This window comes from Ectothiorhodospira sp. BSL-9 (assembly GCF_001632845.1).
In the GTDB taxonomy this organism is placed as follows: Bacteria; Pseudomonadota; Gammaproteobacteria; order Ectothiorhodospirales; family Ectothiorhodospiraceae; genus Ectothiorhodospira.
In genome coordinates, this window is record NZ_CP011994.1 from 2,380,607 (window position 1) to 2,438,277 (window position 57,671).

At 64.6% G+C, this 57,671-nt stretch carries 43 protein-coding genes and 1 tRNA gene (2 of these 44 running past the window's edge); 21 read left to right on the plus strand and 23 right to left on the minus strand.

Going from position 1 to position 57,671, the window contains the following annotated elements:
• The 5 genes from ECTOBSL9_RS11140 to ECTOBSL9_RS11160 form a co-directional block, all read left to right on the plus strand.
• A protein-coding gene (locus ECTOBSL9_RS11140) for a hypothetical protein (RefSeq protein ID WP_063465118.1) crosses the window boundary here: on the plus strand, positions 1-309 show its 3' portion. 1,206 nt of this gene lie to the left of the window's left edge; 309 of the gene's 1,515 nt are visible here — the last part of the coding sequence; its start codon lies beyond the left edge, outside the window; the stop codon is at positions 307-309.
• A gap of 118 nt (positions 310-427) precedes the next feature.
• The gene (gene ahpC, locus ECTOBSL9_RS11145; RefSeq protein ID WP_063465119.1) at positions 428-991 is read left to right on the plus strand and encodes an alkyl hydroperoxide reductase subunit C; all 564 of its coding nucleotides are present in this window, start codon (positions 428-430) and stop codon (positions 989-991) included.
• A 94-nt stretch (positions 992-1,085) separates the two neighbouring features.
• Positions 1,086-2,642: an alkyl hydroperoxide reductase subunit F gene (gene ahpF, locus ECTOBSL9_RS11150; RefSeq protein ID WP_063465120.1), complete on the plus strand. Its 1,557-nt coding sequence runs from the start codon at positions 1,086-1,088 to the stop codon at positions 2,640-2,642.
• A 137-nt stretch (positions 2,643-2,779) separates the two neighbouring features.
• Positions 2,780-3,832, plus strand: coding sequence for an efflux RND transporter periplasmic adaptor subunit (locus tag ECTOBSL9_RS11155; protein WP_063466154.1), 1,053 nt, complete (start codon positions 2,780-2,782; stop codon positions 3,830-3,832).
• Complete coding sequence (locus ECTOBSL9_RS11160) at positions 3,829-6,957, plus strand: efflux RND transporter permease subunit (protein ID WP_063466155.1); 3,129 nt, start codon at positions 3,829-3,831, stop codon at positions 6,955-6,957. Before ECTOBSL9_RS11155 ends, ECTOBSL9_RS11160 begins: the two co-directional genes overlap by 4 nt.
• On the opposite strand, the gene ECTOBSL9_RS11165 is transcribed toward ECTOBSL9_RS11160, so the two are convergent.
• From ECTOBSL9_RS11165 to ECTOBSL9_RS11195, 7 genes are all read right to left on the minus strand, one after another.
• The gene (locus ECTOBSL9_RS11165) at positions 6,929-7,918 is read right to left on the minus strand and encodes an SLAC1 anion channel family protein (RefSeq protein ID WP_063465121.1); all 990 of its coding nucleotides are present in this window, start codon (positions 7,916-7,918) and stop codon (positions 6,929-6,931) included. The genes ECTOBSL9_RS11160 and ECTOBSL9_RS11165 overlap by 29 nt on opposite strands.
• A gap of 159 nt (positions 7,919-8,077) precedes the next feature.
• Entirely contained in the window at positions 8,078-8,650 is a 573-nt protein-coding gene (locus ECTOBSL9_RS11170; protein WP_205631961.1) for a methyltransferase domain-containing protein, read from the minus strand.
• 73 nt (positions 8,651-8,723) lie between these two features.
• On the minus strand, positions 8,724-10,169 hold the full coding sequence (locus ECTOBSL9_RS11175) for a GntP family permease (RefSeq protein WP_063465123.1): 1,446 nt from the start codon (positions 10,167-10,169) through the stop codon (positions 8,724-8,726).
• A complete protein-coding gene (locus ECTOBSL9_RS11180; protein ID WP_063465124.1) occupies positions 10,166-11,257 on the minus strand; it encodes a patatin-like phospholipase family protein in 1,092 nt (363 codons plus the stop codon). Before ECTOBSL9_RS11180 ends, ECTOBSL9_RS11175 begins: the two co-directional genes overlap by 4 nt.
• Positions 11,258-11,327: 70 nt before the next feature.
• Complete coding sequence (locus tag ECTOBSL9_RS11185; RefSeq protein ID WP_156500103.1) at positions 11,328-11,690, minus strand: hypothetical protein; 363 nt, start codon at positions 11,688-11,690, stop codon at positions 11,328-11,330.
• A gap of 53 nt (positions 11,691-11,743) precedes the next feature.
• Entirely contained in the window at positions 11,744-12,358 is a 615-nt protein-coding gene (locus ECTOBSL9_RS11190; protein WP_063465126.1) for an NAD(P)-dependent oxidoreductase, read from the minus strand.
• A 214-nt stretch (positions 12,359-12,572) separates the two neighbouring features.
• Positions 12,573-12,649 (minus strand) — tRNA-Arg (locus tag ECTOBSL9_RS11195).
• Positions 12,650-12,805: 156 nt separating this feature from the next.
• On the opposite strand from ECTOBSL9_RS11195, the gene ECTOBSL9_RS11200 reads away from it, so the two are divergent.
• The gene (locus ECTOBSL9_RS11200) at positions 12,806-13,351 is read left to right on the plus strand and encodes a hypothetical protein (RefSeq protein WP_063465127.1); all 546 of its coding nucleotides are present in this window, start codon (positions 12,806-12,808) and stop codon (positions 13,349-13,351) included.
• A 4-nt stretch (positions 13,352-13,355) separates the two neighbouring features.
• Here the strand turns inward: ECTOBSL9_RS11200 and ECTOBSL9_RS17565 are convergent, their stop codons facing one another.
• From ECTOBSL9_RS17565 to rsxA, 9 genes are all read right to left on the minus strand, one after another.
• Positions 13,356-14,741: a DEAD/DEAH box helicase gene (locus ECTOBSL9_RS17565; RefSeq protein ID WP_240480963.1), complete on the minus strand. Its 1,386-nt coding sequence runs from the start codon at positions 14,739-14,741 to the stop codon at positions 13,356-13,358.
• Positions 14,738-16,603, minus strand: coding sequence for an SWIM zinc finger domain-containing protein (locus ECTOBSL9_RS17740; RefSeq protein WP_305728303.1), 1,866 nt, complete (start codon positions 16,601-16,603; stop codon positions 14,738-14,740). The genes ECTOBSL9_RS17565 and ECTOBSL9_RS17740 overlap by 4 nt, the downstream gene beginning before the upstream one ends.
• Positions 16,604-16,753: 150 nt before the next feature.
• Positions 16,754-17,008, minus strand: coding sequence for an RnfH family protein (locus ECTOBSL9_RS11210; RefSeq protein ID WP_063465128.1), 255 nt, complete (start codon positions 17,006-17,008; stop codon positions 16,754-16,756).
• An 86-nt stretch (positions 17,009-17,094) separates the two neighbouring features.
• On the minus strand, positions 17,095-17,787 hold the full coding sequence (locus ECTOBSL9_RS11215; RefSeq protein WP_063465129.1) for an electron transport complex subunit E: 693 nt from the start codon (positions 17,785-17,787) through the stop codon (positions 17,095-17,097).
• Positions 17,784-18,473 (minus strand): electron transport complex subunit RsxG, encoded by a 690-nt coding sequence (rsxG, locus tag ECTOBSL9_RS11220; protein WP_063465130.1) that lies wholly within the window; start codon positions 18,471-18,473, stop codon positions 17,784-17,786. The genes ECTOBSL9_RS11215 and rsxG overlap by 4 nt, the downstream gene beginning before the upstream one ends.
• Positions 18,470-19,576 carry an RnfABCDGE type electron transport complex subunit D gene (locus ECTOBSL9_RS11225; RefSeq protein WP_063465131.1) on the minus strand — a complete coding sequence of 369 codons (1,107 nt, stop codon included), beginning with the start codon at positions 19,574-19,576 and terminating at the stop codon, positions 18,470-18,472. Before ECTOBSL9_RS11225 ends, rsxG begins: the two co-directional genes overlap by 4 nt.
• A 3-nt stretch (positions 19,577-19,579) precedes the next feature.
• Positions 19,580-21,115 carry an electron transport complex subunit RsxC gene (gene rsxC, locus ECTOBSL9_RS11230; RefSeq protein WP_063465132.1) on the minus strand — a complete coding sequence of 512 codons (1,536 nt, stop codon included), beginning with the start codon at positions 21,113-21,115 and terminating at the stop codon, positions 19,580-19,582.
• A 10-nt stretch (positions 21,116-21,125) separates the two neighbouring features.
• Positions 21,126-21,653: an RnfABCDGE type electron transport complex subunit B gene (locus ECTOBSL9_RS11235; RefSeq protein WP_063465133.1), complete on the minus strand. Its 528-nt coding sequence runs from the start codon at positions 21,651-21,653 to the stop codon at positions 21,126-21,128.
• Between the two features lie 25 nt (positions 21,654-21,678).
• Positions 21,679-22,248, minus strand: a complete 570-nt coding sequence (gene rsxA / locus ECTOBSL9_RS11240) for an electron transport complex subunit RsxA (RefSeq protein WP_371258977.1) — start codon at positions 22,246-22,248, stop codon at positions 21,679-21,681.
• 320 nt (positions 22,249-22,568) lie between these two features.
• On the opposite strand from rsxA, the gene nifL reads away from it, so the two are divergent.
• The 4 genes from nifL to draG all read left to right on the plus strand — a co-directional run bounded on the left by nifL (position 22,569) and on the right by draG (position 28,391).
• Positions 22,569-24,137, plus strand: a complete 1,569-nt coding sequence (gene nifL / locus ECTOBSL9_RS11245) for a nitrogen fixation negative regulator NifL (RefSeq protein WP_082829883.1) — start codon at positions 22,569-22,571, stop codon at positions 24,135-24,137.
• Positions 24,138-24,156: 19 nt separating this feature from the next.
• Positions 24,157-25,725, plus strand: coding sequence for a nif-specific transcriptional activator NifA (nifA, locus tag ECTOBSL9_RS11250; protein ID WP_063465134.1), 1,569 nt, complete (start codon positions 24,157-24,159; stop codon positions 25,723-25,725).
• Between the two features lie 183 nt (positions 25,726-25,908).
• Entirely contained in the window at positions 25,909-27,435 is a 1,527-nt protein-coding gene (gene nifB, locus ECTOBSL9_RS11255; protein ID WP_082829884.1) for a nitrogenase cofactor biosynthesis protein NifB, read from the plus strand.
• A gap of 56 nt (positions 27,436-27,491) precedes the next feature.
• Entirely contained in the window at positions 27,492-28,391 is a 900-nt protein-coding gene (draG, locus tag ECTOBSL9_RS11260; RefSeq protein WP_082829885.1) for an ADP-ribosyl-[dinitrogen reductase] hydrolase, read from the plus strand.
• Between the two features lie 143 nt (positions 28,392-28,534).
• Here the strand turns inward: draG and ECTOBSL9_RS11265 are convergent, their stop codons facing one another.
• Positions 28,535-29,221, minus strand: coding sequence for a transposase (locus tag ECTOBSL9_RS11265; protein WP_205631962.1), 687 nt, complete (start codon positions 29,219-29,221; stop codon positions 28,535-28,537).
• A gap of 370 nt (positions 29,222-29,591) precedes the next feature.
• Entirely contained in the window at positions 29,592-30,359 is a 768-nt protein-coding gene (locus ECTOBSL9_RS11270; protein WP_063465136.1) for a bifunctional 2-polyprenyl-6-hydroxyphenol methylase/3-demethylubiquinol 3-O-methyltransferase UbiG, read from the minus strand.
• A 122-nt stretch (positions 30,360-30,481) separates the two neighbouring features.
• Here ECTOBSL9_RS11270 and ECTOBSL9_RS11275 point away from each other — a divergent pair, with 122 nt between their 5' ends.
• The 3 genes from ECTOBSL9_RS11275 (at position 30,482) to prpF (ending at position 35,868) form a co-directional block, all read left to right on the plus strand.
• Positions 30,482-31,891, plus strand: coding sequence for a PLP-dependent aminotransferase family protein (locus ECTOBSL9_RS11275; protein ID WP_156500198.1), 1,410 nt, complete (start codon positions 30,482-30,484; stop codon positions 31,889-31,891).
• Between the two features lie 204 nt (positions 31,892-32,095).
• The gene (acnD, locus tag ECTOBSL9_RS11280; protein ID WP_205631963.1) at positions 32,096-34,687 is read left to right on the plus strand and encodes a Fe/S-dependent 2-methylisocitrate dehydratase AcnD; all 2,592 of its coding nucleotides are present in this window, start codon (positions 32,096-32,098) and stop codon (positions 34,685-34,687) included.
• Positions 34,687-35,868 (plus strand): 2-methylaconitate cis-trans isomerase PrpF, encoded by a 1,182-nt coding sequence (gene prpF, locus ECTOBSL9_RS11285; RefSeq protein ID WP_063465138.1) that lies wholly within the window; start codon positions 34,687-34,689, stop codon positions 35,866-35,868. The genes acnD and prpF overlap by 1 nt, the downstream gene beginning before the upstream one ends.
• Here the strand turns inward: prpF and recD are convergent.
• From recD to ECTOBSL9_RS11305, 5 genes are read right to left on the minus strand one after another with little or no spacing between them, the layout of a single operon-like run.
• Positions 35,843-37,948, minus strand: coding sequence for an exodeoxyribonuclease V subunit alpha (gene recD, locus ECTOBSL9_RS11290; protein WP_063465139.1), 2,106 nt, complete (start codon positions 37,946-37,948; stop codon positions 35,843-35,845). The genes prpF and recD overlap by 26 nt on opposite strands.
• On the minus strand, positions 37,945-41,517 hold the full coding sequence (recB, locus tag ECTOBSL9_RS11295) for an exodeoxyribonuclease V subunit beta (RefSeq protein ID WP_371259023.1): 3,573 nt from the start codon (positions 41,515-41,517) through the stop codon (positions 37,945-37,947). Before recB ends, recD begins: the two co-directional genes overlap by 4 nt.
• Positions 41,433-41,840: a UvrD-helicase domain-containing protein gene (locus ECTOBSL9_RS17850; protein ID WP_371258978.1), complete on the minus strand. Its 408-nt coding sequence runs from the start codon at positions 41,838-41,840 to the stop codon at positions 41,433-41,435. Before ECTOBSL9_RS17850 ends, recB begins: the two co-directional genes overlap by 85 nt.
• Positions 41,837-45,385, minus strand: a complete 3,549-nt coding sequence (recC, locus tag ECTOBSL9_RS11300; RefSeq protein ID WP_240480964.1) for an exodeoxyribonuclease V subunit gamma — start codon at positions 45,383-45,385, stop codon at positions 41,837-41,839. The genes ECTOBSL9_RS17850 and recC overlap by 4 nt, the downstream gene beginning before the upstream one ends.
• Complete coding sequence (locus ECTOBSL9_RS11305) at positions 45,382-46,767, minus strand: pyridoxal-dependent decarboxylase (protein ID WP_063465140.1); 1,386 nt, start codon at positions 46,765-46,767, stop codon at positions 45,382-45,384. The genes recC and ECTOBSL9_RS11305 overlap by 4 nt, the downstream gene beginning before the upstream one ends.
• Positions 46,768-47,000: 233 nt before the next feature.
• Between ECTOBSL9_RS11305 and ECTOBSL9_RS11310 the strand changes: the two genes are divergently transcribed.
• The 8 genes from ECTOBSL9_RS11310 to fliG form a co-directional block, all read left to right on the plus strand.
• Positions 47,001-49,748: a hypothetical protein gene (locus ECTOBSL9_RS11310; RefSeq protein ID WP_156500104.1), complete on the plus strand. Its 2,748-nt coding sequence runs from the start codon at positions 47,001-47,003 to the stop codon at positions 49,746-49,748.
• A 166-nt stretch (positions 49,749-49,914) separates the two neighbouring features.
• Positions 49,915-51,186, plus strand: a complete 1,272-nt coding sequence (locus ECTOBSL9_RS11315) for an alginate export family protein (protein ID WP_240480965.1) — start codon at positions 49,915-49,917, stop codon at positions 51,184-51,186.
• A 78-nt stretch (positions 51,187-51,264) separates the two neighbouring features.
• Entirely contained in the window at positions 51,265-51,822 is a 558-nt protein-coding gene (locus ECTOBSL9_RS11320) for a PilZ domain-containing protein (protein WP_063465143.1), read from the plus strand.
• A 169-nt stretch (positions 51,823-51,991) separates the two neighbouring features.
• The gene (locus tag ECTOBSL9_RS11325) at positions 51,992-53,443 is read left to right on the plus strand and encodes a sigma-54 dependent transcriptional regulator (protein WP_240480966.1); all 1,452 of its coding nucleotides are present in this window, start codon (positions 51,992-51,994) and stop codon (positions 53,441-53,443) included.
• A gap of 142 nt (positions 53,444-53,585) precedes the next feature.
• A complete protein-coding gene (locus ECTOBSL9_RS11330; protein ID WP_082829886.1) occupies positions 53,586-54,620 on the plus strand; it encodes a sigma 54-interacting transcriptional regulator in 1,035 nt (344 codons plus the stop codon).
• Between the two features lie 72 nt (positions 54,621-54,692).
• Complete coding sequence (fliE, locus tag ECTOBSL9_RS11335) at positions 54,693-55,022, plus strand: flagellar hook-basal body complex protein FliE (RefSeq protein ID WP_063466161.1); 330 nt, start codon at positions 54,693-54,695, stop codon at positions 55,020-55,022.
• Positions 55,023-55,041: 19 nt separating this feature from the next.
• Complete coding sequence (fliF, locus tag ECTOBSL9_RS11340; RefSeq protein ID WP_063465145.1) at positions 55,042-56,703, plus strand: flagellar basal-body MS-ring/collar protein FliF; 1,662 nt, start codon at positions 55,042-55,044, stop codon at positions 56,701-56,703.
• Positions 56,693-57,671: the 5' portion of a flagellar motor switch protein FliG gene (fliG, locus tag ECTOBSL9_RS11345; RefSeq protein ID WP_063465146.1), read on the plus strand. 29 nt of this gene lie beyond the right edge of the window; only the first 979 of its 1,008 coding nucleotides appear in the window; its start codon is at positions 56,693-56,695; its stop codon lies off the right edge, out of view. The genes fliF and fliG overlap by 11 nt, the downstream gene beginning before the upstream one ends.

The window sequence follows — 57,671 nt, forward strand, 5'->3', positions numbered from 1 at the left end:
CCGGCCAAGCCAGCGCCGACCGAGGCTCCAGTGGAGGCCGTCAAGGTGGCCAGCCCCGAAGCACCCGAGACCAGGGCGGATGCGAAGGCTTCCGGTGAGTCCTTGCCATCTTCCCGTATTGCCGCCTCATTGAAGATGAAGACGCCGCAGTTCCTGGAAATGATGGAAGAGCGGGGTTATCTGGCCCGGTCCGCTGAGGGCGAGCTGGAGTTGACCGAGAAGGGTAGGGAGCTTGGGGGGCAGGCCAAGGGTAAGGGGGGGAATCGTTCCTTCTCCTGGCCGAAGGGGATGAAGGACGCGCTGAAGTAGATAGCGAAAAACTATCAGGAGAATCGAAACAACCGATTGCACTCCGCTGCGCTGCAAGATTAGAATGCGTCTAACTCGAAATCGCAGTGCAAACCCTAGCAACCAAGGAGCTCAATCCATGTCCCTGATCAATACCGAAGTCAAGCCGTTCAATGCCACCGCCTACCACAATGGCGAGTTCGTGCAGGTGAGCGAGGAAAGCCTCAAGGGTCAGTGGTCGGTATTCTTCTTCTACCCCGCCGACTTCACCTTCGTGTGCCCCACCGAGCTGGGTGATCTGGCCGACAACTATGAAGAATTCAAGAAGCTGGGCGTGGAGATCTACAGCGTGTCCACCGACACCCACTTCACCCACAAGGCCTGGCATGACAGCTCCGAGACCATCAACAAGCTGCAGTACCCCATGCTGGCCGACCCGACCCTGACGATCTCCCGCAACTTCGAGGTGCTGATCGAGGAAGCCGGTCTGGCCGAACGTGGCACCTTCGTGATCGATCCTGAAGGTCGCATCCAGATCATGGAGATCAACGCCGGCAACATCGGTCGCAACGCCGAAGAACTGCTGCGCAAGGTGAAGGCTGCCCAGTACGTGGCCGCGCACCCCAACGAAGTGTGCCCGGCCAAGTGGAAGGAAGGTGAGAAGACCCTGGCTCCGTCCCTGGATCTGGTGGGCAAGATCTAAACAACGCCCCCACTGCAGATTGCAGGATCCGGCGCCCGGGTGATCACTCGCCCGGGCGCTTTTGTTTGGACACCATTACTGAGGTATCACCGGCATGCTGGACGCAAATCTCAAGACACAACTGAAAGCCTACCTGGAAAAGGTGAGCCAGCCCCTGGAGATTGTTGCCACCCTGAATGATGGCGACAAGTCACGGGAACTAAAGGGGTTGCTGGAGGATGTTACCAGTCTCACCGACAAGATCACCCTGCGCACCGATGGCCAGGATGGTCGCGCCCCCTCCTTTGCCATCAATCGACCGGGCGAGGACACCGGCATTGTCTTCGCCGGTATTCCCATGGGGCATGAGTTCACCTCCCTGGTGCTGGCCCTGCTGCAAGTGGGTGGCCACCCGCCCAAGGCCAGCGAAGAAGTGGTGGGGCAGATCCGTGCCCTGGAAGGCGAGTTGCACTTCGAGACCTATTACTCCCTGTCCTGCCAGAACTGCCCGGACGTGGTCCAGTCCCTGAACGTGATGGCCCTGCTCAACCCAAACATTCGTCACGTGGCCATCGACGGGGCCCTGTTCCAGGACGAGGTGGAAGCGCGGGAGATCATGTCCGTGCCCAGCGTTTACCTCAATGGCCAGCCCTTTGATCAGGGCCGCATGACCCTGGAACAGATCCTGGCCAAGGTGGATACCAATGCCTCCGCCCGCGATGCGGAAAAGCTCAATGCCATGTCCGCCTTCGACGTGCTGGTGGTGGGCGGTGGCCCCGCCGGGGCCTCGTCGGCCATCTACGCGGCGCGCAAGGGCATCCGTACCGGCGTGGCGGCGGAGCGTTTCGGTGGGCAGGTGCTGGACACCATGTCCATCGAGAACTTCATCTCCGTGCCGCACACCGAGGGCCCCAAGCTGGCCGCGGCCCTGGAAGAGCACGTGAAGGAATACGACGTGGACATCATGAACCTGCAGCGGGCCGTGAAGCTGGTGCCTGCCCAGGGGGAGAATGGGTTACATGAGGTGGAGTTCGAGTCCGGCGCCCGTCTCAAGAGCAAGACCCTGGTGCTGGCCACCGGCGCCCGCTGGCGGGAGATGAATGTGCCCGGCGAGCAGGAGTATCGTAACAAGGGTGTGGCCTATTGCCCCCACTGTGACGGCCCCCTGTACAAGGGCAAGCGCGTGGCGGTGATCGGCGGTGGCAACTCCGGCGTGGAAGCGGCCATCGATCTGGCCGGCGTGGTGGCCCATGTGACCCTGGTGGAGTTCATGACGGAACTGCGGGCCGATGCGGTGCTGCAGAAGAAGCTCAGAAGCCTGCCCAACGTGGACATCATCACCCACGCCCAGAGCACCGAGGTGAACGGGGATGGCAACAAGGTGAATGGCCTGACCTACAAGGATCGGGATACCGACGAGATCAAGCGCATTGATCTGGAAGGGATCTTCGTGCAGATCGGCCTGGTGCCCAACACCGAGTGGCTGCGGGAGTCGGGTGTGGAGCTCAGCGGTCGCGGCGAGATCGTCACTGATGCCCATGGCATGACGTCGATCTCAGGCGTGTTTGCAGCAGGTGATGTGACCACGGTGCCCTACAAGCAGATCGTGATCGCGGTGGGCGAGGGCGCCCGGGCCGCGCTGGGGGCCTTTGATCATTTGATTCGGCACTGAGGGATAATTGGCCCCTTTCCCCTCACCCCAACCCCTCCCCCCAGAGGGGAGAGGGGTTGGGAAAAGGTGTCTGTCCCCTTTTTTTCTGATCGGGGACGGGTACCATGAATTTCATGGTACCCGTCCCCAATGCCTCCATGTCCATACCCCCTCTGATCCTTCCCCTTCTCGCCGCTATCCTCTGGCTCACCGCCTGCGGTGAAACGAATCAGGGAGACAACACCCAAGAGGCCGAACGCCGCGCCCCCGTGGCCGCCGCCGAGGTCCGGACGCGGGATCTGTCCCGTAGCCTCACCCTTTCCGCCACCATCGAACCCCGGGTGGTCATCCGCCTGGCGAGTCGCACCCAGGGCACCATCGACCAGGTGCACGTGGAGGCGGGCGACCGGGTGGACCGGGGCGATCTGCTGCTGGAGCTGGACCTGTCCGAACACCGGGCCGAGCTGGCCCGGGCCCGGGCCCAGGAAGAAGAGGCCCAGCTGGAATACAACCGCAGCCAGCAACTGCGCGGCGAGGGCGTGGTCAGTGATGCCGATTTCCAGCGGGCTCGGGTGGCCCTGCAGATCAATCGCAGCCAGCGTCAGCTCTGGGAGACCCGCATCGCCTACGGTCGGGTGATGGCCCCCCTGGATGCCGTGATCACCGACCGCTTCGTGGAACCTGGCGAGGCGGTGGAGGCCCAGGACACCCTGTTCGAGCTGGCGGCCATGGATGAGCTGGTCATGCGCCCCGGCGTCTCCGAGATGGACGTGGTGCACCTGGAGGTGGGCCAGAGCCTGCCCATCACCCTGGATGCCCTGCCCGATGAGACCCTGGAGGGGCGTATCCGCCGCATCTTCCCCATGGCCCAGCCTGGTAGTCGGTTGGTGACCGTGGAGGTGGCGCTGCCCTCGGATGCCACCGGGCGAGGTGTGCGCCCCGGTTTTCTCGGCCGCATTGCCACCCGGGTGGATGCCCGCCCCGAGGCCCTGGCCGTCCCGGCGGCGGCCATCGGTGAGGATGGCGATGCGCGCTATGTGTATCTGATACGCGATGAGCGCCTGGAGCGTCGCACCATCGAAACCGGTGTGAGCCGGGGGCAGTGGACCGAGGTGCTGAAGGGCCTGGAGGATGGCGATGTGATCCTGGCCACCAATCCCATCGACATGAGTGACGGTGCCCGTGTGCGGATCGTCGGGTGGCGGGGATGAATCTGTCCCACCTGTCCATCCGCCGGCCCATCGGCACCCTGGCCCTGGCCTCGGTGGTGTTTGTGCTGGGCCTGTTCTTCGTGGATCGGCTGCCCATCGACCTGTTGCCCACCATTGAATATCCCCATATTCGCGTGACGGTGAACCACCCGGGCGTGGCCCCGGAGGTGATGGAGGAGCAGGTCACCCGGGTGCTGGAGCGCAACCTGGCGGCCACCGAAAACCTCACCCGCATCTACAGCCGGGCCTCGGAGGGGCGCACCAACGTCAACCTGTTGTTCGAGTACGGCACCAACCTGGATCTGGCGCTGCAGGATGCCTCCCGGTATCTGGAACTGGCCCGCACCCAGTTGCCGCCCGATATCGAACCCCCCCGACTGTACAAGTTCGATCCCTCCCAGGACCCGGTCTGGCAGGCAGGCTTCAGTTCCACGGTGCGCTCTGAGGTGGAGGTGCGCGACTGGGTGGATAATCGCCTGGCACCCCAGCTGCTGGCCATTCATGGGGTGTCCGGCGTGGAGGCCGCCGGGGGCATGGTGCGGGAGATGGAGGTGATCGTCGACCAGGCACGGCTGCGATCCTATGGCCTGACCATGAAGGATCTCATCGACACCCTGGAGGCGGAGAACGTGGATATCGCCGCCGGCTGGGTGACCGGTGAGAGTTTTGATGTGATGGCCAAGACGGATGGGCTGTTCACCTCGGTGGCGGATATCGAGAACGTCCTCATCGATTTGCCGGGGGACACCGGTCAGCGTATCCGCCTGTCGGATGTGGCCCAGGTGCGGGACGGACATCGGGCGCAACGACTGTTTGTGCGCCTCAATGGCACGCCAGCGGCGCAGATCTCCGTGTTCAAGCTGCCCGAGGCCAACACGGTGGAGGTGGTGGATCAGGTGCAGGCCACCCTGGCGCGCCTGGAGCGTTCAGGTTACATCCCCGAGGACATCGCCTATCAGGCGACGACCGATCCGGCCTTCTTCATCCGCGGTGCCATCGGCAGTGTGGCCACGGCGGCCATCCTGGGCGGGGTGCTGGCCATGCTCATGGTGCTGCTGTTCCTGGGGAGCCTGCGCAAGGGATTCGTGATCGGGTTGTCCATTCCCATTGCCATCATGGCGGCGTTTGCCTTGATGGGGGCCAGCGGCCTCACCCTCAACATCATCAGCCTGGGTGGGCTGGCCCTGGGGGTGGGGCTGCTGGTGGACAACGCCATCGTCATGCTGGAGAACATCTACCGGCATCGGGAGCAGCTGGGCAAGTCGTCCCGGGACTCGGCCCTGGATGGCTCCCGCGAGGTGGTCTCGGCCATGACCGCCTCCACCCTCACCAACCTGGCGGCGGTGCTCCCCTTCCTGCTCATCACCGGCATCGCGGCGCTGATCTTCCGGGATCTGATTCTCACCATTGCCTTTGCCATCATCGCCACCCTGGCGGCCGCCCTGACTCTGGTGCCGATGCTGGCGGCCCTGCTGGGTGAGGTGCGTTTCTCCAGTGGACTGGAGCACAGCCGTCCCCTGCAGGCCTTCAATCGAGGCATCGGGCACCTGCGACGTGGCTATCGACGCATCCTGCCACGAGTGTTGCGTTGGCGCTGGGCCGTGGTGGGGCTGGCCGGCATGGCCCTGGTGGGGGCCTGGCTGGCGTCCACGCAACTGGGCACCGAGTTTCTGCCGCAGGTGGATGATGGCAACGTGAGTGTGCGCATGGTGCTACCCCCGGGCACACCGCCCCAGGAGACCGACGCCGCTGTGCGCCAGATCGAGCAGCGTCTGCAGGATCTGCCCCATGTGGAAACGGTGTTCAGCATGGTGGGGGGGCATCTGAGCGGGGGCATCATCAACGAGCGGCCCGGCACCGCCAACCTGCGGGTGCAACTCACCCCGGCCGGCGCGCGCCCCGACATGCCCGCTGGTCGATGGGTTTCCCAGGCCCAGGATGCCCTGGATGAACTGGACCTGCCGGGGGCACGGATCAGTGTGCGTCCGCCCTCCATCCCCGGGCTGCGCCTTGGCGCAGGGGATGAGGATCTGTCCATCGGCATTGTCGGCGAGGACCTGGATCAGCTGCAGCGCCTGGCCCGGGAGGTGAGTGCGCGACTGGAGGGGATCGACGGCCTTGAAGGCGTGGAAGTGGGTCGCGAGGACCGCAGCCCGCTGCTACGGATCATCGTTGATCGGGAGCGGGCGGCGGACCTGGGATTGCGGGTTTCGGAAGTGGGCGGGGCCATCCGCGACGCGGTGGACGGAGCCGTGCCCACCCGTTTTCTCACCCAGAACCAGGAGTACGATGTGCGCGTGCGTCTGCCCCGGGAGAGGGTGGCCGATACCGAGGCGCTGGGGGGCATGCTGCTGTTCCGTCAGGGGGGTGAGCCGGTGCTCCTGCGGGACGTGGCCCGGTTTGAACTGGGCGAGGGGCCGGCCCATATCGAGCGGGAAAACCAGAGCCGCATCGCCCGCGTGAATGGGGACATCAACACGGCGGTGGCGGACACCGGCACCATCATGGCCCAGGTGGAGGAACGTCTGGCGGATCTGGAGCTGCCAGATGACTACAGCCTGATCTTCTCGGGCCAGTGGGAGACCATCCAGGAAACCCAGCGGGAGTTGCTGACCGTGGTGCTGCTGGCGGTGTTTCTGGTGTTTGTGGTGCTGGCGGTGCAGTACGAGCGCCTGAGCAACCCGCTGGTGATCCTGTCGGCAGCGCCCCTGTCGCTGGTGGGGGTGGTGAGCATACTGTGGCTCACGCAGACGCCCCTGTCGGCGCCGGTGATGATCGGTGTGGTGCTGCTCATCGGCATCGTGGTGAACAACGCCATCCTGTTGGTGGAGTACATCGAGATCGGCCGGCGGGTGCAGGGCCTGGGTCTGGCCCGGGCGGTGGTGCGCGCCGGCGGCGTGCGTCTGCGGCCCATCCTGATGACCACCTCGACCACCGTGCTGGGCATGACGCCGCTGGCCACCGGCATGGGCTCAGGCACGGAGATCATGCAGCCCCTGGCCCTGACGGTGATCGGGGGGCTGCTGGTGTCCATGTTGCTGACGTTGTTTGTGGTGCCGTGTCTGTATCTGATCCTGGGGGGTGCGGCGCGCCTCCTCAATCGGGCACAAACAACTTCCCGGTGACCAGTGCCATCGTCGTCCTCACCAGTACCGCCAGGATCACGAAGGTGGTCAGGGTCAGCACCGCTCCGGCCACCAGGGTGAGCCCGATGCCTCGCATTGCGTCCAGATACGTCAGGGTGGCGATGGACATGGCCGCCAGCGGGAAGGTGTAGGCCCACCAGGAGACGAAGAAGGGCACCTTGAGGAACTGCGGCGTCAGGCTCACGTTGAGCACCGTGATGAACAGGCCCACATACACCAGCATCCTCACCAGCATGTCCACCTCATGGCCCATCAGCCCCATGTAGCCGATCATGCCCACGGCGGGTGGGGCGATGAGGATGAACAGGGTGGGCAGGAACTTGGCCGGCAGTGGATTGTGGAAGACGATGCGGTAGAAGACGATGGTGAACAGGATGATCCAGAAGATCATGCCGATGGAGAAGAAGAACCAGGAGGTCTCCACAAAGCCCAGGGGCACGCCTCCTACTGGCACCAGCAGGTTACCCACCACCGGGATGAACCAGGCGGGATTGATCATGTTGATCTCGTGGGACTGCGTGATCCAGCGCCCCAGCAGGTAGACCGTGGCCATGAAATGCAGGGTGGTGCCCACGGCCCAGAGCACCAGGGAGAGTGCTGGCCAGTGATCCAGCGCCGCGATGCCCAGCAGCAGCAGCGAAATGCTGAAGGTGGGGAAAAAGTTCACGCGGATGGGGTGCCTGAATTCCGCCACCACCTCGCCGAAATGCCGCATGGCCTTGGTGAGGTAGAGCAGGGTGATGCTCACGAAGATGGCCGCCCCCAGGATCAGCAGCCCCTCGCCGATGATGGCCGGCAGTCCCAGTACCTCATGGGCCTTGCGCCAGGCCAGCCCCAGTCCGGTGATGCCCATCACCATGGCGAACAGGGGGATGGGCACATGCATCAGCCAGTGGCTGGGGCCGGGTGCTTCAGTGGTTTGGCTGGAAGGGGATTCCATGGCGCGGGGCTCCTGTTGGCATCGGTGGCCCGGGTGGATGATGTCGGGCCTATATTTCCTCCAGCACTATAAATAAGAAGATGCTGATAGACAAATTGTTACCCCGTAAACCGTGGTAAAGGGGGACAGATTAAAATCTGTCCCCCTTTACCACTTACCTTATTGCCTCATAAACCGCGCCATCTGGCTCGACCCCCCAAGGGCCGGATCCAGCTCCCCCAGATCCACAAACTGCACCCGATACCCGTGCCGGGCGGCCACACCCCAGCCCCATTTGCGAAAGCGCGCCCGGGTCCATTCAAAAAAATGCCCAGGATGGCGCATCTCCCCGGGGGCCAGCCCGTACAACTGGTTGTATTCCTGATTGGGGGTGGTCACCAGCACGGTGCCTGGCCGCATGCAGCCGAACACCGCGTCTTCCAGTCGGGACAGGTGACGCGGGTCGATGTGCTCAATGGTCTCGATGAGGGCGGCCACGTCAAAGCCCTGCAACGATGGGTCCGGTTCGGTGAAGGAGCCCTGGCGCACTTCCACGCAAGGTCCCGCCGAGGTGGCGGTGCGCTCCAGGGCCTGGCGGGCGGTGTCCACGCAGGCCGGGTCGATGTCCAGGCCCGTGAGTTGTTCAAGCGGTGCCTGTCCCGCCAGTCGCAGCAACAATTCACCCTCACCACACCCCAGGTCCAGCACCCGGCGCGCCCCGCTGGCCAGGATGTGTCGGACGATGGTTTCCATGCGTGCATCCTGCATCAGTCCGCTGATGCAGGCCTCTTCCGGTTCGCGATAAATCGTTCTACCCCCTTGAGCGTCAGAAGCTGCCGAACACCGTCCCCAGGGTGATGAGGACAATCAGCGACAAAAAGGGCGCCAGCATGGCCACCATGGCCAGGTCGAAATAGGCCTGGCGGTGGGTGAGGCCGCAGATGGCCAGCAGGGTGATCACCGCGCCGTTATGGGGCAGGGTGTCCAGGCCGCCGGTGGCCACGGCGGTTACCCGGTGCAGCAGTTCGGGGTCGATGCCCTGGGCCCGGGCCATCTCCATGTAGGTCTCACCCAGTGTGGACAGGGCGATGCTCATGCCCCCCGAGGCGGAGCCGGTCATGCCAGCCAGGATGTTCACCGCAATGGCCAGGGAGATCAAGGGGTTGTCACCACCCAGGCCCACTACCGTGTCCCGGATCAGCAGGAAGGCGCCCAGGGAGGCGATCACGGCGCCAAAACCCACCAGGCTGGCGGTGTTGAAGATGGGCAACAGTGAGGCATTGGCACCGTTGTCCACCGATTGCTTGAGCTTGGGCAGGCGCTTCCAGTTGAAGGCGATCACCACCATCAGCGACAGCACCAGGGCGGCGATCACCGACCATATCCCCCGTACCTGCTCAATGCTGGTCTCACCGTAAATCGGCAGGGCCAGGAAGTCGGTGTCCATGCGCGGGATGATCAGGAAGGTGAACAGCAGGTTGATGGCGATCACCAGCACCAGGGGCAGCACGGCCAGGAAGACCGATGGCGGTGCCACCGGACGCTGTTCCACCGGCAGTTCCATCAGATCGAAGCCCTCGCCGGCGGAGCGTTCACGCAGGTCCTTGTCCGGCGTGAACTCGGCGTCCGGGTGGTCCCCATAGCCTTCGTGGGCCAGTTTGCGGGCCCGGTAACCGAGCCAGAGCATGCCCAGGCCGAACATGACCAGGGCCGTGATCACGCCCAGCCCGGGTGCGGCAAAGGGCGAGGTGCCGAAATAGGGCATGGGGATGGCGTTCTGAATGGCCGGCGTGCCCGGCAGGGCGGTCATGGTAAAGGTGAAGGCCCCCAGGGCGATGGTGGCCGGGATCAGGCGCTTGGGGATGTCCGCCTGACGGAACAGGGCGGCGGCGATGGGGTAGACGGCAAAGGCCACCACGAACAGGGAAACCCCGCCATAGGTCATGAGTGCGCAGGAGAGCACCACGGCCAGCATGGCCCGCTTGCTGCCCAGCCAGCGGATGATGGCGCGGGCCAGCACATCGGCGCTGCCCGAATCCTCCATGAGCTTGCCGAAGATGGCCCCCAGCAGGAACACCGGAAAGTAGAGGGTGATGAAGTCGCCTGTCGCCCCCATGAAGATCTGGGTATAGCTGCCCAGTACCGGGCCGTCCTGAGTGGCCACCACGGCAAAGGTGGCCAGCGCCGGGGCCAGGATCAGCAGGCTGATGCCCCGGTAGGCCAGATACATGAGCAGGCCCAGGGCAATCAGGATGACCAGGATGTCCATCATGAGCGGGGTTCCCCTGAGGTGTCGTCGCTGCCCCCGTGATCCAGGTCCGGCGGGGCGAAGGCATCGGTAAACAGGCCCTTGAGGTCGAAGCTGGAGCGCTGGCCCAGGTCGTCGAAGTGGTTGTTCAGGAAGGCCTCTGCCCAGTTGCGTCCGCGGTCCTTCAAATAGGTGAGGTAATCCCACTCGGCATTCATCTTGCTGGAGGCATCCAGGCCCTTGAGCTCTTCATGGGCATGGATCAGGTGCACGAAGATGTCGCGATAGCGCTCTGATTCCAGTTGTTCCGCTTCGATCAGTTGATGCAGCAGTTCAATGGCGCGCAGTTCCTTGATCAGGCTGGCGTTGAAGGTGATCTCATTGAGCCGGTTGATGATGTCCCGGCCGGTGCGGGGCAGTTCTTCCCGAACCATCGGGTTGATCTGCACGATGACCAGATCTCGAGTGGTGGTGTCCTCCACGAGGGGGTAGAGGGCCGGGTTGCCGATGTAGCCACCGTCCCAATAGGCCTCGCCATCGATCTCCACGGCCTGGAACATGAAGGGCAGGCAGGCCGATGCCATCACGCTATCAACGCTGAGTTCCGGCTGGGTGAAGATGCGGCCCCGACCGGTGCGTACATTGGTGGCGGTGACAAACACCTTGAGTTCGCTGCAGTGATTGACCCGCTCGAAATCGATCTGGGCGGCCACCAGGTCCCGCAGGGGGTTGATGTTCATCGGGTTGAGTTCGTAGGGGGAGAACTGGCGGGTGAGCTGTTCGAAGAACAGGTAGCTCGGGGAGTGGTCCATGCTGAAGCGGCCGCTGAGCCGATCCCAGATGGTGCGCTGGATGGGGGAGAGTTTTGCCCCATCGCTCACGGCTTTCCAGAAGGCGGTGAGCGCATCGCGGGCCCCCTCCCGACCGCCCCGATCCAGCCCGTCGGCCATGACCACCGCGTTCATGGCCCCGGCACTGGTGCCGCTGACGCTGCTGATGTGGATACGGGGATCCTCCAGCAGGCGGTCCAGAACCCCCCAGGTGAGGGCGCCATGGGCACCGCCCCCCTGCAGGGCAAGGTCTATGGTCTTGGTGGGAGAATTATTGCTCATGTCACCGGTTCCTGTGCGATCGGGCAACCATCATCAGTTGACAGCGGTTTATGGCAGGATTGAAGGGGCTCTAAAGCTCGCCTTGGCCAGAATGCCGCAGCCCCAGCGCGTTGGCCAGGGTGGGCCGGACGACGATGACCACAAAAGAGGCAATGAACGCGGCAATGGGCCCGTGGGCAGCCCACCACAGGAAGAAGGCAAGAGCCAGTATCGCCACTTCCACTCCTGGCATGCGGTACACCAGGCGTTCCAGTCGGTCTTCCGGGAACCGGCGCACACTCCAAAGTGGTGACTGCTTGCGTTCCTCGTCACTCAGGGGCATCTCCCCGCGCTCGTGATGTTCGAAATCGGCATGCAGCTTGGCACTGATCAAACCGACCCCGACGCAGAGAACGGACGTGCCACCTGCGATGAGGATCATTGGTGTATTCAAGGGGGGTATTCCTGCCATGGATGAATGACTGCCAGTTCCCGCCTGGTGACGGTTCAGGTCACGTGCGGGGCTTGCCGCAGATAGGTCTCGTCGTCCAGCTGTATGAGCACAAAAGACGCGACATCGGCCCGTGAAATCCGGGCTGCTATGGTATCGACATCCACGCCCGCCTGATAATTCCCGGTGGGCGGACCATCGAACAGTCCGCCGGGGCGCACGATGGTCCAGTCCAGGGGGCTGTCCTTGAGTATTCGTTCCTGCGCCTCCTTGTCCTTCATCACGCCGCGCAGGAAGATGGCGCTCACGATCTTGAAGAACAAGGGGACCTGCTGAGCGCTTTCTCCCACGCCCATGGAGCTCACCGCCACCACCCGCTGGATGCCCTGGCGTTGCATGCCCTCAATGATCAGTCGGGTGCCTTCGCTACAGACGCTGGGCGGGCTTTTCCGGGTGGGCCCGAGGCTGATGACCACGGCCTCGCAGCCCTCAAGCACGCGCGATACGGCGTCCGGGTCCAGCACATCCCCCTTGATGGCCACCACCTCGGGCAGATCCGGTACAGACTCTGGATTGCGTGCCAGCACCCGGCAGGAATGGCCGCGCTTGACTGCCTGTTCCACCACCTGAGCACCCACACCGCGGGTACCACCAAACACTGCGATCTTCATGGCGGGCTCTCCTGGATTCCACTCCCGGTCATCGTAGCGCTTGCCAGGTCAGGACAGAAGGGGGGGGGGGCACGGGCCCTGGCGACGCATCGGGCAAGGGGGAGTCGTGGGATGGTCGGCGCGAGAGAGTCGGGCTCCGAAGTGGAGGTGGCGGGCACTGATCGGAGAACGAAAAAGGCCTAGCATCGTGACGATGCTAGGCCTTTGATTTATATGGCGCGCCCGGAAGGATTCGAACCTCCGACCACCTGGTTCGTAGCCAGGTACTCTATCCAGCTGAGCTACGGGCGCGCTGAATTGGAAGCGCGCATTATGGTCATCCTGCCCCCCCGCGTCAAGCCCCGGAGGGGAGAAATTTTCGGGTGGTTCCTTGATTCCCGCGTGTTGACCGTTTGCCGCGTGGGGGCAATACTGCCAAAAAGCCACTCAACCCTGGCGAGGAGTCACATGCCCGACCTTCCCGAGACACCGTCCACCGCTGCGCGACCGGATCTGGACTGGAGCCAGGTCCGCGAGACCGTGATGATGCTGCAACTGGCGGTGGCGCAGATCGAGCGGACCATGCGCGATGGTAATGACTCCGTCAATGCCCTGGCCGCCTCCTTCACCAACATGGTGGGGAAGACTCAGGTGATCCACGCGGCCGCCGACGGGCTGGAGGATACTCAGGAGAAACAAAGCATTCTGGAAAACTGCGGCGCCGTGGAGTCCAGCATGTCCGATGCCATCGTGGCGTTCCAGTTCTACGACCGACTCTCCCAGCGCCTCGCTCACATCGGTAACAGCCTTGAGGGGCTGGCGGAACTGGTGTCTGACTCCAGGCGGCTGTACAACCCCTATGAATGGAGTGGTCTGCAAAGCGCCATCCGCGCCAAGTACACCAATGAACCAGACCGGGCGATGTTCGATGCCATGCTGGCCGGTGCCAGTATCGAGGAGGCTCTCAAGCTCTCGGAGCCATCATCCAGGGATAACGATATCGAGCTGTTCTAGCCTGCTACCCCTTCGATTCCGGCGCAAACAGGGCGTTGATCATGTCGGCGTCGATCGGCGGTTCGTCCTCGCTGCGCTTGTCGTCCCCATAGACGTTATCCGCCAGCTTCTGCTTGCGGGCCTGCATGGCCAGGATCTTCTCTTCCACGGTGTTTTCCGTGATCAGCTTGTAAACGAACACCGGCTTGTCCTGGCCGATGCGGTGGGCACGGTCCGTGGCCTGGGCTTCCACCGCCGGGTTCCACCAGGGGTCATAGTGGATCACCGTGTCGGCCTCGGTGAGGTTCAGGCCCACGCCACCGGCCTTGAGGCTGATCAGCATGAGGTTGGCGTGGCCATTGCGGAAGACATCCAGGGCCTCTTCGCGCTTGCGGGTCTGCCCGGTGAGCTTGGAGTAGCCAATACCCGCCTTTTTGAGCTCCTGCTCGATCAGCCCCAGCATGGTGGTGAACTGGGAGAACAGCAGCACCCGGCGGCCTTCATCCAATAGCTCCGGCAGGAACTCCATGAGCATCTGCAACTTGGCCGAAGGCGCGGAGCCGGCCTGGGTGCTGGCGGGCAGCAGGCGAGGATCGCAGCACACCTGACGCAGCTTGAGCAGGGCATCCAGCACCATGATATGGCTGCGGGCCAGGCCGCGCTTGGCAATGGCGTCGCGCACCTTCTTCTCCATGGCCAGGCGGATGCTCTCGTACAGGGCCGCCTGTTTGCCGCTGATGGGGGTGCTGCGCAGCAGTTCAGTCTTGCTGGGCAGTTCCTTGGCGACGATGTCCTTGGTGCGCCTGAGCATGAAGGGGGTGGTGCGCCGGGTGAGGCGCCTGAGCTTGTCGCCATCGTTGTGTTTTTCGATGGGTGTGCGGTACTGGCGGGAGAATTGTTCCTGGTTGCCCAGAAACCCCGGCATCAGGAAGTCGAACTGGGCCCACAGCTCCCCCAGGTGATTCTCCATGGGGGTGCCGGTGAGGCAGAGGCGATGGGTGGCCTTGATGCGACGCACCACCTGGGAGGCCTGGGCACGAGGGTTCTTGATCTGCTGGGCCTCGTCCAGGATCAGAAAGCTGAAATCCTGGGCCAGGAGTTCCTCGCTGTCGCGGGGGAGCAGGGGATAGGTGGTCAGGGCCAGGTCCATTTCGGGCAGCTGCTCGTAATACCGTTTGCGGTCCGGCCCATGCAGGGTGAGTACCTTGAGGCTGGGGGTGAACTGCTCCGCCTCCCGGCGCCAGTTACTCATCAGGCTGGTGGGGGCGACGATCAGGGCCGGGTGGTCCAGGCGTCCGGCCTGCTTTTCGATGGCCAGGTGCGCCAGGGTCTGCACGGTCTTGCCCAGGCCCATGTCATCGGCCAGCACGCCGCCCAACTGGTATTCCCGCAGGAACTGCAGCCAGTTCAAGCCTTGCTGCTGATAAGTCCGCAGGTCCCCCGGAAATCCTGGGGTGGCTCGACCGGGGTGAGGGCCTCGAACTGGGTGAGACGGCGGGCCATGTGTTGCAGGTCCTGGCCACCCTGGATCTTGGCATCTCCCAGTTCCAGCAGCCGGGGCGCATCCAGGCGGGACAGGCGCAGGTCTTCCTGGCCCGGGGCCAGATGGTCATACAGGTCGATAATGGCCTGCAAGACGGGCTCAATCTGCTCACGGGTCACCTGCACGTAACTGCCATCGTTCATGGGCAGGGCCAGGGTGGGTGGCAGACGCCCGGGTTGATAACTGCCGATGAGTTCGCTCACCAGGGGCAACAGGGGCACCTTGCGGCCATCCACCTCCAGGTCAAAATGCAGGTCGAACCAGCCATTACCTTCCTCCACCTGGGCGTGGACATTCTCGGCCACATCCAGGCGCGGGATGTCTCCCTCTTCCTGGTGGATGCGCCAGCCTTCTTCCTTCAGGCGGGGGAGTGTCTGGTTGAGTAATTCCAGCCAGCGGGTCATGATCACCTGCTGGCTGATGCCCAGGGTGGCCAGGGTGAATTGGCCAGGGGCCTTGGGGTCGCGCACCAGCCCTTCCTGCGCGAGCTGTTCCACGGCCCTTTCTTCCGCTGCCAGGTCGCGATGTATCTCCACGATGGCGCCCTTGACCCTGCCCATGGCGACGGGGGTAGGGTGATCGGGCGAGAGTGTCAGATCCCCGTAGATGAACTGCAGATTCAGGACTGAACGGGTCAGATTCAGCGTGTCTACCCGCACGGTCAGGAGCGGGATCGGGGCGACATCCTTCACCGTGCGCACGTTCAGTGCCTTGGGCTTGGGCAGTTGGGGGTAGTGAACCGCCAGGGTTTCGCTCACTTCCTGAAGTTCCTCCGGCGGGACGGGGGGTGCCTCCGGGACGCGACTGAGCCAGCCGGCATCAAGACCCTCCGGGATCATCAGGCCGCCCACCTCGTGGGTTTCCAGGTCCACATAGCGGGGCGGACGCAGGTCCATGGGCAGCCCGCCCTTTGGGTCGGTTTGGGCCACCAGGCGGAACGCTTCGGACTCTTCCACCCAGGTCAGTTCCACCGGTCGAGGCTCCCCGGAGTGCAAGGGTTGAACGCGATCCCGCCCCAGGAACAGCCGCCCCGTGCCCAGCATCAGATCCATGGCGATCCCGCCCGCCAGGCCCTGAAGTTTGACTGGTGCCTGGAAACGGGGGTCACTGACATGGAGCTGGTTCAGGATGTCCCGATCGGTGGGGCACAGATACTCCGGTGGCACTCCGTAGGGGTTCAGCAGCGAGTGTATGCCCACTTCACGTCCCAGGGCGGTCTGGCCGTTCTTTTTCGTCTTGGCTATACGAAAGGTCACTCCGAACCCGGTGCTCACGCCGGTCTCGATGCTGTCCAGTTGATAGATGAGAAAATCGTCGCTGGTGCGCCCCGTGGGGGCTGGCGGGGCGTCTGGTGCCGTCTCCAGCAGCCAGTCGGTGAAGTGGTGCCCTTCATCCGGCATGGCAATGATGGCGTCGCCATCAATGTAGGCCAGACAAGCTGCCACCATGTGCTTGCACTGGATGCCGACGGGGCAGGTGCAGTCGCCGAATAGGCCCAGGGTCCGCCGGTCCCGTCCGGGCTTGGCCACCACGGTCTGGTGGTAGATCTCATCCCGACCACCCTCGGTTTCCGCGATGAAATACAACTCGTCCGGGTCGTCCTGGATCACATCCACGAAGATGACCCGGTCTTCCTGGAAATAGCGCTTTCCTCGCTGGAAGGTGCGATGGTCGACAGCGTTTTTGATGATATCCAGCGTGAGGGGCGGGCGACGGCGTGACTTCGACATGGGAGATCGGTGAGCTGAGGGGGAGTCGGCCCGGCAGGCTAACACAAGATCAGGCGCCAGCGACGCCCCGGGCGGCTGTTCCCGTCAAGGCTGATGCACCGAGCGCTGCGCGAGATGCCCTCGTGGTTGCATCAGGGAAGTCTCCACCTGTCAGTCGTCGTCATCGTCATCATCCACCACGGTGATGGGGCGGTAGATCTCCACACGGTCGCCGTCCTGAACGGGGTTATCCAGTTTGCAGAACTTGCCGAAGATGCCCACCTTCTGGTTGTCCAGGTCGATGTCCGGGAACCGCTTGAGGATGCCGGATTGCTCGATGGCCTGTTGCACGGTGGCCCCCTCGGGGAGGTCCACCTTGAGCCAGGCCCGGTCGTTGGGGTCGCTGTAGGCTACGCCGACGCGCATGGGAATGCTCCTGTGTTTGTTGAAAGACGGCCCTCACCCCAACCCCTCTCCCGCCAGCGGGAGAGGGGCAAGGACGCCGGTCCCATTCACGCCTCGGCCACCTTTGCTGCCACGGCCCGGTTCGCCAGCCGGGTATCCAGCACCCGCTTGCCCGCCAGGATGAAGCCCAGGGCCAGGAACGCACCGGGGGGCAGGATCATGAGCAGAAAGCCGCGGTAGTCGGGGATCAGTGTCATCTCCATCCAGGCAAACCCATCCCCCAGGAGCAGGCGGGCGTCGGCGAACAGGGTGCCGCTGCCGGGGATCTCGCGCACGGCGCCGAGCACCACCAGGATCAGGGTGAAGCCCACCCCCATGGCGAGGCCGTCCACCACGGCGCGGTGCACCGGCTGGCGCGAGGCGAAGGATTCGGCGCGCCCCAGAATGGCGCAGTTGGTGACGATCAAGGGGATGAACAGGCCCAGGGCCTTGTGCATCTCGTAGAGATAGGCGTTCATCACCAGATCCACCAGGGTCACCAGGGCGGCGATGAGCAGGATGAACACCGGGATGCGTACCTCCGGGGTGATGATGCCCCGGAACATGGAGATGAGCAGGGCGGCGGCCACCATGACGAAGGTGGTGGCCAGGCCCATGCCCAGGCCGTTGGTGGCGGTGCCGGTGACGGCCAGCAGGGGGCACAGGGCGAGCATCTGGGCCATGACCACGTTGTTGTCCCAGATGCCGTCACGGAACAGGCGGCGGTAGTCGTCCAGTATCAGTTTGGCCGGGTGGCTCATGACGTGGGCTCCTGTGGTGAGTGCAGGACGGAGGTTGGGGTGAGGGCCGACGGATCGGGTTCGTCACCGCGCTGCAACAGCGTTGAACGATTTTGGTCGAACAGCTCCAGCCCATCCCGCACCGCATTCACCACCACTCGAGGTGTGATGGTGGCGCCGGTGAACTGATCGAAGATGCCGCCGTCCTTCTTCACCGCCCAGTCCTCACGGGGTGGATCGCCCAGGCTCAGGCCCTCGAAGGAATGGATCCACGGATCCCGCGCCACCTCGATCTTGTCCCCAAGGCCGGGGGTCTCCTTGTGCCTGAGCACCCGTACACCCAGAACCTCCCCATTGGCGTCCACCCCCATGAGGATCTCGATGGGGCCCGCATAACCGCGGCCCGTCATCTGAAAGGCCACCGCCGACACACGTCCTTCCTGCCGGGCCCGGTAGATCTCAAGGGGGCGACCATCCGATCGTTCCAGTTGATAGGTGTCCTGCTGGGGCTGGTTGTCATGCACCGAGGCGGGGATGACCTGCTCCAGGGTCTGACGGAAATCCTCTGCCTGGCGCTCGGCGATGGTGTCCCGGGTCTGCATGTCGGTGATCACCAGTACGGCACTGGCCATCAGGGCGATGCCGCCCAGCAGGGCGGAGTGGTAGCCAACACGCTGGCGATAACTGGGTTGGGCCACGGTGGTCATGGGCGTTTCTCCGTGACGGGGGCAGCCTGGGCTGGAGCCTTGGGCTCCAGGGGCTTGCCACCGCGGGTGCGGCCATAGGTGCGCGGCCGCAGGTAGTGGTCAATCAGCGGCGCCAGGCCGTTCATGAGAATGATGGCGAAGGCGATACCCTCTGGGTAACCGCCCCAGGTGCGGATCACGTAGATCAGCAGGCCACAGCCGGCGCCGAAGATCAGCCTTCCGCGCATCGTGCTGGGGGAGGTGACCGGGTCGGTGGCGATGAAAAAGGCCGCCAGCATCGCCCCGCCGGAGATCAGATGCAGACCCGGACCGGCGAAGCGCTCCGGGTCGATGAGCATGAAGATCGTCGCCAGCCCCGCCAGGGTGCCCAGCATGGCCACCGGGATCTCCCAGCTGATGATGCGCCGAGCCATGAGTACCAACCCACCGGCGAGCAGCAGCAAGGCCGAACCCTCGCCCATGCTGGCGGGGATGAAGCCCAGTGCCTGCTGCATGGGGTCGTACACGCCCGGCAGGGTCTCGGAGAGACCCAAGTCGCGGCTGAAGCCGGTTTGAGTCTCGCCCAGCACGGTGGCCCCGGTCATGACATCGGGGATCGCCGCCAGACCAAAGGTGATGGCCAGCCCTTCGACGAAACCGGGCGAGCCTTCCGCGAACATCGGCTGAGGGGTTATCCAGGTGGTCATCTCCAGGGGGAAGGACACCAGCAGGGCCACCCGGGCCAGCATGGCCGGGTTGAACAGGTTCTGCCCCAGTCCACCGAACACGTGCTTGCCCACCACGATCGCAAAGCCGGCCCCCAGCACCGCGATCCACCAGGGCGCCCAGGGGGGCAGGGTCAGGGCCAGCAGCAGACCGGTGAGCAGGGCCGAGCCATCCATGAGAAAGGGGGTGACCGGGCGTTTGGCAATGCGCAGACTGATCACCTCGAAGGCGATGGCCGCCAGCACGGTGATCAGCAAAAGGTTCAGGGCCGGCCAGCCAAACAGATACACGCCAAAGGCCGTGGCGGGCAGCAGGGCCAGGATGACCCAGCCCATCTGGGTGGTTACGCCGCCGGGCGCGTGGGTGTGGGGTCCGCTGACGGGGGTCGTGGTGGTCATGGGTCAGGCCTCCGCCTTGTCCTTGTCGTGGGTTTTGGCGGGCGTGGGCGTCTCCTTGGCCTCGGCCTGCTGGGCGCGTTTTTTCTTGGCCGCCTCCCGTTCTGCCTTCTTGCGGGCTGCTGCCTCGGCCTTGGCCTTGGCTTCGGCCTCCTGCCGGGCGCGCCGTTGCTGAGCCAGCTCCTTCAGTTCCTCCTGACGACGCTGCTGCTCCCGCCGGTCCCCCAGCACCCCCTTGGCATGCTGGAAGTACTGCACCAGGGGGATATGGGAGGGGCACACATAGGAGCAGGAGCCGCAGGCCACACAGTCCATCAGCCCATGGGCCGCGGCGCCGTCCATGTCTTCGCTACGGATGCGCGAGGCCATCTCCAGCGGCATCAGGCCGCAGGGGCAGGCGTCCACGCAACGCCCGCAGCGGATGCAGGGCATGGGGTCGTCGATATTGATCTCGGCGGCAGTAAGGGCGATCACACCGTTGGTCCCCTTCACCACCGGCACCTGGGCGTGGGGCATGATCTGGCCCATCATGGGGCCGCCCATGAGCAGGCGCGCCGGCGTCTCCCGGGTGCCGCCGCAGTAGGCCAGCAGTTCTTCCACCCGGGTGCCCAGGGGCACTTCCAGGTTCGCCGGTCGCTGCACGGCGCCGCCACCCACGGTGACGATGCGGCTCACCAGTGGCCGGCGCATGCGTACGGCCCGGTGTACGGCGTAGGCGGTGCCCACGTTGTGCACGATCACGCCGATGTCGGCGCCCAGCTTTCCGGCGGGGATCTCCCGGCCAGTGACCGCCTTGATCATGTGTTTTTCCGAGCCCATGGGGTAGCGGGTGGGCACGGACACGGCTTCCAGATGATCCATTTCGTAGAGGTGTTCCTGGAGGGCAGCCAGGGCTTCGGGCTTGTTGTCCTCCACCACGATCAGGGTGTGCCGGGCCCCCAGGGCATGGCGCATGATGCGTACACCGTCGATGACTTCCTGGGTGCGTTCCCGCATCAGGCGGTCGTCGCAGGTGAGGTAGGGTTCGCATTCGGAGCCGTTGATCACCAGGGTGTCGATGGTGTGGCGGCTGCCCAGGTTGAGCTTGATGGCGGCGGGGAAGGTGGCGCCGCCCATGCCCACCACACCCGCCTCCGCCACGCGCTGGGCGATCACTTCCGGTTCCAGGTTGAGGGCGTGCTCGGGCTCGGGTTCGTCCATCCAGCGGTCGTCGCCGTCGGGTTCGATGACGATGGTCTGTACCGGCAGGCCGCTGGGATGAGGGGCCGGGTGGGGTTCCACGGCCACCACGGTGCCCGAGGTGGGGGCATGCACCGCCGCCGAGACGGGGCCGGTGCCCGCAGCGATCATCTCTCCCTTGAGCACTTTTTGACCTGCCTGCACCCGTGGTTGGGCAGCGGCGCCGATGTGCTGTTGCACGGGCACATACAGGCGCTCGGGCAAGGGCAGGGTCTCGATGGGCAGGTGGCTGGTGGCCTGTTTGCGGTCTTCCGGGTGCACACCGCCCTGGAACGCCCGGCGCTTGAAGATGCGTGAGAACATGACAGTCACCTCAGCGGGCTTGGGGTTTGGGCCAGCGCCATGTGCGCAGGGTGGGGGTTTCCGTGACCAGCACCAGGCCATTGGTGGGGCACACCTCCACGCACTTGCCACAGCCGTTGCAGGCTTCCGTGAACACCGTGTGGATCTGCCGATTGGCACCCATGATGGCGTCGGTGGCGCACACCTTGTAACAGCGGGTGCAACCGTTGCACTGATCCTCCTTGATGCGCGCAAAGGCGGGTGCTTCCTCCTCCATGCCCGACAGATCCACGCTCACCGAGAGCTTGTCCGCCAGTTGCTGGGCCAGGGCCTTGCCGCCCGGTGGGCAAAGGGTCACGGGAGCCTCATGGGCGGCCAGGGCCTGGGCAGCGCTGGAGCAACCGGGCAGGCCGCACTGGCCGCAGTTGGTGCCCGGCAGCATGTCCTCGATCTCGTCGACCAAGGGGTCTTTCTCCACCTTCAGATACTTGGCGGCCATGCCCAGGGAATAACCCAGGAGCAGGCCCATGGCGGTCAGGACAACGATGGCTGCGTACATGGTGTGATCTCCTGTTCGGGTGGCGTCAGGCGAAGTCGAGGCCGGCGAAACCCATGAAGCCCAGCGACAACAGCCCGGCGACAATGAAGGCGATGGGGGCACCGGCGAATGCTGCCGGCACATTGTTCACGGCCAGGCGCTCGCGAAGACCGGCGAAGATGACCATCACCAGGGTGAAACCCAGGGCGGCACCGAAACCAAAGGTCACGCTTTGCAGAAAACCATGACCTTCCTGGATGTTGAGCAGGGCCACGCCGAGCACGGCGCAATTGGTGGTGATCAGCGGCAGAAAGATCCCCAGCACCCGATGCAGGGCCGCGCTGGTCTTGCGGATGACCAGTTCGGTGAACTGCACCACGGCGGCGATCACCAGGATGAAGGAGAGGATGCGCAGAAAGCCCAGGTCCAGGGGCGCGAGCACGAAATGCTCCAGCAGCCAGCCGGCCACCGAGGCCAGGGTGAGCACGAAGGTGGTGGCCAGGCCCATGCTCAGGGCCGTGTCCAGCTTGTTGGACACGCCCATGAAGGGGCACAGCCCCAGGAACTGCACCAGCACCACGTTGTTCACCAGGGCTGTGCCCAGAAGTAGCAGCATAAACTCCGTCACGGTGTTCACCTCGCTTGGATTGAGGGGGTATGTGCATCTTGCGTGCCAAGGGGGGAATGCACTCTTTAGGCGCACCGTTTATGGGGGTTTGTGGCGGGCTTGCACCATGGTGGTGCAGGTGGTGCTGTGAGGATCGCGACAGGCAGAGCCGCCGGTTCGCAGTGATGTGAGGTAACCGACAATGTCCCCACCGGGAGCCATGGGGCCTGAGGGCTGCATTCAGGGTGGGGGAGCAGGATCAGGGTGATGTATGGCCCGGCTCTTGCATTAGTGAACGTCACACAGCTGCATCGCCACGAGACCTCGCCATGACCCGACCCCATCACCCCTTCCAACCGGCCAACGATCACACCATTCGCGTCGGCGAGGGCGCGTTGCCGGCACGGTTGTTCTTCGAGGCGGTGGAACAATCCTCCGTGGCCATTTCCATCACCGATGCCAAGGCCAACATCCTCTATGCCAACCCGGCCTTCACCCGGGTGACCGGTTACGAGGCAGCGGAAGTCATGGGTGTGAACGAATCCCTGCTCTCGGATCGCCGCACGCCCAGTCTGGTCTACGAGACCCTCTGGGGCCGTTTGCGTCAGCTCAAGCCCTGGACCGGGGTGCTGGTGAATCGTCGCAAGGATGGCCGGCGCTACCTGGCTGAGTTGAGCATCGCCCCGGTGCTGGATACCCAGGGTCATCTCACCCATTACCTGGGCATGCACCGGGATGTGACCGAGATGCATCAACTGGAGGAGCAGGTGCGCAATCAAAAGGCCCTGATCGAGTCCGTGGTGGATGCCGAGCCGGTGGTCATCGCCCTGCTGGACGAGGCGGGCCGGGTGGTGCTGGACAACCAGGAGTACAAGAAACTGGCGGGAGACATGCGCGGCCAGGAACCCGCCGAGGCCTTCCTCTCCGCCCTCTCCGAAAGCATGGGGGAGGCCTTCGAGAAGGCTCGCAGCAGTGGCCAGGGTTTTGTGGATCATGAGGTACAGTTCGATCCAGGCGCGGGCCGCGCACCCCGCTGGTTCTCCTGCTCCGGCACCTGGATTCGTGAGCGCGACAGCAGCGCCGATGCCTTCTTCGAACCCCGCAAGGTGGAATATCTCATGCTGGTGGCCAAGGAGGTCACCGAGCTCAAGCGGCAGCAGGAGGAGATGCGCATGAATGCCCTGAGGGCGCTCACCGCCGAGAGCGAGCTGGTGGAGAGCATGCGCGAGACCCTGACCGGCGCCGTCTATCAGATGCAGGGGCCTGTCAACATGATTGCCGCCGCCACCCAGTTGCTGGAGCGGCGCCAGGGGGAGGGCACCGCCGACCCCCTGTTGAATGTGTTGCAGGAGGCCCTGGCATCCGGTCGTCAGGCCCTGCAGACCCTGGAAAACTGCATCCCCGAGGAGCGGGACGAGGCCATCATCCCGGTGAATCTCAATGCCCTGCTGCGAGAGGTGCTGGGCCTGTCCACCCGTCGCTTGCTCACCTCCGGCGTGGTGGTGGACTGGGATCCGGCGCCGGTGCTGCCCAACGTGCTGGGTCGGGAAGGCCGGCTGCGGGGGATGTTCAAGCAATTGGTGGACAACGCCCTGGATGCCCTGGATGACAGCGGCACCGGTCGCCGCGAGATCCGCATTGCCACCCAGGCCCTGGATGATGCTGTTCAGGTGGTCATCCAGGACTCCGGACCGGGTATCCCCGAGTCCATGCGGCTACGGGTGTTCGAACCCTTCGTCAGCACCAAGGGCCGCAGTGGCAGCGGGGCAGGGATGGGGCTGCCCATGGTGCAGGAGGTGGTGAACCAGCACGCGGGTCTGGTGGAGGTGGACCCCACCTGCCTGGAAGGCTGCCGCATCCGCCTGCAGTTCCCCAACGCCTCACAGCGCAAACTCTGACATCACTCCAGGAAAATCCATGGTGATCTCTCCTACGGCAGTCGGCACGACGCGGCGCTCGCGCGCCCAAGTGATCGAAATGCATCTGGACACGCTTTATCAGGTGAGCCAGGTGCTCAGTTGTTCATCCGGATTACAGGACATCCTCTCCGGCGTGCTGCATGTGCTGCACGAATCCTCGGACATGCGTTGCGGCATGGTGTCGCTGCTGGATCCGGCCACGGGTGAACTCATGGTGGGCGCTGCCCACACGGGTACGCGGGAGAAGGTGGACAAGGTGCGCTACCGCCCCGGCGAGGGCTTGATGGGGGGCATCCTCAAGGAAGGGGATACGGTCGTGGTGGGTCGCATCGCCGATGAGCCCCGGTTTCTCGATCGCATGGGGCTGTACGCCCCGGACCTGCCTTTTGTGGGAGTGCCCATTCGGGTGGGTGAGGACAATCCCATTGGGGTGCTGGCCGCCCAGCCCATTTGCGGGGATGACGGTCTGCTGGAAGAGCGCGCCCGTTTCCTGGAGATGGTGGCCAACCTGCTGGCCCAGACCGTGCGCCGCGCCTGGGATCTGGAGCAGGAGCGCCAGGCGCTGACCGATGAGCGCGACCGGCTGCGCCGCGAGGTGCGTGGCGGCTATCATCTGGACAACGTGGTGGGGCACTCCAAGGAGATGCGCCGGGTGTTCGAGCAGGTGCGTCAGGTGGCCAAGTGGCACACCACTGTGCTGGTGCGCGGCGAGACCGGCACCGGCAAGGAACTCATCGCCAATGCCATCCACTACAACTCGCCCCGGGCCAATGGTCATTTCGTCAAGCTCAACTGCGCGGCCCTGCCGGACAATCTGCTGGAGAGCGAACTCTTCGGGCATGAGAAGGGCGCCTTTACCGGGGCTGTCTCCCAGCGCAAGGGGCGTTTCGAACAGGCGGATGGTGGCACCATCTTCCTGGACGAGATCGGCGAGATCTCCCAGGCCTTTCAGGCCAAACTGCTGCGGGTGTTGCAGGAGGGTGAGTTCGAGCGGGTGGGGGGCACGCGCACCCTGAAGGTGGACGTGCGCGTGATCGCCGCCACCAACCGCCCCCTGGAAGAAGAGGTGGAACGAGGGGATTTCCGGGAGGACCTGTACTACCGACTCAACGTCATGCCCATCTTCGTGCCCGCCTTGCGCAATCGCAGCGAGGACATCCCGGATCTGGCCCGGTTCCTGGTGGATAAGCTGGCCAAGGCCCAGGGTCGTCCTCTGGATATCACCGACAGCGCCATCCGCACGCTCATGCGCCACGAATGGCCGGGTAACGTGCGGGAGCTGGAAAACTGTCTGGAGCGGGCCGCCATCATGAGCGAGACCGGCACCATCGACCTGGATGCCATCAACCTCACCGGCCTGGAGGACAAACTCCCCTTGAGTCGCAAGCCGGAGCCCGAGGTGGACGTGGACCTGGATGATCCTGACCTGGATGAGCGCGAACGGGTGATCGCCGCCCTGGAGCGGGCCGGCTGGGTGCAGGCCAAGGCCGCCCGCCTGCTGGGCATGACGCCCCGGCAGATTGCCTACCGCATCCAGACCCTCAAGATCAGGGTCAGACAGTTCTGATTGTGCCCTTCACCACAGCCTTGTCTGTGGCATGTGCAACATGTTTCTATGCTTGGAATGGTAAAGCTTTAAAAATCATGAGGTTGTATTTATTTGATTTCAGGCACGCCGTTTGCATTACTCCTCCCAAGATCAACCTTTCCCACCGTGAGACCGGCGGGCACCCTCAACGGGAGGACCGTGATGGACCTGAAAATCAAAAAGCTCAGCGACATTCCCGTCATCAAAGAGGCCGTCCCTCCGCAGGGTGGCTGCTCCACCGGTGGTTGCGGTAGCGCCAACGACCCCACCCCGGAACTGCCTCAGGCCATTCGCGAGAAGATCCAGGATCATCCCTGCTACTCGGAAGAGGCCCATCACCACTTTGCCCGCATGCATGTGGCGGTGGCACCGGCCTGCAACATCCAGTGTCACTACTGCAACCGCAAGTATGACTGTGCCAACGAATCCCGCCCCGGTGTGGTCTCTGAGGTGCTCAAGCCGCACCAGGCCGTTAAAAAGGCTTTGGCCGTGGCGGCCAGCATCCCCGAGATGACCGTGGTGGGCATCGCCGGGCCTGGGGATGGCCTGGCCAACCCGACCCGCACCTTCCAGACCTTCCGGGGCATCCGCGAGCAGGCCGACGACATCAAGTTGTGCCTGTCCACCAACGGCTTGGCCCTTCCCGAGCATGTGGAAGAGCTGGCGGCCCTGGGCGTGGATCACATCACCATCACCATCAACAGCATCGACCCGGAGGTGGGTGCCCGCATTCATCCCTGGGTGATCTGGAACAAGAAGCGGGTCTTCGGCGTGGAAGGGGCCCGTCTGCTTATCGAGCAGCAGCAAAAGGGCCTGGAAATGCTGGTGGAGCGGGGCGTGCTGGTAAAGGTGAACTCGGTGATGATTCCGGGCATCAACGACGAGCATCTCAAGGAAGTGTCGCGGGTGGTGAAGGCCAAGGGGGCCTTCATGCATAACATCATGCCGCTGATCTCCGAGCCGGAACATGGCACCTATTTTGGCCTCAATGGCCAGCGCGGCCCCACCCAGGCCGAGCTCACTGCCCTGCGCGATGCCTGTGGCACGGACATGAAGATGATGCGTCATTGCCGCCAATGCCGCGCCGACGCCGTGGGTCGGTTGGGGGAGGACCGGGGGGCCGAGTTCACTGCCGATCGCATCGATGAGCTGGAGGTGGACTACCAGGCCGCCCGTGAACGACGCGATCAGGTGCAGGCGGCCATTCGGGAGTCCATGGGGGCCAAGCGGCTGGCCAGCACCGCTCGGGCACCCGTGGCATCGGCGACCGACAAGGCCGCCTCCCGTCCGGTGCTGATGGCCGTGGCCACTCAGGGCGGTGGTGTGATCAATCAGCACTTCGGTCATGCCCGGGAATTCCTGGTCTACCGGGCATCGCCCGAAGGCGTGCGCTTTGAAGGCCATCGTCGTGCCGATCTCTATTGTTCCGGCCCTGATGAGTGCGGTGACCGGGAGCAGGTGCTGGCGAGCACGCTGCGCTCGCTGGAAGACTGCGAAGTGCTGCTATGCTCCCGTATCGGTATCGAACCCTGGTCCATCCTGGAAGCCGCCGGCATCACTCCCAATCCCAATCACGCCATGGAACCCATCGAGGATGCCATCCTGGCCGTCTACAAGGAGATGATGGAGGCCGGCCAGCTGGCCCCGGTGGAGGAGGGCAGCAACAGTCTGATGGCCGAGGTCTCTTGAGCCCTTCGCTGAAAGCTCTCCTTGAACCCCTCTCCCCCCCGGGGAGAGGGGTTGGGGTGAGGGGTGCGCGCCCCCGAGCCCAGGCCGCCTATCTGGCCCTGGCCATCGGCGATGCCCTGGGCGCCACCGTGGAATTCATGATGCCCCGGGAGATCCGTTCCCAGCACGGCATCCACAAGGACCTCATCGGTGGCGGCTGGCTCCACCTCAAACCGGGCGCCATCACCGACGACACCCAGATGAGCCTGGCCCTGGGTGACGCCATCATTCAGGCGGGCGATATTCACGCGCCCACCATCGCCGAGGCCTTCAGCCAGTGGATGCGCTCCCGCCCCGTGGACATCGGTCACACGGTGCGTCGCGGCATCATCCACTACCGCCGCACGGGCGAGACGGCAGTCCCCCTGAACGATAACGATGCCGGTAACGGCGCCTGCATGCGCGTGCTCCCCATTGCGCTGGTCACCCTGGGTGAACCCCGCGAGACGGTGAACGCCGCCTGCCGCCTGCAATCCCATGTCACCCATCACCACCCCTTATCCGACGCCGGCACTGAGTGCATCGTGGCCATGGTGCAGATGGCCCTGCAGGGCGCCGATCAGCGGGCGCTGCTGCAGGGGCCGGTGAAGGCCCTCATCCAGCAACACCCGGAGTTTCACTTCCGCAAACGCCGCGAGGAGAACCCCAGCGGCTTCATCGTCCACACCCTGCGCGCCGTGTTCCAGGCCCTGTTCGACACCGACACCTTCGAGGACTGCCTGGTGGACGTGGTAAACCGCGGCGGCGATGCCGACACCACCGGCGCCATCGCCGGGATGGTGGCCGGAGCGCTCTATGGGCTGGAGGGAATACCGGAACGTTGGGTGAAGGGGCTGGATGGGGAGGTGAAGGCCCACATCCTGCGCCAGCTGCAGACAAAAAAAGAGGGTGGATTCATGCCTGACGTGCAAGCGTGAGTCCACCCTCTTGATCGCTGAATCCTGAACGGGGCGCTATGGCCCCTGGTTCGCGCCACCGCATGTGTTACATGTGGCTTAACTTCCGAAAAAGGGGACAGACACCTTTTTTTGCTGGAAAAGGTGTCTGTCCCCTTTTCGGGTTACCTTGAGGGTGGGCGGCCAGGGGGGCGCTGCTCGATTCGTCGGCCTGTGATCTGTGCCACCTGGTCCACGAATCGTTGATTCCCCGTGAGCTGTTCGCGCTGGATGGCCTCTTGCATCAGGGTGAGTTCCTTCCTGGGCACGCCCTCTGCCATCAAGCGGGCATATCGTTCACGCCGTTCCGTCTCGCTTTCAGCCAGACTCAGGTAACTGGGGTCGGGGTGGATCCAGCAGTCCTCGTGGCCCATGCGCTGGCGATAGCTGGACCAGGGGTGATCACCTGCGGTGGACACCATCTCTGCACGCACAGGATTCAACTCGATATAGCGAGTGCAGGCGAGCAGGTAAGTGTCCGTCTGGACGGGGCTGGATCGATAGCGTCCTTCCCATAGGGTGCCGGACCTTTTATCCAGCCGGTTTCGATGGCGCGTGGCCTTCGTTGCCAGCGACTTCATCAGACGCCCCATGCTGGTGACGTCATCACCCGGGGACAGCAGTAGGTGAACATGGTTTGTCATCAGGCAGTAGGCGTGCACGCGAACATCCAGAACGTCGCTGAGTTCGCGTAGATCATCCAGATAACGCTCGTAATCGTCGGCTATGACGAATACGGCCTGCCAGTTGTGCCCCCGCTGCACCACATGGTGTGGCATATGCGGCAAGACCACACGCGCCATCCTTGGCATATCTTTTCTCCTGAGTGAGTAAGGCCGCCTGATTGGGCACGCGGCGGCCGATCATCTGTCCCCGTTTCGAAAAGATTATTTTCTCTTGTCACAAACTGCAAGGCTGATGAAGTGGCGCGGCGTGAGTCTTATGGATTTATCTGTCCCCTTTTGAACTGTTTCTCATTTCGAAGTATTGGCGCTTGTTCCCTCATGGGGAATATGGAAAATACGTCCTGTCGCCATTGATGGCAGTCATGGATGAACGAGCAGTGAGTCAGGGATGATCCAGCGGATGGATCCTGCCGCGCGACACAGGCCCCGCCACAAGGATTGTGGCGGGGCCTGACTTTTTTGGGGCCCCCAAAAAAGGTGTCTGTCCCCTTTTTGATCAGGGACGGAAGGCGATTTGCTGGACGAAGTCCACCTCATTGGTGTCGTAGGGGCGGCGCATGTCGCCATAGCGTTCCACGTTGACGAAACCGGCGTCTTCCAGCAGGTGGGTGAGGTAGTCCTGGCGCAGGGGGTACATGTTGAGTTCGAAACGGGCGCCATCGGGGAAGACGTAGTTGAATTTGGCCAGGCTGCGGTGCAGTTCCACCGGGCCTACGTCCACGTTGTTGCCGGTGTAGCAAAAGGCGTGTTTGGAACTGTATCCCTGGTCGAGCATGGCGTCGTAGTTGCGCTGGTCAATAATCAGCATGCCGCCCGGACGCAGGATGCGGAAGATGGCTCTGAGGGCGGTTCGACGATCTTCATGATCGAACAAATGGGTGAAGGAGTTACCCAGGCATACGGCAGCATCGAACTGCTCGGTGCCCAGGGTTTCGTCCAGTGAGAGCCAGTCGATGGCCTTGGCATCGGCAAAGCTGACACCGTAGTGCTTGGCGTTTTCCTGGGCCTTGGCCAGCATGTTTTCGGATCCATCCACGGCCGTGACTTCAAAACCGTATTGAGCCAGGGACACCGCGTTGACACCCGTGCCGGTGGCGATATCGATGACCTGCTTGGCGCCGTGGGCGTGCAGGTGACGGTTGTAGAAGGCACCTTCCCGAGCCAGACGCGCTTCCCAGCCCACCAGATCGTCCCAGTATTCGGCGAAACTGCGTGTGTATTGCGTGAAGTGAGTGCCGGTGTTCGCGTTGAGTACCTCGGTCATGTAAGAGCTCCTTGTGGGCTTGGTGTGAAATGGGAGCGCCATTGTGGGTGGATTCCCGGGACCGATACAGATGCAGTTTGCGCGAATCATGAGCGGTACAGTTTTGTTACGCTGTACCGATGATGGGCGAAAAACTCTACCAGCAAGTGGCGGCTCTGCTTGAGCAACAGATCGAGCAGGGCACCTATGTGGCCGGTGATCGCCTGCCAGGGCTCAGGCAACTGCGCCAGCATTTTGGCGTCAGCATGGCCACCATGGTGACGGCCTGCGAGGTGCTGGAGCAGCGCGGTATCCTGGAAGCGCGTCCGCGATCCGGGTTCTATGTGTGCGGTCAGTCGGATTCAGCACCGCTCCCGGAAGAGCCCTGCGACGAGTTGGAAGGGCCCAGCCTGGTCACGGGGCAGGAGCGGGTGCTGGAACTGGTCCAGTCCCATAACGACCCCTCCATCCTGTCGCTGGGGGCCGCAGCGCCCCCTGCTGAGTGTCTGCCCGTTGCCGCGCTGGACCGCAGCTTCGCCCGGGTGCGTCGCACCCGGCGTGATGACGTCAGTGCCTATGACTTTCCACCGGGCAACCTGGAACTGCGCACGCAAATCGCCCAGCGCATGGGATATGCCGGTTGTACCGTGGGCCCTGATGACATTGTATTGACCCAGGGATGTCAGGATGCGCTGACCCTGAGCCTTCGGGCGGTGGGCTCCCCCGGGGATGTGGTGGCCATCGAGTCGCCCACGTTCTACGGCATTCTCCAGGCCATTGAGTCGCTGGGCATGCGGGCCCTGGAGATCACCACGGACCCGGTGGAGGGCATGTCACCGCAGGCCCTGGCGCGGGCGTTGGACACCTGGCCGATCCGCGCCTGCGTGATGATGCCCAGTTTCGGCAATCCCCTGGGTCATCTGGCGTCCGACGAGCGCAAGCAGACGCTGGTGAACCTGCTGGCCGAGCACGAGGTCCCGCTGATCGAGGATGATGTCTACGGGGAACTGTGCTTCAAGGGGCCGCGTCCTTGGGCGGCCAAGGCCTGGGACACCCGGGGGAACGTGCTCTATTGCAGCAGTTTCTCCAAGACGTTGGGGGCGGGGTTGCGCGTGGGCTGGGTGGCCCCGGGGCGGTATCGCGAGCGGGTCACCTATCTCAAGTACGCCACCAGCCAGGCCACGGCGCCCATGGACACCCTGGCCGTGGCCGATTATCTGGAACGGGGGGGCTATGAGCGCTATCTGGGGCGTGCGCGGCGCTACTACCAACGCCAGGTGCGACGGGTGACGGATGCGGTGCTGCGTCACTTTCCCAGGGGCACCCAGGTGACCCGCCCCCAGGGTGGGTTCGTGATCTGGGTGGTGCTACCCGAGGGTTACGACAGCCTGGCCCTGCAGCGACAGGCGCTGGAGGCCGGCATGAGCATCGCCCCGGGCCCGTACTTCTCCCCCAGCGGCCGTTACCGCCGCTGCCTGCGCCTCAGCTGTGCCTTGCCCCAGTCGGTGGACGTTGAAACGGCGCTGTCCCGTCTCTACAAAAGCCCCCAATAAAGGGGACGGACACCTTTTCCTTGACACCTTTTCCCGCGAATAAAAGGGGACAGACACCTTTTCCTGGGAAAAAGGTGTCTGTCCCCATTTGAAGGTGTGGCACTTTTTGTGCGTTGCTGCGAAGGTTTATACTTCGGGGCACCCGCGCTGGATGTCGACAATCTGCTGTGTCCAGCCAGACCACCCTTGACTGAGTTGCCCATCATGAACACTGATTACCGCAAGCCACTGCCAGGCACCCAGCTGGATTACTTTGACACCCGCGCCGCCGTGGAGGCCATTGCGCCGGGGGCGTACGACACGTTGCCCTATACCTCGCGCGTGCTGGCGGAGAATCTGGTGCGGCGCTGTGATCCGGCGCTGCTCACCGATGCCCTGAAGCAGCATATCGAGCGCAAGCGGGACCTGGACTTCCCCTGGTTCCCGGCGCGGGTGGTGTGTCACGACATCCTGGGGCAGACGGCGCTGGTGGACCTGGCGGGGCTGCGGGATGCCATTGCCGAGCGGGGCGGGGATCCGGCCAAGGTGAACCCGGTGGTGCCCACGCAGCTTATTGTTGACCATTCCCTGTCGGTGGAATACGGCGGTTACGACAAGGATGCCTTCGAGAAGAACCGCGCCATCGAGGATCGCCGTAACGAGGACCGTTTCCACTTCATCGACTGGACCAAAAAGGCCTTCAAGAACGTGGATGTGATCCCGCCGGGCAACGGCATCCTCCACCAGATCAACCTGGAGCGGATGTCGCCGGTGGTCCATGCCCGCGATGGCGTGGCCTTCCCGGACACCCTGGTGGGGACCGACAGCCATACCCCCCATGTGGACGCCCTGGGCGTGCTGGCCGTGGGCGTGGGTGGCCTGGAGGCCGAGAGCGTCATGCTGGGCCGGGCCTCTTACATGCGCCTGCCGGACATCATCGGCGTGGAGCTGGTGGGCAAGCGCAAGCCGGGCATCACCGCCACCGATATCGTCCTGGCCCTGACCGAGTTCCTGCGTCAGGAGAAGGTGGTTTCAGCCTATCTGGAGTTCTGTGGCGAGGGGGTGAAGGAGCTGAGCCTGGCCGACCGCGCCACCATCTCCAACATGACCCCGGAATTTGGCGCCACCGCCGCCATGTTCCACATCGACGAGCAGACCATCGACTATCTCAAGCTCACCGGCCGCGAAGACGAGCAGGTGAAGCTGGTGGAGACCTACGCCCGCGAGGCGGGTCTTTGGGGCGATGATCTGAAGAACGTGCAGTACGAGCGCAGACTGCGCTTTGATCTGTCCACCGTGGTGCGCAACATGGCCGGTCCCTCCAACCCCCACAAGCGCCTGGCCACCGCCGACCTGGCGGCCCGGGGAATCTCCGGCAAGGTGGAGAACGAACCCGGCAAGATGCCCGATGGCGCCGTGATCATCGCTGCCATCACCAGCTGCACCAATACCAGCAACCCGCGCAACGTGGTAGCCGCTGGCCTGCTGGCCCGCAACGCCAATGCCCGCGGCCTGGTCCGCAAGCCCTGGGTGAAGAGTTCCTTCGCCCCCGGCTCCAAGGCGGTGCAGCTGTACATGGAAGAGGCCGGGCTGCTGCCGGAACTGGAGAAGCTGGGCTTTGGCATCGTGGCCTTTGCCTGCACCACCTGCAACGGCATGAGTGGCGCCCTGGACCCGAAGATCCAGCAGGAGGTCATCGACCGGGATCTGTATGCCACCGCCGTGCTCTCGGGCAACCGTAACTTCGACGGGCGCATCCACCCCTATGCCAAGCAGGCCTTCCTGGCATCGCCGCCCCTGGTGGTGGCCTATGCCATCGCCGGCACCATCCGCTTTGACATCGAGAAGGATGTGCTGGGCGTGGATGCCGACGGCAATGAGGTCACCCTCAAGGACCTGTGGCCCAGTGATGAGGAGATCGACGCCATCATCGCCAGCAGCGTCAAGCCGGAGCACTTCCGGCAGGTGTACGAGCCCATGTTCCAGGTGAAGACCGAGGCGGCCCAGGAGATCAGTCCCCTGTACGAATGGCGCCCCCAGAGCACCTACATCCGTCGCCCGCCCTACTGGGAAGGGGCCCTGGCGGGAGAGCGCGCCCTCAAGGGCATGCGTCCGCTGGCGGTGCTGGGTGACAACATCACCACCGATCACCTCTCCCCCTCCAACGCCATTCTGCTGGATAGCGCCGCCGGGGAATACCTGGCGAAGATGGGCCTGCCGGAAGAGGACTTCAACTCCTACGCCACCCACCGGGGCGATCACCTGACCGCCCAGCGGGCCACCTTCGCCAATCCCAAGCTCATCAACGAGATGGCCGTAGTGGACGGTGAAGTGAAGCAGGGCTCCCTGGCCCGTATCGAACCGGAAGGCCAGGTCACCCGCATGTGGGAGGCCATCGAGGCCTACCAGGCGCGCAAGCAGCCCCTGATCATCATCGCCGGGGCCGACTACGGTCAGGGCTCCAGCCGTGACTGGGCCGCCAAGGGCGTGCGCCTGGCGGGTGTGGAGGCCATTGCCGCCGAGGGCTTTGAGCGCATCCATCGCACCAACCTGGTGGGCATGGGCGTGCTGCCCCTGGAGTTCGAGGCCGGCACCACCCGCAAGACCCTGGCCATCGATGGCACCGAGACCTTCGACGTGAAGGGCGAACTGGCCCCCCGGGCGAATCTCACCCTGGTGATCCATCGCAAGAACGGTGAGACGGTGGAGGTGCCGGTGACCTGTCGCCTGGACACGAAGGAAGAAGTCTCCATCTATGAAGCGGGCGGCGTGCTGCAGCGCTTTGCCAAGGACTTCCTGGAAGCGGAGAGCGCCTGATGACCCATGCTCCTCAAGTGAAGGTCCCCGCCACCTACATGCGGGGTGGTACCAGCAAGGGCGTGTTCTTTCGCCTGGATGACCTGCCCGACGTGGCACAGACTCCCGGGGCGGCCCGGGACGCCTTGCTGCTGCGGGTGATCGGCAGCCCCGACCCCTATGGCAAGCAGATCGATGGCATGGGCGGGGGCGTGTCCAGCAACAGCAAGACGGTGATCCTCTCCCGCAGCACCCAGCCGGATCATGATGTGGACTACCTGTTCGGTCAGGTGTCCATCGACAAGCCCTTTGTGGACTGGAGCGGCAACTGCGGCAACCTGACCGCCGCCGTGGGGGCCTTTGCCATCAGCGCCGGCCTGGTGGATGCCGAGCGCATCCCCCGCAATGGCACGGCCATCGTGCGCATCTGGCAGGTGAACATCCAGAAGACCATCATTGCCCACATCCCCATCACCGATGGGGCCGTGCAGGAGACCGGCGATTTTGAGCTGGATGGCGTGACCTTCCCCGCCGCCGAGGTGCAGGTGGAGTTCATGGACCCGGCCGATGACAGCGGCGGCTCCATGTTCCCCACGGGCAACCTGGTGGACGACCTGGAGGTGCCGGGCGTCGGCACCGTGAAGGCCACCATGATCAATGCCGGCATCCCCACGGTGTTCGTCAATGCCGATGACATCGGTTACACCGGCACCGAATTGCAGGATGACATCAACGGGGACCCCAAGGCCCTGGCGATGTTCGAGACGCTCAGGGTCCACGGGGCTGTGCGCATGGGCCTGGTGCAGTCGGTGGAAGAGGCCGGCCAGCGCCAGCATACCCCCAAGATCGCCTTTGTGGCCCCGCCCCGGGACTACGTGGCCTCCAGCGGCAAGCAGGTGGCGGCGGGCGATGTGGATCTGCTGGTGCGGGCCCTGTCCATGGGCAAGCTGCATCACGCCATGATGGGCACGGCGGCGGTGGCCATCGGCACGGCGGCGGCCATTCCCGGCACCCTGGTCAGCCAGGCGGCGGGGGGCGGCGAGCGCCAATCCGTCCACTTTGGCCACCCTTCCGGCACCCTGCGGGTGGGTGCCGAGGCCACCCTTGAAGGGGGCGAATGGAAGGTGCTCAAGGCCGTGATGAGCCGCAGTGCCCGGGTGCTCATGGAAGGCTGGGTCAGGGTGCCGGGGGATGCCTTCTGATAAGGCGCCCACTCAGACCGCTGTCCCGGTTCACCCGGCGGGTGATGGCCTCGCCCAGCACCGAGGCCTGGCTGTAGAGCAGGGTGAACCGGCTGCGTGAGCGGGTGATGGCGGTGTAGAGCAGCTCCCGGGTGAGCACCGGGTTGGGGGCATCGGGCAGGACCAGGGCCGTGTGCTCGAACTCCGAGCCCTGGGACTTGTGCACCGTCATGGCGAATACCGTCTCCACCGCCTGCAGGCGGCTGGGCAGTACCCAGCGTACCTGATCGGCCTCGCCCGGGAAGGCCACCCGCAGTACCGTGCGCACCTCGCCCCCCTGGCGCACCGGCACGGGCAGGGTGATGCCGATGTCGCCATTCATCAGGTTCAGGGTGTAGTCGTTGCGGGTGATCAGCACCGGTCGCCCGGCAAACCACTGACGCTGGCCGGGGGCACCCGCCTCCGCCTCGCCGGGCAGCAGCCGGGCGGTGCGCAGCACCTGGATGATGCGGGTGTTGAGGCCGCTCACCCCCCAGTCCCCATCCCGCAGGGCCGTGAGCAGCTGAAAGTCCCGCTGGGCCTTCAGGGTGTCGTGGGCCCAGGCATCGATCAGGGCCGGATCATCGGGATCATGGGGGGCCTGTTCCAGTTGTTGCAGGTATCCCGAATAGCCCTCCCGCACCAGTCGATCAAAGCGGGGATCGGCCTCATCCTCCAGGTGGATGGCCTCCACACGGCCCAAGGAACCATCGGGTTCTGCAGCCGATCGTTCAAGGACTTCTCTTACCGCCACCAGGGCGGCGTCGGCATCCCGCGGGTCCTGCTCCGGGTCATTCACCCGGGCCGCCAGGGCGCCAATGCCCCCCGCATCGCTGAAGCGGTGACTGGTGCGCAGCATGGCCACCGCCTGGTCCAGGGCGCCGCCCTCGGCATCGACGTACGCATCCGGCAGGTCCTGATCACTCACCCGGGCCAGCCAGTCCCGGGTGTCCGGGGTGTAATGGGCCCGATGGGCACGCTGGCACAGGTCCCCAAGCACCGCGCCGGCCTCCACCGAGGCCAGCTGATCCTTGTCCCCCAGCAGGATCAGCCGGGCCTCGGGGCGCAGGGCGTCCAGCAGGTGCACCATCATCTCCACGTCCACCATGGAGGCCTCGTCCACCACCACCACATCGGCGGCCAGGGGGTTGCCCGGGTGATGCCGGAAACGCCGACTGTCGGGACGGGGTCCCAGCAGTCGGTGCAGGGTCTTCACGCGGGTGGGGATGGGTCCCACATCGGTGTCCATGGGCCCGGCGGGCGGCAGGGCCTTGACCTGGGTGTTGATGGATTCATTCAGACGCGCGGCGGCCTTGCCGGTGGGGGCGGCCAGCTCGATGCGCAGGGCGGGCAGGCCCTGCACGGCGGCCAGGCGCTGCAACAGGGCCAGCAGACGCACCACGGTGGTGGTCTTGCCGGTGCCCGGTCCCCCGGTGAGGATGAAGAACCCGCTGCGAGCCGCCAGGGCACAGGCCAGGCGCTGCCAGTCGGGCCCTGGGGGTGGCGCCTGACCGGGCGCCGGTTGGAACAGGGTGTCCAGCAAGCGGGCCAGGGGCGTTTCGGGAATGGGCAGCGGTTGCTGCAGGCGGCTTTGTATCCCTTCGGCGATGCGCTGCTCATAGGCCCAGTAGCGGCGCAGATAGAGCAGGGGACGTTCCGGTTCGCCATCCAGCACCAGGGGGCGCGGCTCCTGCGGGTCGCGCGCCTCTTCCGCCAGGCTGATGGCCGGGCTGGCCCGCAGGCGCCCCACCCAGTCCGTCAGGGTGAGCTTCCCCAGTTCCCGCGCCAGGGTGAGGCGAATGCCCTGGGCCAGGGGCTGGTCATCCCGCAGACGGGTGAGCAGGGTCTCCGGATGTTCCAGGGCCTGAGCCAGATCCAGACACACATGGCCATGACCATTGCGTTCGCTGGTCAGTGCGATGGCCAGCAGCACGGCGGGGTCCTGCTCCGGTGCCTGGGTGTGGATGAAGCGGGTCAGCGACAGGTCCAGGGGACGAATGGCCCCGGCAACCGCCCATTCGCCCAGCAGGGCCAGGGTGGGATCGGGAGGGTGCCCTGTCATGCCCCATCCTCCATCAGGGCGGGGCGTCGCCCGGTAAAGAGGGCATCCAGGGACTCGATCAACGCCCGAGGGGGGCGATGGGCATGAATGCCCTGGGCCGGACCACCGGCGCCCCGCAGGAAGGCATAAATGGCCCCGCCCATGTGCTGATCGTAATCGTAATCCGGCAGGCGCAGGCTCAGTTGTCGATGCAGGGCCAGCAGGTAGATCAGGTACTGCAGATCGTAACGATGATGCAGGATGGCGTCCTCCATGGCGGTGGTGGAATAGGCCGGATCGTCCGGCCCCAGCCAGTTGGATTTCCAGTCCAGGACGTAATAGCGCCCCTGGTGCTCGAAGACCAGGTCGATGAAGCCCTTGAGCATGCCGTTGAGTCGGGCGGGGTCCAGGCCTGGCCGGCGTCGGCCAGGCAGGCAATGGGCCTGGGCCAGTCGGTCCAGATCCCGGGTGTCCACCCGGGTGGCGGCGAACCAGAATTCCATCTCCACCTGTAGTGACCCGGGTGCCAGGTCGGCCAGGGTCAGGGTGATGGGCGATGATCCGGGCGCGATGGGGAGCGTCCAGGGTGTGGTGAGATAACTGGCCAGCCACCCCTCCAGGGGCTCGATCCAGTCGGTGAGGCCCCGAAGCTGGCAGCGCCGGGCCAGCATGTCCCGGCGCGCATCAAGGCCATGGGCCGCGGCGGAAAATCCCTGTACCGGGCTGTCGGGGCCTTCGATCCGGGCCTCGGTGGCGGCCCATTCCATGATGCCGTGGAGGAAGTTGCCCACCTGACGCCCCCGGGGCAGGGCATGCAGACCGGACAGGGGGGTGATCGGTTGCCCGCTGGGGGTTCGGGCGACCTGGGCCTGGGGTGGCCACTGGGCCTCATCGGCCAGGCCTTCCTCCCGCCCCAGTTCATCATCGGCGGTCTCCGCTGCCGGCGCCGGTTCGGGCGCCTCGTCCCCGAGCGGGCCGACGCGCAGACCGGAATAACTGGCGATCCACCAGGGTTCGTGACGAAAATCCGGCGCCGGTCGAGCCGGGTCCATGGCGGGTTGCGGTGGCGGCGAGAGGGGAGTGTCAGCGGGCGCCGGCGCAGGCTCCACCTGGATGTGGGGCATGTCCTGGCCCAGGGCCTCCAGGGCCTGTCTTAAATCCTCTGCACTCTCGAAGGCCTGACCGCCATTGAGCACATGCCCCATGGCCGACTTTTCCAGCTGGATCTTGCGGGTGTTGCCGCTCTTCAGGGGGGCGATGCCCAGCCAGACGCCGTGACGGGCCCGGGTGATGGCCACATACAGCAGGCGCATGTCCTCGCTCAGGCGGGCATCGTCGGCCGCATTCCAGGCTTCCGGGTATCCTTTGCTGCCCGCCGTTTCAATGTACCGCGCCTGGTCCCGGCGCAGGGGAACCTGGGCTGTGCGTCCGTTCACCTCCCGCCAGCTGCAGATGAAGGGCAGCAGCACCAGGGGATATTCCAGCCCCTTGGACTTGTGGATGGTCACCACCTGAATGAGCTCCGCGTCACTCTCCAGTCGCACCAGGAATTCCTCGTCATCGGCATCCAGGTGCTCGCTCAAATGCCGGATCAGGGCCTGCTCCCCATCCAGGCTGCGGGCGGCCTGCTGCAGCCATTCGGCCAGATGCAGCAGGTTGGTGAGCACCCGCTCGCCTTCCTCCTGCTCCAGCAACTGGCGGGGCAGGGCCTGGTCATGCATCAGGCGGCGCAGCATGGCCAGCACACCCTGACGCTGCCAGATGCGCTGATAGCCGTGGAAGCGCTCCAGCTGTGCCTCCCAGGCCAGTTCATCCTCCTGCCAGCCGGCCAGGGTCTCCAGGGGCAGGTCCAGGGTGTTGGTGCCCAGCGCCGCCCGCACCAGGCCCTCGTCGGTGGGGCAGGCACAGGCCCGCAGCCAGTGCAGCAGGTCCCGGGCCTCGCGGGTGCGGAATACCGAGTTGCGGTCCGACAGGTACACGCTGTGTATCTGTCGCGCCGCCAGGGCCTGGCGCATGGCGGCGGCCTCGGTGCCGGTGCGCACCAGGATGGCGATGTCCCGGGGCCGCAGTGGCGTCCATTCATCGTCCTGGCCATCCACGGGGCGAAACCCGGCCTCACCCCGGCGGGCTGCCTCCAGCCAGTGCACGATGCGCGAGGCGGCGGCTGCGGCCATGGCCTCCCGATAGGTGTCGGGGGCTATGGGCCCTTCGCCCGGGTTGAATAGCCAGAAGGTCATGGCGGGATGGGGGGCGCCGTCCAGGATCAGGGTCTCGCCGCGGCCATGGGCTGAAACGGGCTGGTAGGGAATGGGGTTTTCGGCATCACGGCCGGTGTCGGGCCGGAAGCGAAAGGCCCCCCGGGGATGGCCCTCGGCATGGGTGAACAGCCGGTTGCAGGCCTCCACCATGCCCTGGGTGGAACGGTAGTTGGTGGCCAGGGTGTGATGCCGGCCCCGGGTGGCCTCGCGGGCCGCCAGGTAACTGTGGATGTCGGCGCCGCGAAACCCGTAGATGGCCTGCTTGGGGTCGCCGATCATGACCAGGGCAGTGGCCTCGTCGGCGCTCCGGGTGGCTGCATCCCCATAGACCCGATCGAAAATCCGGTACTGGATGGGGTCGGTGTCCTGGAACTCGTCGATCAGGGCCACGGGGAACTGGCGGCGCAGGGTGGCCGCCAGATGCCGGGCGGGGTCCGGGGTGTTGCCATCGCCGCTGGGGGTGAGGGCGATATCCATCTCCCGCAGCAGGTCGTCAAAGCCCATCTGTGCCTGCTGGCGCAGTCGTTTGGTGAGTTCACGCCCTACCCATTCACTGGCATGGGCCAGGATGCAGGCCTTCAGGGGCGGTTCGGTGTGCCCGTCGGGGCCGTCCAGTTCCCGTGCTGCCTGCTGCCACTGGGCAATGGCGGCGAAGGCCGGGTGCAGCATCTCCTCCTGCACCGGGGCCCTGGCCTTGAAGCCGAAGGCCCCCTGGGCAAAGTTGCGCAGCCGGCTGGGGGCGGCCTCACCCTCGCTCCAGGTCTGGATCTCCTTGAGCATGACGGTGAATTTCTCCGGCTGGCTGCTGCCGTGGCGGGTGCCATTGAGGTGCGGCTGCAGTGTCCACAAATGGGCCTCAATGGCCTCCCGGTCGGCCTGCCACTGGTCTCGGGCGGCTTGCTCCAGGCTGTCCACCTGCGCCTGCCGGGCCTGGCGCTCCAGGGCCCTGTCCAGGGCCGGACGCAGGTCCGGGCAGTGCAGGGGGCGGCCCTGGAAGGAGAGCCCGGCATCCCGCTGGCGCAGCCAGGGCCGCAGTTGTTCATGCAGATGCTCCGGCGAGGTGATGGCCTGGCGCACGCAGCGGGCCTCGGCGGCGGGCAAGGGGTAGAAATGCACGCGCCAATAGTCCCTGAGGATTTCATTGATCAGATCGGTCTGGTCGGTGATGACCTCCCGCTGGAACAGCCCCCGGGTCTCGAAGGCATGTTCCTGCAGCATGCGCTGACACCAGCCATGGATGGTGGAGATCATGGCCTCATCCATCCATTCAGCGGCCAGGCGCAGGGTGCGGGCACAGCCGGGCCAGCGCTCGGGGGGAGGTCGCTGCGCAATCGGTGCAGCGGGTTGGCGGCAGAAACCGGATCGGCGGCTGACGCCTGCTGAGGGTCTGCCTCGAACCAGGTGGCTGCCTCTACCAGACGGCTGCGGATGCGTTCGCGCAGTTCCTGGGTGGCGGCTTCGGTGAAGGTGACCACCAGGATCTCCGGTGGCATCAGCCCGCGCTCAAACGCGGTGTGTTCATCTCCATGGCCCAGCACCAGACGGGTATAGAGCAGGGCCAGGGTGAAGGTCTTCCCGGTGCCGGCGCTGGCCTCGATGAGGCGGCTGTCCCGAAAGGCAAAGCCCAGGGGATCCAGGGTGGTGGGAGCGCTCATGGCTGAACCCCCTCGGGTGCGATCAGATGGCGGTACAGGGGGCGGTACAGGGTCTCGATGGCCCGGGCAAAGCCAGGGTCCTCGGCCAGGCGAGCGTAATCGGGCCAGAAGCGGGCGAAGATGTCGTGTTCATCCCGCTCGCTGCTCCAGTGATGGCCACCTTCATAGAGTGTCTGGGAATCGGGGTTCGCCCGCTCTCCTTCCGATTCGATCAGGGCCGCGAACCCGGTGCGGCAGGGCAGGGGCAGGGGGCTTTGCAGGCCTTCCCGGTAGCCCTCCATGAGCTGGATCAGAACGGCCTGGGCGGCGCCGGCCTCCATGGGTTGCAGGATCACCCGGCTTTGCGGGCCCAGCAGGCAGGTGGTGGTGGGGGCCTGTAGCTGGGCGGCCAGATGGGTGGGCCAGTGCCGGATCAGGTGATGCCATTGGTAGTCATCCTCCTTCTTCACCAGTCGGCTGGCCTGCAGCACCACCCGCAACCGGGCCCCGGTGGCATCCTGACGCAGGCCGGTGAGGGTGTCCTCCAGGGTGATGCCTTGGGCCTCCACACGGATGCCCTGGGCCGGGCAGGTATCGGGATGGTCTGCCAGCAGGGACTGGTACTGTGCAACCGGTGGCTCCAGGTGGGTGAGCAGTTCATCCCGCCAGTGGGTGTCGAAGGGGGGCAGGGGCAACTCGCCGGCCCGGGTCAGACGCTGCGCGCTGGCGGAGAGGTCCATGGTGCCCTTGCCTGACACCTGATCGCCAGGCGCCGTCCGGGTGAGGTGTTCGATCATGGCGGATCGCAGAGACCAGTTGCCCAGACCCTCCAGATGGAACGTCTCCTCGTCTTCGGCAGGGCGCTCCGCCTCCTGAAGGTACAGACCCAGTCGCTGGCTGTAGAAGTGCCGGGCCGGATGGCGCAGGAACTGTCCCAGCGCCTCCAGGCTGATGGGGGCATCCAGCGTCGGCGGAGGCAGTTGGGGCAGTTGATGTACGGCGGGCATGGGCGCCGTGGTGAGGGACTGCCATTCGTGGGCATAGGTGAACACCCGCGGGGGGCGCTGCGGGTCGAAATACCGGGTGCTGAAGGGCTGCAGGGGGTGCTCCGTGGTCAGGGCCTTGACCAGCGCCGTGCCCTCGCCACCCTGGGGCGCATCGGCCCGGGGTGGTCCCAGGCGCCAGCCGGCGGCGATGTGATCCCGCAACTGCCCCACCAGGACGGAGGGGGGGCGCTCGCTGTTGTCGCGGATGCTGCGCCCCACCCAGCTGATCACCAGGCGCTCCCGGGCAGAGAGCAGGGCCTCCAGGAAGAGATAACGATCATCCTCCCGGCGGGAGCGGTCGCCGGGGCGGTAGTCCCGGGCCATCAGGTCGAAATCCGCCGGATGGTGGCTGCGGGGGTAGTCGCCATCATTCATGCCCAGCAGCCAGATCTGCCGGAAGGGCACGGCCCGCATGGGCATCAGGGTGGCAAAGTTCACGGCCCCGCCCAGGAAGTGCTGGTTCAGGGTGGGTTCGTCCACGGCGCTCAGCAGGGTGTCGCGCACCACATCCAGGGGCAGGGTTTCCTGATCGGCGCCAGCCGCCTGGCAGTCGGTTACCCACTGCTCCAGGGCCTGACCCACGCGGGTGACGGCGCGGTGATCCGCGTCACTGTCGATGGCAAAACAGTCATCCATGAGCTTCAGGATCACGCCCATCCAGTCCTGGGGCGAACGGGAGGTCTGCCAGGTCTGCCAGGCTTCGCCCAGGGTCTGAAGCAGCTGGTCCAGGGGGCCGATCATCCCCGCCTCCAGGCCCCCCACCTCATCGTAGGGTTCCACGCCCCGCCAGGGGCCCGCATCATTGCTGGCAAAGCCCAGCAGCATGCGGCGCAGGCCGAACTGCCAGGTGTTCTGCTCCAGGTCCGGTGGCAGGCCCAGGCCGGTGCGTTGGCGGGCGTCCAGACCCCAGCGGATGTTCGCACCCTGTATCCACTGGCGCAGCCGGGGCAGGTCGGCCTCATCGATGGCAAAGCGGGCCCGAAGCGCCGGGATGTCCAGCAGGTCCAGGATCTCGCTGACCGCAAATCGGGCCTGGGGCAGGTTGAGCAGACGCTCCAGGCCGATCAGCACCGGGTTGCGGTGTCGCTGACCCTGGTCGGCAATATGAAACGGGATATGGCGCGGGTCGCCCGGGCCGATGCGGCCGAACACGGCCTCGATGTGGGGGGCATAGGTCTCCACGTCCGGCACCATCACCAGGATGTCCCGGGGAGGCAGGGGCTGGCCCTGGTCATGGGCCTGCTGGAAGGCGTCCAGCAGTTGATCGTGAAGGACCTCCACCTCCCGCTGCGGACCATGGGCCACCAGGAACTCCAGGCTGCGGTCCTTCTCGGGGTCGATGGCGGCGGCCAGGTCGCGGCGCTCGTTCAGGGGGCGCAGTTCCAGAATGTCGTCCTGGAGCTGTTGCAGCAGGGTGCCCTGGCCCGGCGATTCGAACAGGTCGATGGACAGGCTCTGGGCCTGGAAATGGGCCTCATACTGTTCCCGCTGGTCGTGTTCATCCAGCAGGCGGATATAGTCCCGACCCTGCTTGCCCCAGGCGGCCAGCAGGGGGTGGCCGTGCAGGTGCATCTCATCGGCTTCCACCCCATCGGGCACCTTGCGGGCGCTCAGGCGTCGATAACCCCGGCGGAACAGGTCCCGACCCTCGATGATGTCCCCCCAGTAGTGGCAGCTGGGGTTGTGCACGAACAGCATCACCTGGCTGATGGGGGCGATGCCCTCCAGCACCTCCAGGGTCTGGCGGGGCAGGGAGGAGATGCCGAACACGATCACCCGGCGGGGCAGCCCGTGGGGGCGCCGGGATGGGCTGAAGGACCGGGAGGCCTCAAGGAAGCGCTGATGGATGGCTGCACGGCTCTCGCCAGGGTCGTTGTCGTCCCGGGCGATGTCTTCGAGCAGGGCCCGCCACAGCAGGGGTTGCCAGCGCTGGGGCTCGGGCACGGGATCGCGCCGGCCATCGGGGCGGATCAGGACATCATCACCCGCCTGCCAGGCCTGCAGCCAGTCGCTGCGATACACCTGGTACTGGTCGAACAGGTCCGCCAGGCGCATGGCGAGCTGATGGCGCCGGCGCACATCGCCGTCGGTCTGCAGAAAGCCCCGCAGGGGTTGCAGGTGATCAGCGGTGTCGGGCGTCCTTGCCAGGGCATCCAGATCCCCCAGCATGCGATACAGCCGCCAGCCCAGGGGCGCCTTGTGGAAGGCGGAGATATCCGGCAGGTCTCCCAGTACCAGGCAGTAGGTGTCCCAGATGAACCGGGCGGGCAGGGTGACCTCCAGGGCGGCGGCGATGCCACAGCCACCCTGCTCATCCCCCGCATCCCGTGCCAATGCGAGTTTGAGCCATTGCCCGATGCCATTGCTCTGCACCAGGATGACCTCGTTCTCCAGCGGACCCAGGGGATGGCTGCGCATCCAGGTGGTCATCAGGTCCCCCAGGGCTTCGAGGCGGTTGCCCTGGATGAGCATGAAGCCCGTGGGCCAGGCGTCCGTGGAGGCGGTTTCCGTCGGGGTCAAAGCAGTTCCTTCACGACCTGGTACACGCACATGACATCCTCGCGGGTGCAGTCGAACTGCCCCACCTGAACGCGGATGACGAGGCGGCCATCATGGCGGGTCTGGGTGAGATAGACCCGGCCATCATCGTTGATGCGCTTGAGCAGGGTCTCGGTGGCGGCGTCGCCGGACTCCAGGGCGAAGCTGAAAAGGGATAGCTGAGGGAGGGTGACCACCTGAACGCCCGGCAGGGTGGCCAGGGTCTTGGCCAGCTCCTGGGCCCAGGTGACATGATTGCGGATGCGCTGGCGCAGGCCCTCCAGCCCATAGGCCCTGAGGGTGAACCAGATCTTCAGCGCCCGAAAGCGCCGGCCCAGGGGCACGGTCCACTCATTGAAATCGGTCATGGAAGAGGATTTGCCCAGGGTCTTCAGATACTCGGGGCGCAGCCCCAGGGTGCGCACCTGAGGCGCAGGGTCGGCCAGGAACTGCACCGAGCAGTCAAACTGCACGCCCAGCCACTTGTGGGGGTTGAAGACGATGCTGTCGGCGCCGTCGATGCCCTCCCACAGGTGGCGGTATTCCGGGCAGATCATGGCCGAACCGGCCCAGGCGGCGTCCACATGGGTGGGCAGTCCGTGTACCCGGGCCACGGCCACACCGTCGGCAATGCGGTCGCAGGCGCCGATGCCGGTGCCACCCACGCACAGGATGATGCCGGCGGGCAGATGGCCGGCCTCGCGATCGGCCCGGATGGCGGCATCCAGGGCCTTCATGTCCATGGCATGGGCGGCATCGGTGGGGATCTTGACCAGGTTGTCCTGGCCGATGCCGGCGATGCGTACATCCTTGTCGATGGAGGAATGCACATGCTCGGAGGCGTAGAGGCGCAGCGTGGGCTGCCCCTGCAGCCCCTGGGAGTTGCCCAGCCAGTTCAGCGCCTTCTCGCGCATGGTGAGGATGGCGGAGAGGGTGGCAGTGGTGGCGCTGTCGTGCAGGGTGCCGGTGAAATGCGGGTCCAGCCCCAGGGCGTCCCGCAGCCAGGTGACCATGACCTCTTCCATCTCCGTGGCCGCCGGAGAGGTCTGCCAGAGCATGGCCTGGGCGGCCATGGCATTGGCCAGTTGCTCGGCCAGCATGGAGGCGGGCGAGGCATTGCCGGGGAAGTAGGCGAAGAATCGCGGATGCTGCCAGTGGGTCATGGCATCGGGCACGATGCGGGCAAAATCCTCGAAGATGGCCTCCATGGGCTCGGGTTGTTCCGGCGCCTGGCTGGCCAGCTGGGCGCGGGTATCGCCGGGACGGGTCTGCGCTCGCACGGGCCGCTCGCGCAGCCCTTCATGATAGTCATGGATCCAGTCCGCCGCCCGCCTGGACCAGTCCCTCAGGTCGTCATGGTTCATCGCTGAATCCTTGGCTCTTTTCCACTGCGCTAGTGTACTGAGTCCTGGGCTGGGTTCGCCATCGTTGCCCCGGTGCCCATGCTGGCAGATGCGCGCTGGCTTGTATGGAGCAGGGCTTAGTATGATCGGGGCATGTATCCATTCCCAGTGTCAGGAAAAACGCTTCGTCGGCCAGGTGGCCCGGGTCATCGGTCGGGGCATGTGGCGGCGGTCCCTGGTCAGGAGGAGGCCCCATGGTCAGGACAGCGATAGAGCCCATGGCCTACACGGGCCTGAGCGACTGGAAGGCCATCTGGAACCGACTGGAGCCAGGGGACAAGCATCGCGCCATGCTGTCCTTCCTTGAACGACTGCGGGATCCCGCCTCGCGCCTGGAGATGGTCTGCGATACCACCCTCAAGACCCTGGCGCGGCGCAAGCGTTTCCGTGTCGAGACCCTGCGGCGCATGAAGAATCCGCAACTGGCCGGTGTGCTGCTGCCCAATGCACCGGCCCTGTTCGGTGCCCGGGAATGGACGCTGCTGTTCCTGGGCTATTTTGCCGATTACAAGTCGCCCATCATGTGCCGGTTTCTGGATCTGTGCGGCGTGCCCCACGACGACCGCGGCTTCGTGGTGGGTGGGGATTCCCGGATTCGTGCCCCCCAGGATGTGCAGGCCACCACGCAGACCCTGGTGGAAGAGTTCGGGGTGCGCGAGGTGGCTATCTACTTCTGCGTGCTCACCCAGATGGATCCGGATCTGTGGCGTTTTCTGGATCCGGTGCTGCCCGAACTGACCCGGGCCATGGAGGAAGAGGAGGCCGCCCGTGCTCATGAGGTGGTGATGGATGCCCAGGTGGCCGATAGTCTGGAGGTGTCGGAGGACTTCACCCAGCTGGATCGGGTGATCCTGGATCAGATCCTGGCCACCCAAAGCGGCGATGAACGGGCGCTCAAGGCCAACGAACTGGTGGATCTGGTGGAGTCGGTCCACGCCCTGGACACCACCCGGCAGCGGACCTATTTCCATCTGGGGTTCATGGATGCCCTGTTGCCGGAGCGGGAGACCGACGCTGCTCGCCGGGAGATGGATGACGAGCAGCGCCAGTGGTATCTCTCCGGCATGCTCAGTGCCCATGTGCGCCAGCGGGATGACGATGCCGTCAAGGCGGCGTTGAGCCGCCATGGCGGGGTATTCCGCAAGGCCGCCAAGACACCCGGCGGCGCCGGGGCAGGGCTCATCAACGAGGTGTACGGCTATCTGCTGGAGCAGGGGTACGACCGCGAGGCCATGCAGTTGCTGCGGGGTCAGCGCTGCCATCTCAGCCTGGGCACGTTCTCCCTGATTCTGGACAAGGCCACCACGGCCATTCGCGAGGGTGATCCGGCCCTGGCCAATGTGTTGCTGGTGGAACTACGCCATGGCCTGCCCTATGTGCAGATGGACCCGGAAGAACGTGAGCACAGGGATACCCTGCTGGAACGTCGCCTGGGGCAGGCCTTGCAGGCCCAGGGGAATTTTATCGGCGCCCGGGAGGTGTTTGCGCGACTGATCGAAGAGGATCGGGTGGATACCCCTTGCCTTCTGGCAGATCGGGGTCTGGTGAGCGGTGGGTTTCGGTCGCTGGCGGATGTGGTGTTGCCGGACGATCCCGAGCGCTGTGGCAACACCCTGGCGCAACTGGAAAACGGCGAGACCTGTTTTCGTGAAGCGGTGGCGCGATTCGAACGACGGGCCATCAACGCCCATCATGCCCTGGCGGTGCTGGAATTCCTGCGCTGGGCCGGGCCGGATGGCCAGGATGCGGTGCGCGATCGGGCCCTGGTGCATGTGAACGAGGCCCTGATCGGCATGCTGAGCGATACCGCCTCCACGGCCTACGAGCGTTTGGGGCTGCTGGCTCAATGCCGCTTCATGCAGGCGGTACTGATGATGGCCCGCCTGGATCAGGGGTCGGCGCGGGCGGCCATGGAGTCCTGGCGGGCCGTCGCAAAAGAGGCCGAACGGCTGCCTCGCTGGGGGGTGCAGCGTTTACTGGAGTCGGCCGATCTGGTGGAGCCGCGTCTGGCCACTGAGATCGCCGAGTGCGTCTGGCGTCAGGGGGGCGAATCTTCGCTGGCGATGATCGAACGGCCCGAGTGGCTGGCCGGGTCCGGGTACCTGCAGGGCGAAGTCCTCAGGCTGGCCCGCAGCAGCGGGGAGAAGTCCGGGGCGCAGCAGTGGCGTGTGTGGTCGTTGCTGGTGCCGGCGGCCCTGTCGGCAGGGCATGTGGACGTGGCTCAGGAGGGACTGGATGCCATGGAGGCCCTGGCCCAGGACTCGCGTTTTTGTGAGCCCATGCTGAAATGGCTGGAGCATCCGGAGCGCCTGGATCCGGCCTGGTCGGAAGTGGAGATCCTGCGCTCCCGGTTTCGTCTGTACCGACGCCTGGGGCGGGACCCGGAGGCCTTTACCCAGTTACGCGCCCTGTTCTACGCCCTGCGTGACACCCGACCCATGGAAGCGTCCCAGACACTGGATCTGTTCCGGGAGTGTGATGCCCCGGATGAGTATTACGCCGACCTGCATCTGCCGGGCACGGCCTCGGAAGAGGATGAGGATGCCGGTCTGGAGGAGCAGCTGCGGGCCGGTGCCCCGGTGAAGGTGCTGTTCGTGGGGGGCAACGAGATCCAGGCCCGTTATACCGATGCCATCAGTCGCGCCCTGGCCGAGGCGTGGCCGGGGGTGGTGGTGTCGTTTCGTCACACGGGTTGGTCGTCCAACTGGGGCCGGGATGTGGATGTGCTCAAGCGTCAGGCCGTGGATGCCGATGCGGTGGTGCTGATGACCATGATGCGTACCACCCTGGGTCGTGCCCTGCGCGAGGCCCTGAATGACCCGCCCCGCCCGTGGATCCCCTGCACCGGCACGGGCAAGCAGGCGTTGCTGGAGAGCATCCGGCGCGCCGCCCGGGTGGGCTTGCAGATGCAATCGGGCCAGGCATCCAGACCACAGGAATAACCGGTGTGGGAAGGCTGGCGAGGCAGATCAAGGGAAGCGCATAAGTCGCTGGAAAATCGTTATATGCCATGGTAATACCTCCCCCCTTGCAATCATTCCAACAACATTGGGGTTGTATCCCAGCACAAGATCGATCGGGGGGAGTATGGGGAGAAAGACGGTTTCGATGGTGGCCGGCGCGCTGGCGTTGTCCATGGGGCTGGGCGCAGGCGCGGCCACGGCGGACTGGGATTGGGGCGGAGATCTGCGGGTGCGGGTGACCGATCTGAAGGATATTCCCGTCACGGGCCAGGGCGAGGTGGACCAGTTATTCAATCGCAACCGTACGCGCCTGTGGGCCAGCTATCAGTTCAGCGACGACGTTGGCTTCACGGGCCGGCTGATGAACGAGTTCCGCTTCTACGACAAGGGGCGGGATTACACCCGCAATCACGACCCCCTGGGCGAGATCGTTCCCGACCTGCTCTACGTGGACATCAACAACCTGGCAGAAGGTCGGGTGGATCTGCGCCTGGGCCGTCAGGAACTCATCTACGGCACCGGCAACATCCTCCTCAACGGCACCCCGCGGGATGGGTCCCGCAGCCTGTTCTATAACGCCATCAAGGCCAGTGTGGCGCTGGGGCCGGCGCACAGTGTGGATCTGCTGGCCATCTACAACGAGGCCAAGGATTCGCTGACCATCAACCGGGAGCCGCAACTGACGCTGATCGAGCATGATGAGGCGGCGGCAGGCCTGTATGGGCGTTATTCTGGAGTGGAGGACACGCCCCTGGAGTATTACTGGATTTACAAGCAGGAGAAGAATCGCAGTTACCTGCGGCCGGACCCGGATACTCAGGCCGATGCCGACTTCCACACCGTGGGCGTGCGCGCCGCCCCGGACCGGGGTCAGTGGGCCGCCAACCTGGAACTGGCCCTGCAGCGGGGCACTCAGGCGGATGATGACCTCAAGGGCGAACTGCTGGATGCCTCGGTCACCTTCCGGCCGGATATCTGGGGCGATACCCGCCCCGCGTTCACCGTTGGCTATTACTACCTGTCCGGTAACGATGCCGGCACCGACAACAATGAAGGCTGGCGTCCCGTGTTCTCCCGCTGGCCCCAGTTCAGCGAACTGTATGCCTACGGCTTTATCGGCAGCGAGTTCGGGGTGGCCGGCTGGAGCAACCTCAAGGCACCTTTTGTGGGTCTGGACATGACCCCTTCACCGCGCACCTCCCTGAAACTTCGCTATCATCGGATGTACGCGGATGAAAAGGATGGCCCGGGCAATGGGGATCTGCGGGGTGATCTGCTCACGGCGGTGCTGGGAGTGAATCTGGCCGAGAATGTTCGCGGTCATCTGTGGGCCGAGTTTCTGGACCCCGGTCATTATCATGAGCGAGGGGCGGGTGATGCCCATTTCCTTCGGGCCAATATCGAATACAGCTTCTAGGCGGGCGGGGCAGGGCACCCGCCACAGGGCAGTGCCTGACCTGTTGCGCTCCGTGCCGGTCGCTGCTGAAATGCATTCATGACTCTCCGTGATCCCTTCCAGGATGTGCTGGTGATTCAGGATCGTCTGCCGATCCTGCACAGCACTGTGGAGGCCTTGCCCCCGAGTGAGGAGCTGGCTCGCGTCAATGAGGCCAATGAGGGCCTGCTCAGGGTGTATGTCAGTCTGGATGACGCCGCTCCGCGGGTGAATGAAGAACTCGGGAGCGAGATCTCCCATGAACTGGCCCGTATCGAGACCAAGCTCAATGTGATCCTTGAGATGCTGGGTTCCCTGCTGCACACGCAGGTGAAATCACCGGACCCGGTGACCATGCGGATTTCCGCAGAGGGGCTGGGATGGGTGCAGGGAGAGCGCCTGGAGCCGGGGCAGATACTGCGCATGCAGTGGCATCTTTGCCCGCAGTTCCCGCGGCCACTGGAACTTTATGGTGAAGTTGCCTCCTGTCAGGCGGTGGCTGACGGATTCGAGATTTCCGTGGGTTTTCGTGGGCTTAGCCCGTTGCTTGAGGATGGCATTCAGAAACTGGTGTTCAGAAGACACCGCCGCAGTGTGGCCCAGTCGCGGGCCCGCTGATTCGGGCACACCTTCCGTTTGTCGGTGACATGGTACTGTATAACGCCCAACGGCCTGCCTGGGGCAGGTCTGGCGGGACATGAGTGAGGGTCTGGGTTTATCCTGCGGGCCCAGGGGTTTATTTTGGGCTGATAATTTCATGGCACTTGACGATTCAAGCACACCCGACATGACTGATACCCCTCTGCCGCGGATGCCGCAGAGCGTGTTGGTGCTTGCCAACCAGCCGGAACGTATTGAGCAACTCAGGACCGTGCTGGAATTCATGGAATGCGATCCCGTGGTCGTGCCGCCGGAAGAAGTGGCCACGAGGCTTCATACGGACACCACCTGGTTGATGCTCCTGGTCAGCGGCTGCGCCGGAGATGCCCGGGATCTCAAGTCCCTGGAGGCGCTCAAGGACCACGATGGGCAGCCACTGCCCGTGGTGCTGGTCGGCGATGAGGGTGAGTTCGGCACGCTGCCTGAGTGGGTGGCTCCCCGCTTGCTGCGCCGCCTGGATTACCCGCCCCGGATAACGCAGTGGTCGGACACCCTGCAGCGTGCCCGACACCTGGTGGTGAACGGTGTGGACCTGAGTGGCCGGGTCCGCCTGATGCTTTACCAGTCCCTGGTGGGCTGCAACCGGCACATCCAACGCATCCGTGATCACATCGAGCAGGTGGCAATTACCGATGCCAACGTGCTGATCCTGGGCGAGACGGGTACTGGCAAGGAGGTGGTGGCCCGCAATATTCATAATTGTTCCGCCCGCCAGGGCAAACCCTTCGTGGCCGTGAACTGTGGCGCCATCCCCGGGGAGCTTCTGGAGAGCGAGCTGTTTGGTCATGAGAAGGGCGCCTTCACGGGGGCCATCAGTGCTCGCCCCGGGCGTTTCGAGCTGGCCCAGGGGGGGACCCTGTTCCTGGATGAGATCGGCGACATGCCCGTGCCCATGCAGGTCAAGCTACTGCGAGTATTGCAGGAGCGCACCTTCGAGCGGGTGGGCAGCACCAGGACACTGACCACCGATGCCCGCATCATTGCCGCCACCCACCGGGATCTTGAATCGGCCATTGAAGACGGCGGCTTTCGCGAAGATCTGTATTACCGGCTGAATGTATTCCCCATCGAAGTGCCCTCCCTGAAAGAACGCATTGAAGACCTCCCATTATTGATCAGTGAATTGCTTCGTCGCATGGATGCCGAAGGCCGGGGCAGCGTGCGCCTGTCGCCCGGTGCGCTTCAGGTGCTGGCCCGGCACCAGTGGCCGGGTAACGTGCGTGAACTGGCCAACCTCATGGAGCGCCTGGCCATCATGCACCCGGGGGGGACCGTCGAGCCCATGGATCTGCCTCGCAAGTTCCGGGATAGCCTCAGTGAGGATGAGCTGGAAGAGGCCAGTGAGGCGGTGAATCCGTTGATGATGGCGGGTGGATCTGCCGGCAGCATCCCGGATGAAGGGCTTGACCTCAAGGAATACATGGGCGAGCTGGAGATGCGGCTGATCCGGGATGCCCTGGACAAGTCGGGTGGCGTGGTCGCTCAGGCGGCCAAGCTGCTGTGCATGCGTCGGACGACCCTGGTGGAGCGGATGCGAAAATTTGGCATCACCCGCGCGGAAGATGCGGCGGAATCTTGACGATTTCTCGGCTGTAAAATTCAAGCGATTGATTAATAAAGGTTAAATAGATTGGCATGTAACCTGCTTTAGTCCTGATAAAGGCCCGTCTTGCGATACGTTGCTGACAGGCCACAACAGGACACGATGTGGAGCAGGTGCAATGAGTCAAATGACCCTCTTGACCACGGAGCCTGATGACGAGGTTCCGGATCTGGTGGCCGAAGACCCCCGAAGTCGGGATCTCCTGGCATTGGCCCGCCGCGTTGCCGCTTCCGAAGTGACGGTGATGATCAACGGCGAATCAGGCGTGGGTAAGGAAGTCTTCGCCCGTTTTATCCATAACCATTCCTCCCGGGCAGACGGCCCCTTTGTGGCACTCAATTGTGCCGCCATCCCTGAAAACATGCTGGAGGCCATGCTCTTTGGCCATGAGCGGGGTGCCTTCACGGGCGCTTACGAATCCCGGCCGGGCAAGTTCGAACTGGCCGAGGGCGGCACGCTGCTTCTCGATGAGATTTCCGAGATGGATCACGGGCTGCAGGCCAAGCTGCTGAGGGTATTGCAGGAGCGGGAGGTGGAGCGCCTGGGTGGACGCCACCCCCGTCCGGTGGATGTGCGTGTTCTGGCCACATCCAACCGCAACCTGCAGGGGGCGGTGGCCGATGGCCAGTTTCGTGAAGACCTCTATTACCGCCTGAACGTCTTTCCTCTCATCATTCCTCCCTTGCGGGAACGCCCGGGCGACATCCTGCCGCTGGCACGGCGACTCATTCATGTGCATGGGCGTGGCATCGATCATGCGCAACTCACCCAGGCGGCAGCAGCCCGTCTCGTGGACCATCCCTGGCCCGGCAATGTGCGGGAACTGGATAACGTGATCCAGCGCGCCATGATCCTGCGAGAAGGCGTGGATATCGATGCGGGCTCCATTCAATTCGAGGCGGGTACGGGGGCGGGTATGGACACACGACCGCAGTCCCCGTTCGCGGGGCTGGCCGAGTCCGCGCCGGCGCCGGTGATGCGTGATCAGCGCCTGGGAGACAACCTGCGCTCCCGCGAGGAGCAACTGATCCTGGATGCGCTGCGTGTGGAGGACGGCAGTCGCAAGGACGCCGCCGCCAGGCTGGGCATCAGCCCGCGCACCCTGCGTTACAAGCTGGCGAGGTTGCGTGAGGCGGGCGTGGCCATTCCGTGACCTCCCTCATCGGGGCAGGTGACTTGAGACAACACAAGTAGTGAATTGAATCGTGACGTGGAGGGCACTGTCATGAGTGACCAACAAATCAACCAGGTACTGCAACAGATGCGTTCGCTGGCAGCGAGCGCCGGGGTGGATGCACAACCTGCCGCGAGTCGGGAGATACAGCCCGGTCAGCCGAATTTCCGCGCCATGCTGCGTGAGTCCCTGGATAAGGTGAGCGAGACTCAGAAGTCCAGCAACTCCCTGGCAACGCGTTTTGAACTGGGTGATCCGGATGTGGATCTGCCCCAGGTCATGGTGGCGAAACAGAAGGCCAGCGTGGCCTTTGAGGCCACTACCCAGATTCGTAATCGCCTGGTGTCCGCGTACCAGGACATCATGAACATGCAGGTCTGAGGACCGGTAGGACACCATCATGGCCACTTCACTGACCACCACACTCAATCAGCAGGTAGAAGGCTTCAACCGGCTGCCCGCGCAGAGCCAGATCGGCCTGTTGGTCGGCGTGGCCGCTGCGATTGCGCTGGTGGTGAGCCTGTTCATCTGGCTCAATCGACCCGACTACACCATCCTGTATCCGGACCTGGGGCAACGGGAGAGTGCCGAGGTGATGCAGGCCCTGGATCAGCACGGGATCAACTACCGACTGGATCCGGTGACGGGGGCCCTGACCGTGCCCGCCGATTCGGTACACGAGGCCCGTCTGCAGATGGCCACCGAGGGGCTGCCCCGGGCAGTTGGTTTCGGCTTCGAGCTCATGCAGGAGGACCAGGGGATCGGCACCAGTCGTCTGGTGCAGACTGCCCGTTATCACCGGGCCCTGGAAGGCGAACTGGCCCGCTCGGTGGCCACACTCTCCAGCGTGGAAGCGGCTCGCGTGCACCTGGCCATGCCCCGTGAGACGGTGTTCGTGCGCGATCGCGGACAGCCCAGCGCGTCGGTGGTGGTGACCCTGCACCCCGGGCGTACCCTGGATGAACGCCGCGTAGCCGGGATTGTCCATCTGGTGGCTTCCAGTGTGCCGGGCATGGAGCCCGAGCGCGTGACGGTGGTGGACCAGCGGGGACGTCTGCTCACCGAGCATGGCGAGGATGACGGCATGACGTTGTCCACCCGCAATATGGAGTTCACCCGTTTGATGGAAGAGAACCTGTCGCAGCGGGTGATGGATATCATTGCGCCGATCGTTGGCGAAGAAGGTGTGCGTGCCCGGGTGTCTGCGGACCTGGACTTCTCGCGGATCGAACGCACCATCGAGAACTACGATCCGGAACTCACTGCGCTGCGCAGCGAGCAGTTCTCGGAAGAGGATACCCGCGGTGGCCCAGGGGGTCCCATGGGTATTCCTGGCGCCCTGGTCAACCAACCACCCGGCGGCGGCGAATTGGGCGCCGAGGGTGAAGGGGTCATGGAGCCTGGCATGGAAATGCCGGGGTCTTCACGGCGCAGTGGTACGCGCAATTATGAGGTGGACCGCACCATCAGTCACGTGCGCGAGGCTCCCGGCACAGTGCGGCGCCTGTCGGTGGCCGTGGTGGTCGACTTTCAGGAACGGATGAACGAAGAAGGCGAGATGGTGCGTGAGCCCGTGCCGCCGGAGGAGTTGGCGCGCATTGAGGGGTTGGTGCAGCGGGCAGTCGGTTTTGACGCACGGCGCGGTGATAGTGTTAATGTGATCAGCGCGCCATTCCGGGTGGAACCAGAGCCTGAGCCGCTGCCCGAGCCGCCCATCTGGGAGCAGGCCTGGGCACAGGAACTGGCCCGCACGGCACTGTTGGCTCTGGTGGCATTGCTGGCGATCCTGCTGGTGGTGCGGCCCTTGCTCAGGCAACTGGCCGCCCAGGGCGCCGCTGGAAAAGCGGCAGACGAAGAGGCCAGGGCGGCGGGTGAAGGCGAGGGCGAAGTGGGCGAGGATCAGCTTAGCCTGACCAGCCAGGGGGATGAACCCATGGCACTGCCCGGCAAGGGGCCCAGAGACTATGAAACGAACCTGGAACGGGTGCGTGAATTGATCAAGGATGATCCCAAACTGGTGGCTCAAGTGGTGAAAAACTGGGTGGCGGAAGATGGAGCCTAAAAGCAAACTGAGCGGTCCGGATCGTGCCGCGGTCTTTCTGATGAGCCTCGGCGAGGAGGCGGCGGCGGAAGTGCTCCGGCACATGGGGCCCAAGGAGGTCCAGAGTGTCGGTACCGCCATGGCCTCACTCACCAACGTCTCCAAGTCGGATGTGGCACAGGTGATTGACGATTTCGTGGCCACGGTGGATGAACAGACGGCCCTGGGCATGGGATCTGACGACTACATCCGCAACGTGCTCACCTGGGCGCTGGGCAAGGACAAGGCCGATGGCGTCATTGACCGCATCCTGCTGGGGCGTAACTCCAAGGGCCTTGAATCCCTGAAATGGATGGATCCGCGTGCAGTCGCCGAGGTGATCCGTCTGGAGCACCCGCAGATCATTGCCATCGTGCTGTCCTATCTGGACCCTGATCATGCGGCCGCGGTGCTCTCCTTCCTGCCGGAACGGGCGCAGCCGGATATCCTCATGCGCATTGCCACACTCGATGGGGTGCAGCCTTCCGCCCTGCAGGAACTGGACGAGATCCTGGAGCGACAGTTTGCCGGCAACATGAACGTCAAGTCCTCCAGCGTGGGCGGCGTCAAGAGCGCTGCCACCATCCTCAACTTCATGGATTCCTCCAAGGAAGGCTCCATACTGGATAAGGTCCGGGATGTGGATGAGGGCCTGAGCCAGAAGATCCAGGACCTCATGTTCGTGTTCGCCAACCTGGCGGATCTGGACGACCGCAGCATCCAGTCCCTGCTCAGGGAGCTGTCGACGGATTCCCTGGTGATGGCCCTGAAGGGGGCCGACGAGACCGTGAAGGACAGGATCTTCAAGAATATGTCCAAGCGGGCAGGCGAGATGCTGCAGGACGATCTCGAGGCCAAGGGGCCGGTACGCCTGAGCGAAGTGGAAACTGCCCAGAAGGAGATCCTCGGCATTGCTCGCCGCATGGCCGAGTCGGGCGAGATTGTCCTTG

Excerpts from the sequence above, each read along its gene's own strand:
- ahpC (WP_063465119.1), top strand. The coding sequence starts at position 428 with ATGTCCCTGATCAATACCGAAGTCAAGCCGTTCAATGCCACCGCCTAC.
- ahpF (WP_063465120.1), top strand. The coding sequence starts at position 1,086 with ATGCTGGACGCAAATCTCAAGACACAACTGAAAGCCTACCTGGAAAAG.
- ECTOBSL9_RS11155 (WP_063466154.1), top strand. The coding sequence starts at position 2,780 with ATGTCCATACCCCCTCTGATCCTTCCCCTTCTCGCCGCTATCCTCTGG.
- ECTOBSL9_RS11160 (WP_063466155.1), top strand. The coding sequence starts at position 3,829 with ATGAATCTGTCCCACCTGTCCATCCGCCGGCCCATCGGCACCCTGGCC.
- ECTOBSL9_RS11165 (WP_063465121.1), bottom strand. The coding sequence starts at position 7,918 with ATGGAATCCCCTTCCAGCCAAACCACTGAAGCACCCGGCCCCAGCCAC.
- ECTOBSL9_RS11170 (WP_205631961.1), bottom strand. The coding sequence starts at position 8,650 with ATGGAAACCATCGTCCGACACATCCTGGCCAGCGGGGCGCGCCGGGTG.
- ECTOBSL9_RS11175 (WP_063465123.1), bottom strand. The coding sequence starts at position 10,169 with ATGATGGACATCCTGGTCATCCTGATTGCCCTGGGCCTGCTCATGTAT.
- ECTOBSL9_RS11180 (WP_063465124.1), bottom strand. The coding sequence starts at position 11,257 with ATGAGCAATAATTCTCCCACCAAGACCATAGACCTTGCCCTGCAGGGG.
- ECTOBSL9_RS11190 (WP_063465126.1), bottom strand. The coding sequence starts at position 12,358 with ATGAAGATCGCAGTGTTTGGTGGTACCCGCGGTGTGGGTGCTCAGGTG.
- ECTOBSL9_RS11200 (WP_063465127.1), top strand. The coding sequence starts at position 12,806 with ATGCCCGACCTTCCCGAGACACCGTCCACCGCTGCGCGACCGGATCTG.
- ECTOBSL9_RS17740 (WP_305728303.1), bottom strand. The coding sequence starts at position 16,603 with ATGTCGAAGTCACGCCGTCGCCCGCCCCTCACGCTGGATATCATCAAA.
- ECTOBSL9_RS11210 (WP_063465128.1), bottom strand. The coding sequence starts at position 17,008 with ATGCGCGTCGGCGTAGCCTACAGCGACCCCAACGACCGGGCCTGGCTC.
- ECTOBSL9_RS11215 (WP_063465129.1), bottom strand. The coding sequence starts at position 17,787 with ATGAGCCACCCGGCCAAACTGATACTGGACGACTACCGCCGCCTGTTC.
- rsxG (WP_063465130.1), bottom strand. The coding sequence starts at position 18,473 with ATGACCACCGTGGCCCAACCCAGTTATCGCCAGCGTGTTGGCTACCAC.
- ECTOBSL9_RS11225 (WP_063465131.1), bottom strand. The coding sequence starts at position 19,576 with ATGACCACCACGACCCCCGTCAGCGGACCCCACACCCACGCGCCCGGC.
- rsxC (WP_063465132.1), bottom strand. The coding sequence starts at position 21,115 with ATGTTCTCACGCATCTTCAAGCGCCGGGCGTTCCAGGGCGGTGTGCAC.
- ECTOBSL9_RS11235 (WP_063465133.1), bottom strand. The coding sequence starts at position 21,653 with ATGTACGCAGCCATCGTTGTCCTGACCGCCATGGGCCTGCTCCTGGGT.
- rsxA (WP_371258977.1), bottom strand. The coding sequence starts at position 22,248 with ATGCTGCTACTTCTGGGCACAGCCCTGGTGAACAACGTGGTGCTGGTG.
- nifL (WP_082829883.1), top strand. The coding sequence starts at position 22,569 with ATGACCCGACCCCATCACCCCTTCCAACCGGCCAACGATCACACCATT.
- nifA (WP_063465134.1), top strand. The coding sequence starts at position 24,157 with ATGGTGATCTCTCCTACGGCAGTCGGCACGACGCGGCGCTCGCGCGCC.
- nifB (WP_082829884.1), top strand. The coding sequence starts at position 25,909 with ATGGACCTGAAAATCAAAAAGCTCAGCGACATTCCCGTCATCAAAGAG.
- ECTOBSL9_RS11265 (WP_205631962.1), bottom strand. The coding sequence starts at position 29,221 with ATGCCAAGGATGGCGCGTGTGGTCTTGCCGCATATGCCACACCATGTG.
- ECTOBSL9_RS11270 (WP_063465136.1), bottom strand. The coding sequence starts at position 30,359 with ATGACCGAGGTACTCAACGCGAACACCGGCACTCACTTCACGCAATAC.
- ECTOBSL9_RS11275 (WP_156500198.1), top strand. The coding sequence starts at position 30,482 with ATGGGCGAAAAACTCTACCAGCAAGTGGCGGCTCTGCTTGAGCAACAG.
- acnD (WP_205631963.1), top strand. The coding sequence starts at position 32,096 with ATGAACACTGATTACCGCAAGCCACTGCCAGGCACCCAGCTGGATTAC.
- prpF (WP_063465138.1), top strand. The coding sequence starts at position 34,687 with ATGACCCATGCTCCTCAAGTGAAGGTCCCCGCCACCTACATGCGGGGT.
- recD (WP_063465139.1), bottom strand. The coding sequence starts at position 37,948 with ATGACAGGGCACCCTCCCGATCCCACCCTGGCCCTGCTGGGCGAATGG.
- ECTOBSL9_RS17850 (WP_371258978.1), bottom strand. The coding sequence starts at position 41,840 with ATGAGCGCTCCCACCACCCTGGATCCCCTGGGCTTTGCCTTTCGGGAC.
- ECTOBSL9_RS11305 (WP_063465140.1), bottom strand. The coding sequence starts at position 46,767 with ATGAACCATGACGACCTGAGGGACTGGTCCAGGCGGGCGGCGGACTGG.
- ECTOBSL9_RS11310 (WP_156500104.1), top strand. The coding sequence starts at position 47,001 with ATGGTCAGGACAGCGATAGAGCCCATGGCCTACACGGGCCTGAGCGAC.
- ECTOBSL9_RS11315 (WP_240480965.1), top strand. The coding sequence starts at position 49,915 with ATGGTGGCCGGCGCGCTGGCGTTGTCCATGGGGCTGGGCGCAGGCGCG.
- ECTOBSL9_RS11320 (WP_063465143.1), top strand. The coding sequence starts at position 51,265 with ATGACTCTCCGTGATCCCTTCCAGGATGTGCTGGTGATTCAGGATCGT.
- ECTOBSL9_RS11325 (WP_240480966.1), top strand. The coding sequence starts at position 51,992 with ATGACTGATACCCCTCTGCCGCGGATGCCGCAGAGCGTGTTGGTGCTT.
- ECTOBSL9_RS11330 (WP_082829886.1), top strand. The coding sequence starts at position 53,586 with ATGAGTCAAATGACCCTCTTGACCACGGAGCCTGATGACGAGGTTCCG.
- fliE (WP_063466161.1), top strand. The coding sequence starts at position 54,693 with ATGAGTGACCAACAAATCAACCAGGTACTGCAACAGATGCGTTCGCTG.
- fliF (WP_063465145.1), top strand. The coding sequence starts at position 55,042 with ATGGCCACTTCACTGACCACCACACTCAATCAGCAGGTAGAAGGCTTC.